The organism is Streptomyces sp. NPDC055103, from assembly GCF_053607625.1.
The window spans coordinates 1-42,413 of sequence record NZ_JBSGTX010000062.1; the positions used below are offsets into that span (position 1 = coordinate 1).

Below are 42,413 nucleotides of genomic sequence, written 5' to 3' on the forward strand. Positions count from 1 at the left end.
TTCCGTGCGGCGCGTCGGATCTGGGCGCGGGTGATGAAGGAGGAGTTCGGCGCGAAGAACCCCAAGTCGCTGATGCTCCGCTTCCACACCCAGACCGCCGGTGTGCAGCTGACCGCGCAGCAGCCCGAGGTCAACCTCGTCCGCGTCGCCGTCCAGGGCCTGGCGGCGGTCCTCGGCGGCACCCAGTCCCTGCACACGAACTCCTTCGACGAGGCCATCGCCCTCCCCACGGACAAGTCGGCCCGCCTGGCTCTGCGTACGCAGCAGGTCCTGGCGTACGAGACGGACGTGACGGCGACGGTCGATCCGTTCGCGGGTTCGTACGTCGTCGAGAAGATGACGGACGACGTCGAGGCGGCGGCGCTGGAGCTGATGGCGAAGGTCGAGGAGATGGGCGGCGCGGTCGCCGGGATCGAGCGCGGCTTCCAGAAGGGCGAGATCGAGCGCTCGGCGTACCGGATCGCGCAGGAGACCGACAGCGGCGAGCGGGTCGTCGTCGGCGTCAACCGCTACACGGTCGACGTCGAGGAGCCCTACGAGCCCCTCCGCGTCGACCCGGCGATCGAGGCCCAGCAGGCCGAACGCCTCGCCAAGCTCCGCGCCGAGCGCGACCAGGCCGCCGTGGACGCGGCCCTCGTGGAGCTGAAGAAGGCGGCGGAGGGCACGGACAACGTCCTCTACCCGATGAAGGACGCCCTCAAGGCCCGCGCCACGGTCGGCGAGGTCTGCAACGCCCTGCGCGAGGTCTGGGGCACGTACGTCCCCACCGACGCGTTCTAGGGCGCGTAGACGCAGGTCACGCTGGTCACGCAGGTCACAGCGGAGTGTCGTACTCGTGTGCGACACTCCGCTTCATGCTGGGTGTCACTGATCTGCCGACCTACCTCGTGGGGCTCGTCCTCATCATCCTTCTGCCGGGGCCGAACTCGCTGTACGTGCTGTCCGTCGCCGCCCGCAAGGGCACGCGGACCGCGTACAAGGCCGCCGCCGGAGTGTTCACCGGGGACGCGATCCTGATGACCCTGGCCGCCCTCGGCGCGGCCTCGCTCCTCCAGACCACCCCGCTCCTCTTCATGATCGTGAAGTACGCGGGCGCGGGCTATCTGACGTGGATGGCGTACGGGATGCTGCGGGCCGCCTGGTCGATGTGGCGCGACCGCGGCGGGCCGGCGGACGAGGCGGCGGAGCAGCTCCCGGCCGGGCCGGGGGAGCGCCCGTACCGCCGCGCGCTGATCATCAGCCTGTTCAACCCGAAGGCGATCCTCTTCCTGATCTCGTTCTTCGTGCAGTTCGTGGACCCCTCCTACGCCTACCCGGCCCTGTCCTTCCTGGTGCTCGGCTCACTGCTCCAGCTCGGCAGCTTCCTCTACCTGACGACCCTGATATTCGGCGGGACGCGGCTCGCGGCCGAGTTCCGGAGCCGTCGCCGGCTCTCCGCCGGGGCGACCTCGGCGGCGGGCGCGCTCTTCCTCGGTTTCGCCGCGAAGCTCTCGCTCACGAGTGCCTGACCCTGGGCCGTCCGTGCCGTCCGCTTGACCCTGACACCGTGTGAGGCCGTTCCGTAGGGGGCGTCATGTTCATCATCGGAGACTTCGCCCGGCACGGGCGGGTGTCGGTCCGCATGCTGCGTCATTACGACGCCATCGGGCTGCTGCGCCCCGCCCGGGTCGACCCGCACACGGGCTACCGCTTCTACACCGCGGAGCAGCTCGCCCGGCTCAATCGCGTCATCGCGCTCAAGGACCTCGGCTTCACCCTCGAACAGGTGGGGGCGATCCTCGACGAGGAGATCGACGCGGACGAGCTGCGGGGCTTGCTGCGTCTGCGCCAGGCCGAGCTGGAAGCGGCCCTGGAGGCGGCGCGGGAACGGCTCGCCCAGGTCGGCGCGCGGCTCCGAGCCATCGAGACGGAGGGACGCATGTCCACCCAGGACGTCGTCGTCAAGAAGATCCCCGCCGTGCGGATCGCCGAACTGAGCACGGTCGCCGCGAGCTTCGGCCCGCACGACATCAGCCCCGCCATCGGGCCGCTGTACGACGAGCTGTGCGGCCGCCTGGAGGCCGCGGGCGTCACCGGCTTCGGTCCGGGGATCGCGTACTACGAGGACGCGGGCAGGGGCGACGGCTCGGTCCTCGTGCACGCCGGCATGACGGTCCCCGAGGGGATGGTCGTGGAGGGCGTCGAGGTGCACGTCCTGCCCGCCATCGAGCAGGCCGCGACCATCGTCCACCGGGGCTCGATGGACGCCATCCTGCCGACCGCGCAGACCCTGGCCCGCTGGATCGAGACCAACGGCTACGAGTCGCGGCACTACGCCCGTGAGCTGTACCTGGAGTGCCCTGAGGACCGGTCGCAGTGGGTGACGGAGATCCAGGAGGCGATCGTCCGCGCCTGACGCGGGACGCGCGGCGCAGGAGGAAGGGCCCGGACCCCCGCACGGGTTCCGGGCCCTTCCTCTCTTCCGGTCCTAATTCCGGGCGCCGCGCTTCCGCAGCTCCTTGCGGAGCCGCAGCGCGCGGCGCGCCAGGCGGCGGACCTGCGGATGCCGGGGGATCGGGATGCCGCCCGGCAGGTTCAGGACGGTGAGGCGCCGACGGGTGAAGTGGTGCCGGGTGCGCTCGGCGTGCGGGCCCGACAGGTGCCGTGCCGCGGCCTCCCGCAGATCGGGCCGGATCTTCGGCTGCATCGCGAAGCCGACCGCGGCGACCAGGTCGTTCAGCTCCGCCACGTCCGGGGCCGGCCCGGCCGGTTCGTCCGCGCCGCGCTCCTCCAGGGGCGGGACGACGGCGTCCACCACGGTGAGCGGGATCCGGTTGCTGTTCTGGAAGGGGGTGAGCCGCTCCAGGAGCGTGCCCGTGCCGACCCGGGCGACCGGCAGCCCGTAGAAGGAGTGCGCCGTGAGCAGCGCCGTGGAGAAGCAGCCGACGACGAGGGCGGGCCGCAGCTCGCGGTAGAGGACCTCGGCGAGGACGGGCCGGTCCTCGACGGTCAGTTCGGCTCCGAGCCGCTCCGCCTCGTCCACCAGCGTCCGCGACCAGGCGTCCGGGGCCGTCGGGTGCGGCTTGAAGACGAGCCTGCGGTGGCCCCGGGCGATCGCCCCGCGGACCATCCGCAGGTGCAGCTCCTCCTCCTCGGCGGCGGTGAGCAGCTTCAGGGCGGCGAGGTACTGGCCGAGGAGGAGCGCGGGGCCCTGCTCCGTGCCCTCCTCCGTCGCCGCGGCCGGGCCGGACAGCTCCTCGACGACCTTCGTGAAGGCCTCCACCGGTACGGCCTCGGGGACCGCCCCGAACTCCGCGAGCAGCAGCGGTTCGAGCCCGGGTACGAGGTCGAGGTGGAGCAGCCTGCGCACCCGCCCGCCGATCAGGGGGTCGATCTTGTTGCGGGTCGGTCCGTAGCTCATCAGCCCGTCGGCGTAGACGGTGACGGGCGCCTCGGGAAGCAGCTGGGCGATGGCGAGGGCGGGCGTCACCTGGAGGGATTCCAGGGCGAGTTCGACCCGGTCGTCGCCGAGCTCCCAGATCCGCCGCAGATGGCGCTGGAGCATCGGCACGTCCTGGCCCCGGGGCGTCCAGCCGGCGGGGTGGAGCGGGGAGATCGTCTCGTTCCAGGACAGGACCGCGTCGAAGCGGCCGCGCAGCCGGTCGAAGCCCTCGGCCTCGTCGGGGGCCGGTGTGGTCTCGGGCACGGCGGCGTTGTTGGTGACGAGCAGGATCCGGCGGTCGGCCGGGCCGAAGCAGCCGCTGTCCAGCGCGGCGGCCAGCGTCGCCGCCCCGTAGAGGGTGGAGGCGCAGAAGATCTGGGTGGTCCGTCGGGCCCTCACGCCGCCACCTCCGGGGAACCCTGGGGGACGGCCCGGGACACCGACACCGACACGGGTGCCGGATCCGGTGCCGGCGGCGGTGGTGCCGGGCGCTGCTTCCGCAGCTTGCGCAGCATCGCGGCGCGGTCCCCGCCCATCGCCGTCAGGGCCTCGTCGAGGACCGCCTGCGGCATGCGGCGCAGCGCGCCCGCGCTCATCGCCTTCAACTGGCGGGCCACCTCGGGTTCGAATCGTCCGATCCCGCCGATGTGATGGGAAATGAGTGCGCAATAGGTGCGCACGGCTTTGGGGAGAAGGAGTTCCGCGTTCGGATCTCCGGCCGTTTCCTCGATCACCTGGTCGAATGCGCGAATGAAATCCAATTGCCGGACGTCACTGATCTGGGTGAGTGAGGTCGCGACTCCGCGCCGGTAGAAGACACCGAGCTCGCCGACCGCCGCGAACGATTCCGCCTCGCGGTGCAGTTTCCAGATCCAGGGCCGGTCCTCGGCCGTCCGCAGCCCGTGCGGGAAGTGGAGGAGTCCGCGTTCCAGGAGTCGTCGGTGGTAGATCCCGGCCCACGCGTACGGGTAGTCGACGGAGGTCGTGCGGTGGGCCGGCAGTATCGCGTCGCGGGGGGAGAGGACCTCGCCGCGGCGGGGGACCGGGGCCCGGCGGACTGTGCGGTTGCGGCCGGACACGGAGACGTGGTCGGTGCGCAGGAAGTCGCAGCCCAGCTCGTCCATGGCGGCGACGAGCCGCCCGTAGTAGCCGGGGGAGAGCCAGTCGTCCCCGTCGAGGAAGGTCACGTACTCGCCGCGGGCCGCGTCGAGGCCCGTGTTGCGGGCGGTGGCGAGGCCTTCGTTGTGTGCGTGCCTGAGCAGGACGGCACCCGGGACGTCGCGTACGGCCCGTTCGAGGAGCTCGGGAGTCCCGTCGGACGAGCAGTCGTCGACAAGGAGGAACTCGACGTCCTCGCGGGCGTTGGCACGCAGGCTGGCGAGGGTGTCGGGGGCATATGTCTGCACGTTGTAGAACGGCACGACCACGGAGAGCTTGACCACGCGGCCGACGCTAGGCGCCGCCCCGGCACTCCCTCCGACCGGTGGGGGGATATTCGGTGAACACCAAGCGGCGGGCCGCTTAACCGCCTTTACCCGAAGCGGAATTCGGTCCCGACCGGTCCGGATTACGGCCGGAATCCGGCCTGTTTAACACGTCGGAGAGGCGCTGTTCACTCGTTGTTGTGGCCCAGTTGGGCCGGAAAGCGGAATGCCCTTCTAGCGTCCTCGACGTGCCAGCAAGTACCAACGAGGCAGTACGAGTAGCCGTACTCGCCGACTCCGACACCCGGTGGAAATGGGGCGCCCTCACGGCGCGCCGCATCACCACGGCGACAGCCGAACCCACCGGATTCGTCCTGCGGGGACGGGCCACACCCACCCCGCGCCAACTCGCCGAGACCGGGGTGTCCACGACCACCCCGAGCGAGGTGACGGGCGCGGAGTTCCTCCGTGCCGTACGGGACGCGGAGGAGCGCGGAGAGGGATACGACGTCATCGTCCTCGCCCTGGTCGGCGGCACCGTCCGGGCCGTCCTCCAGGGCCTGGCGGACCTGGCTCTCGACCGGCGCCCGGTGATCGTCACCGGCTACGTCGGCGTCGTCTACGAGAAGCTCACCGACGGGCTCCTCCTACGCCACGGCGCCGACGTCGTCCTCGCCAACTCCCGTCACGACGCCGAGCGGTTCCGCGCCGTCTACGAGGGCGTGGGCGCCGGCTCCGACTCGGTCGTCGAGGCCGCGCTGCCCTTCCTCGGCGGCGCCCCGCACACCCCCGAGGCGGGCCGCGACACCCTCGTCTTCGCCGCCCAGCCGTCCGTGCCCGCCACCCGCGCCGAGCGCACCCACGTCCTGGACCGGCTGATCCGGCACGCACGGCTCCACCCGGACCGCGAGGTGCTCCTCAAGCTCCGCTCCAAGCCGGGCGAGCACACCACGCACCTGGAGGAGTACCCCTTCCAGAAGCTGGTCCGCGACCTCGACCCGCCCGCCAACTTCCGTCTCGTGTACGGACACATGGGCGAGGTCCTGGACCGCACCGACCTCCTGGTCACCGTCTCCTCCACGGCCGCGCTCGAAGCCCTCCACCGCCGGATCCCCACCGCGATCCTCACCGACCTCGGGGTCCGCGAGGCCCTCGGCAACCACCACTTCGTCGGCTCCGGCCTGCTCGCCTCCTTCGAGGCGCTCGACAAGGGACTCGTCCCGACGCCGGACGAGACCTGGCTCGCCCGGCAGGGCGTGGCCTCCGAGAGCCCGTACGAAGAGGCCTTCGACGCAGCCCGCGAGCGGGTCGCCGCACTCCTGGCGCTCCCCGCGCTCCCCCCGATCACCCCCTACTACACAGCGGAGACGGCCCCCGGCTACCTGCCCGGGATCCTCGCCCGCCACCGTCTGGACGTCACCGCGCAGGAGCCCCGCGAGAGCGGCCTCCGCCGGATCGTCCGGGAGGCGGCGCGGGGCGCGTACCGGCACGGCGTGCAGCGCGTGGCCCCCGTCATCCGCCGGCTGGGAGAACTCTGATGACGACCGCCGTCCCGCAGCGCAGCGCCACCGTGCTCGCCGTGATCCCCGCCAGAGGCGGCTCGAAGGGCGTCCCCGCCAAGAACCTCGCCCCGGTGGCCGGCGTCCCGCTCGTGGCCCGTGCCGTCCGCGCCTGCCTCGGCGCCCGTCCGGTCACCCACGTCGTGGTCTCCACCGACGACGCCGCCATCGCGGCGGCCGCCCGCGGCGCCGGGGCCGAGGCCGTGCACCGTCCGGTCGAGATCGCGGGGGACACCGCCACCAGCGAGGCCGCCGTCCTGCACGCCATGGACGCCTTCGAGGCCACCCACGGCCGCCCGGCCGACGTCGTCCTCCTCGTCCAGTGCACCAGCCCCTTCCTCACCTCCGCCGAGGTCGCCGAGACCGTCGACCGCGTCGCCTCCGGCGCCGCCGACACGGCCTTCACCGCCGCCCCGTCCCACGGCTTCCTCTGGCGCGACACGGTCACGGACGGCGCCGAGGGCGTCAACCACGACAAGGCGCACCGCCCCCGCCGCCAGGACCGGGAGCCCGAGTACCTGGAGACCGGGGCCGTCTACGCCATGGACGCGGCCGGCTTCCGTACGCACGGCCACCGCTTCTTCGGCCGCACCGCGCTGGTCGTCACCGACCCCGCCCGGGTCCTGGAGATCGACGACCCGCACGACCTCGCCCGCGCCAAGGCCCTCGCCCCGCTCCTCGACGAGCCCGCCACCCCGGGCTTCGCCGACATCGACGCCGTCGTCCTCGACTTCGACGGCACCCAGACCGACGACCGGGTCCACCTCGACTCCGAGGGCCGAGAGTTCGTCTCCGCGCACCGCGGCGACGGCCTCGGCATCGCGGCCCTGCGCCGCGCCGGACTCCCCGTCCTCATCCTCTCCACCGAACAGAACGCCGTCGTCGCCGCCCGCGCCCGCAAGCTCAAGATCCCCGTCCTGCACGGCATCGACCGCAAGGACCGGGCCCTCAAGGAGTGGTGCGACACCGAGGGCATCGACCCGCAGCGCGTGCTCTACGCCGGCAACGACGTCAACGACCTGCCCTGCTTCCACCTCGTCGGCTGGCCCGTCGCGGTGAGCAGCGCCCACGACTCCGTACGGGCCGCGGCCCGCGCGGTCACCGCCACCCCCGGCGGCTTCGGAGCGATCCGCGAGATCGCGGCCTGGCTCCTCGGACCCGAGCTCGACACCCCCGCACCCCGCATCCCCAACTCCTAAGGAACAGCACCATGAGCACTCGTCTGCGCACCTTCGGTTCGAAGACCGCCGGCCCGGGCCGGCCGGTCTACATCACCGGCGAGATCGGCATCAACCACAACGGCGAGCTGGAGAACGCCCTCGCGCTCGTCGACGTCGCCGCCGAGGCCGGCTGCGACGCCGTCAAGTTCCAGAAGCGCACTCCGGAGATCTGCACCCCGCGTGACCAGTGGGACATCGAGCGCGACACCCCCTGGGGCCGGATGACGTACATCGACTACCGCCACCGCGTGGAGTTCGGCGAGGACGAGTACCGCGCCATCGACGAGCACTGCAAGAAGCGCGGCATCGACTGGTTCGCCTCCCCGTGGGACACCGAGGCCGTCGCCTTCCTGGAGAAGTTCGACGTCCCCGCCCACAAGGTCGCCTCCGCGTCCCTCACCGACGACGAGCTGCTCCGCGCCCTGCGCGGCACCGGCCGCACGGTCATCCTCTCCACGGGCATGTCCACCCCGAAGCAGATCCGCCACGCGGTCGAGGTCCTCGGCTCGGACAACATCCTGCTCTGCCACGCCACCTCGACGTACCCGGCCAAGGCCGAGGAGCTCAACCTCCGCGTGATCAACACGCTGAAGGAGGAGTACCCGAACGTCCCGATCGGCTACTCCGGCCACGAGACCGGTCTGCAGACCACCCTCGCCGCCGTCGCCCTCGGCGCCACCTTCGTCGAGCGCCACATCACCCTCGACCGCGCGATGTGGGGCTCCGACCAGGCCGCCTCCGTCGAGCCGCAGGGCCTCCAGCGCCTCGTCCGCGACATCCGCACCATCGAGACCGCCCTCGGCGACGGCGTCAAGAAGGTCTACGAGTCGGAGCTCGGCCCGATGAAGAAGCTCCGCCGGGTCCAGGGGCTCGTCGCCGCATGACCGGGCAGCTGGCGTTCGTCGAGAGCCCGGTCCAGCTCCTCAACGTCCTGGAATGGGCGCACTCGCAGGCGCCCGACCGGGCGCCCGGCGCGGCGCCCGCACCCGGAGCAGCCGCTCCGGACGAGCCCACCGGCACGTCAGCCCCGGCGTCCCCCACCACGGACGCCACCCCGGCGCCCCCCACCACGGACGCCACCACCCCGGGGGCGGCGCGTACGGCCCCCACTCCGGGGGCGACGCCCGCCACGCCCGCCCCCACCCCGGCGGCTGCCACGGCTTCCGCGCCCGCGCCCGCCCTCACGGTCGTCGTCCTCTCGCCGACCGACCCCATGTCGCGTGGCCAGCTGCGCCGGATGGCCCAGCTGGCCCGCGACGAGGGCTTCACCGTCCACTGGCAGGAGGCCCGCGGCGGCCGGGGCGCGCTCGTCCGCACCCTGCGGAAGCTCGGCCCGCCGCTGCGGCGGGCCGAGCGGGTCATCATCGGCGACCCGTTCTCCCGCTACGTCCAGCTGCTCCTGTCGCTCTTCTCCCCCCGGCACCTCACGGTGGTCGACGATGGCACCGCGACCATGGAGTTCGCCGCCCAGCTCGGCCGCGGCGAGCGCCTCGTGCGCTGGCACCGCAAGGGCAACCTGGGCCCCCGCGAGCTGGTCCTCGCCCCGGTGACCTCGCTGGCCCGGCGGCGGCTCGCGCCGGCCCGCGGCCGTACGGTCGAGATCTTCACGTCGCTGCCCGTCGAGGCCCCGGCCGGCGTCGAGGTCACGGAGAACTCCTACGCCTGGACCCGCACCCGCTTCGGCCCCCCGCTGCTGACCGGCGGCGCGGACCTGGTGGGCACCTCCCTGGTCGAGACGGGCGTCGTCGACGCCGACCACTACGCGCGCGTGGTCGCGGAGCTGGCCCGCGCCCACGGCGCGACCCGCTACTTCGCGCACCGCCGCGAGAGCGCCGAGAAACTGCACCGCATCGCCGTCGAGACCGGCCTCCAGGTCGTCCGGCCCGATCTGCCCCTGGAGCTGGTCGCCCGCCGGGGCCCGATCGGCCGTACGGTCGTCAGCTTCCCGTCCACGGTCGTCCACACCCTGCCGCTGGCCCTCGCCGGTACGGGAGTGAAGGTCGCTGTCATCGAGGTGGCGCCGGAGTGGCTGCGGGCGACCGCCTCACCGCGGGCCCAGGGCTTCCTGTCCGGAGTGGCGGGGACGGCGGCCCACGAGGTCGACCGGCTCACCGCTCGGGTCACCAGGGCCGGCGGAGCCACCGGGGCCACCGGAACGGCCTGACGGACCAGCCGGGCCGAATTCGGTCGAGCGTACCCACACGGAAGGGCCTTCATGCCTGCCAAACCGAGATTCTTTCCCCTAACGGGCTGAACTTTTCGTGATCAACGGGCAGTTGACCTCCGAAGGGGCCTACCCTTCAAAAGGTGAACCAGTTGAAGTCCCGTGAGCCAGGCTCCGCCACCCTGCCCGGAACGCTGTCCGCACCCCTGCGCGCCGAACTGATCGCCTTCCGCAGGGACTTGCACATGCACCCCGAGCTGGGCAACCAGGAGTTCCGTACGACCGCAGCGCTCAAGGCCCGCCTGGAGGCGGCCGGCCTCGCGCCGAAGGTCCTGCCGGCCGGCACCGGGCTCATCTGTGACGTCGGAACCCCGGACCGCCGCCGCCCCATGCTGGCGATCCGCGCCGACCTCGACGCGCTGCCCATCCCCGACGTGAAGACCGTCGCCTACCGCTCCACCCAGGCCAATCGCGCGCACGCCTGTGGACACGACGTCCACACCACCACCGTCCTGGGCGCCGGACTCGTCCTCGCCGAGCTCGACCGGCAGGGCCTCCTCCCGAACGCCGTACGCCTCCTCTTCCAGCCCGCCGAGGAAGTGCTGCCCGGCGGCGCCGCCGAAGCGGTCGAGGCCGGGGTGCTCGACGGGGTCGGCCGCATCATCGCCGTCCACTGCGACCCCAGGGTGGACGCGGGGAAGATCGGGATCCGCACCGGCCCCATCACCTCGGCCTGCGACCGGCTGGAAGTCACCCTCGGCGGCCCCGGCGGCCACACCGCCCGCCCCCACCTCACCACCGACCTCGTCACCGCCGCCGCCCGGATCGCCACCGACGTCCCCGCCGTGCTCGCCCGCCGCGTCGACGCCCGCTCGGGCCTCTCGGTCACCTGGGGGCGCATCGAGGCCGGCCACGCCCCCAACGTCATCCCGCAGCACGCCGAGCTCTCCGGCACCGTCCGCTGCCTCGACCTGCCGACCTGGCGGGACGCGCCCGACCTGGTCCACGCGGCGATCGACGAGATCGCGACCCTGCACCGCGCGAAGTCGGTCGTGAACTACGTCCGCGGCGTCCCCCCGGTCGTCAACGACGCGGCCGTCGTCGAGCTGCTCGCCGACGCGATGGCCGCCCGTCGCGGACCGTATGCGATCGAGGACACCGAGCAGAGCCTCGGCGGCGAGGACTTCTCCTGGTACCTGGAGCACGTTCCCGGCGCCATGGCCCGCCTCGGCGTCCGCACCCCCGGCGACACCCGGGTCCGTGACCTGCACACGGGCGACTTCGACGTGGACGAGCACTGCATCGAGGCGGGCGTCGAGCTGTTCACCGCCGCCGCCTTGCTCGACCGCAGGTCCTGACCCCGTCCGGTGGGGCGCCGGACCTGGATCCGGGCCCGGCGCCGGGACGCCGGTGCTCCTTCCGCGGACCGGCCGGAGCCGTTCATCCGTCCGGCCCACGGCGCGGAGTGTCGCCTCCCGGGGCCTGTCCCACCTCCTGGGACAGGCGGTATAACCGGCGGTACCGGGCCGAACGCCCCCGGTCGCCTCGGCTGGCCGGTTCGCGACGATCCGATAACGACTCATGAACGGGTCTTTAACTGACATCTACGCGCGTTACGATCGCCGCGAAACCAGCGCCGGAAGAGGCGCTTTCGGTCAGTCTTGAAGGGACCCTCCTCTTGCGCCGGATCACCAGGATCACGACCGTGGGCATCGCCTCCGCGGCGCTCGCGCTCTCCGCCACCGCGTGTGGCAAGTCTTCGAACGACTCCGGCTCCGGCTCGGACTCGAAGGCGACCAAGGCCGCCATCGCGTACGACATCGGCGGCCGCGGCGACCAGTCGTTCAACGACGCCGCCTACGCGGGTCTGAAGAAGGCCGAGGACGAGCTCGACGTCAAGGGCTCCGAGGCCGAGCCGTCCGAGGGCGAGGGCGACGCCGACAAGGTGCAGCGCCTCACCGCGCTCGCGCGCGCCGGCAACAACCCGGTCATCGGCGTCGGCTTCGCGTACGCGCCGGCGATCGAGAAGGTCGCCAAGGCCTACCCGAACACCACCTTCGGCCTCATCGACGACACGTCGAAGACCGGCCCGAACATCGCCAACCTCGTCTTCAACGAGGAGCAGGGCTCCTACCTGGCCGGCGTCGCCGCCGCCAAGGCGTCCAAGAGCGGCACGGTCGGCTTCATCGGCGGTGTCGAGGTTCCGCTGATCAAGAAGTTCGAGGCGGGCTTCGCGCAGGGCGTCAAGGACACCAACCCCAAGGCGAAGGTGCTCGTCCAGTACCTGACCCAGCCGCCGAACTTCGACGGCTTCTCCAAGCCCGACCTCGGCAAGGCCGCCGCGCAGGGCCAGCTCGACAAGGGCGCCGACGTGATCTACGCCGCCGCCGGTCTCGCCGGTTCGGGCTCGATCGAGGCCGCCGCGACCGCGGGCAAGTGGGCCATCGGCGTCGACTCCGACCAGTACAACCAGGCGGGTCTCGCCAAGTACAAGGACAAGATCCTGACCTCGGTCACGAAGGACGTCTCGGACTCCGTCTTCAACCTGATCAAGTCGGTCAAGGACGGCAAGCCGCAGACCGGTGAGATCCGCTACGGCCTCGCCACGGACGGCGTCGGCCTGGCCGACTCCAACCCGGCGTACAAGCAGATGGCCGAGGTCATCACCGCCGTGGACAAGGCGAAGAAGGACATCGTCGACGGCAAGATCACGGTCAAGACCGCTCCGTAAGGACCGCAGGTCACGACCTGAGCCCGACGGCCCGGCCCCACGTGGCACCCCCACTGGAGCCGGGCCTCGGGCCCTGCCGTCGAGGTCCCGCCTGCCGGGCGGGGTCTGGCACGCACATCTGCCGCGTTGTCGTCGGTCGCCCATGCTCCGCATGGGCTCCCTCCTCCGCCTTGCAGCTGCACGCACCAGACCCCGCCCGGCCCGCCCTTCGGGCGGACGCCGGGACCTCGACGGCAGGACCCGGACCCATTCCCGTACGGGTTTTCATTTTTCGGCAGCGCTACGCGTGTAGATGTCTCCCTGGCACGATAACTTCGCCCCGCCCTGCCCTCCCCGCTCCCGCTCCTTCCGGCCAAGGAGAGTGCGTCATCAACGCGTCCAGCCCCCCTGCCGTGGAACTTCACGGCATCACCAAGCGCTTCCCCGGCGTCGTCGCCAACAAGGACATCGCGATCACGGTCCGCAAGGGCACCGTGCATGCCCTCATCGGCGAGAACGGTGCCGGCAAGTCGACCCTCATGAAGATCCTCTACGGCATGCAGAAGCCGGACGAGGGCACCATCGCCGTCGACGGGGAGCAGGTCACCTTCTCCAGCCCCGGTGACGCCATCGCGCGCGGCATCGGCATGGTGCACCAGCACTTCATGCTCGCCGACAACCTCACCGTCCTGGAGAACGTCGTCCTCGGCGGCGAGAAGCTCTACGGCATCGGCGCCAAGGCGCGGCAGAAGATCCGGGAGATCTCCGACGCGTACGGCCTCGGGGTCCGCCCCGACGCCCTCGTCGAGGACCTCGGAGTCGCCGACCGTCAGCGCGTGGAGATCCTCAAGGTCCTCTACCGCGGCGCCAGGATCCTCATCCTCGACGAGCCGACCGCCGTGCTCGTCCCGCAGGAGGTCGACGCGCTCTTCGACAACCTGCGCGAGCTCAAGGCCGAGGGCCTGACGGTCATCTTCATCTCGCACAAGCTGGGCGAGGTCCTGAAGGTCGCCGACGACATCACCGTCATCCGCCGGGGCACCACGGTCGGCACCGCCGACCCGAAGACCGCCACCACCAAGCAGCTTGCCGAGCTGATGGTCGGCAGCGAGCTGCCCTCGCCGGAGACCCGGGAGTCGACGGTCACCACCGTCCCCATGCTCCAGGTCGAGAACCTGACGCTGGTCGAGAGCGGAGTCCCGGCCGCACCGCTGACGACCGCCGCTCCGCCGGACCCGTCCGGTACGGTCGCCCTCCAGGAGATCGGCGCGGGCCGCAAGCTCCTCGACGACATCTCCCTCACGATCCACAAGGGCGAGATCCTCGGCATCGCGGGTGTCGAGGGCAACGGCCAGACCGAGCTCATCGAGACGCTCATGGGCATGTCCGTCCCCGACGCGGGCCGCATCAGCCTCGACGGCCAGGACATCTCCAAGGTCTCGGTGCGCAAGCGCCGCGAGGGCGGCATCGGGTACATCCCGGAGGACCGCCACCGCCACGGCCTGCTCCTGGAAGCCCCGCTCTGGGAGAACCGCATCCTCGGTCACGTCACCGAGGCGCCCAACTCCAAGCGCGGCATCCTCGACCCCAAGGCCGCCCGCAAGGACACCGAGCGGATCGTGCGTGAGTACGACGTGCGCACCCCCGGCATCGACGTGACCGCGGCCTCGCTCTCCGGCGGCAACCAGCAGAAGCTGATCGTCGGCCGCGAGATGAGCCACGGCCCCAAGTTCCTGATCGCCGCCCACCCCACCCGCGGTGTGGACGTCGGCGCGCAGGCGCAGATCTGGGACGCGATCCGTGACGCGCGCCGCGAGGGCCTCGCGGTGCTGCTGATCTCCGCCGACCTCGACGAGCTGATCGGTCTCTCCGACACCCTCCGGGTCATGTACCGCGGCAAGCTCGTCGCCGACGCCGACCCCGCCACCATCACGCCCGAGGAACTGGGCTCCGCCATGACCGGCGCGGCCAGCGGTCGCCTCGAAGGCAACGAAGAGCCCGAAGACGGTGACGCCCGATGATGAAATTCGACAAGGACAAGCTGATCCTGGGCGCTGCGGGACCGGTGCTCGCCCTGGTCTCCTCGTTCGTGCTCACCGTCCTGGTGCTGCTCGCGACGGGTCTCGACCCGATCGAGCCGATCACGCTGATGATCGACAACGCGGCGTTCTCGGACATCCAGGTCCTGATCGTCAACCAGACCGGGATCTACTACCTGGCAGCCCTGGCCGTGGCCATCGGTTTCCGGATGAACCTGTTCAACATCGGTGTCGACGGCCAGTACCGCCTCGCCGCGATGGTCTCGGCCCTCGTCGGTGCCTCGGTCGAGCTGCCCGGCCCGCTGCACATCCTGCTGATCGTCCTCGTCGCGATGCTGACCGGTGCCTTCTGGGCCGGTATCGCGGGCATCCTGAAGACCACCCGGGGTGTCTCCGAGGTCGTCTCGACGATCATGCTGAACGCCATCGCGACCTCGCTGGTGGCCTGGCTGATCCTGCCGAAGAACTTCGGCTTCCAGCCCGAGGGCTCGAACAACCTCACCACCGGTGAGATCTCCGAGTCCGGCTGGTTCCCGGGCATCGACATGGGCGAGGGCAACGGAGTCATCTACGGCTTCACGTTCGTCGCGCTCGCCCTCGGCGTCGTCTACTGGTTCGCCCTCAACCGCACCCGGTTCGGCTTCGACCTGCGCGCCACCGGCGCCAGCGAGACCGCCGCCCAGGCCAGCGGCGTCGACGCCAAGAAGATGGTCCTCACCTCGATGCTCATCTCGGGCGCGCTCGCGGGCCTCGCCGGCATGCCGACGCTGCTCGGCGAGTCCCACACGTACAGCCTGGACTTCCCCGTCGGTGTCGGCTTCACCGCCATCACCATCGCGCTGCTCGGCCGTAACCACCCGGTCGGCATCTTCTTCGCCGCGCTGCTCTTCGCGTTCCTCGACAAGGCCTCCTCGTCGCTGGACACCGAGGGGTATCCGAAGGAGATCACCAAGATCATGCAGGGCATCATCGTGATCGCGGTCGTCGTCTCCTACGAGCTCGTCCGCCGTTACGGCCTCCGCCGCCAGCAGCAGAAGGTCGGCGAGGAACTCGCCGCCGGCGGCGCCATCAAGACCGACAAGGAGGTCTCGGCATGAGCACCGGCACTGTCACCAAGCCGAGCGCCGCGCCCAAGGGCGGCGGACGCCGCAAGCTCACCCTGCCGTGGATCATGCTGATCGTCGCGGCCGGTCTGGTGCTGTTCTCCCTGGTCCGGGTCGTCTCCGGGGCCAACGACCTCACCTCGGTGGGTCAGGTCTCGGGTGCGCTCAAGCTCGCCGTGCCGATCGGTCTCGCCGGTCTCGGCGGTCTGTGGGCCGAGCGCGCGGGCGTCGTCAACATCGGCCTCGAAGGCATGATGGTGCTCGGCACCTGGTTCGGCGCCTGGGCCGGTTACCAGTGGGGCCCCTGGGTGGGTGTCCTCCTGGGTCTCCTCGGCGGCGCGCTGGGCGGCCTGCTGCACGCGATCATCACCGTGACGTTCAACGTGAACCACATCGTCTCCGGTGTGGCGATCAACATCCTCGCGGTCGGCTTCACCCAGTACCTGTCGAACTTCACGTTCGCCGAGGCCGAGGGCGGCTCCTCCAAGCAGTCCCCCCGCATCGACCCGATCTACGAGATCACGGTGCCAGGGCTCTCGGACTGGCTGACCGATGTCCAGGGCAAGCACTGGTTCCTCATCTCCGACCTGGCCGGCATCCTCGGCGGCCTCGTGACGAACCTGTCGCTGCTGACGCTCGTCGCCCTGCTGCTGGTCCCGGCCACCTGGTGGCTGCTCTGGCGCACCGCCTTCGGCCTGCGCCTGCGCTCCTGCGGTGAGAACCCGGTCGCCGCCGAGTCCCTCGGCGTGAACGTCTACAAGTACAAGTACATCGCCGTCGTCACCTCCGGCGCCCTCGCGGGCCTCGGCGGCGCGTTCCTCGCGATCGTCTCCACCGGCATCTACCAGGAGGGCCAGACCGGCGGCCGCGGCTACATCGGTCTCGCCGCGATGATCTTCGGCAACTGGATGCCGGGCGGCATGGCGCTCGGCGCGGGCCTCTTCGGCTTCACCGACAGCCTCAAGCTCCGCGGCGGCGCCGAGAACGTCCACGCGCTGCTGCTGCTGGTCGCCGTGCTCCTGGTGCTCGCCGCGGCCTGGCAGCTGTACAAGAAGAAGTACGTGGCCGGTGTGGTCGCGGCGGCCTTCTCCGCCGGCTTCTTCCTCTGGTACGCGCTGACCGACGAGGTCCCGAGCCAGTTCGTCGACGCGGCCCCGTACATCACCACGCTGCTCGTGCTCGCCCTTTCGGCGCAGCGCCTGCGCATGCCCAAGGCGGACGGTCTGCCGTACCGGAAGGGCGAGGGCAAGTGACGGCCCTCCCCGCGTCGGACTGGGAGGCCCTGCGGGTCACGGCCCGCGAGGCCATGGGCCGTGCGTACGCCCCGTACTCCGGCTTCCCGGTCGGCGCGGCGGCCCGCGTGGACGACGGGCGGACGGTCTCCGGCTGCAACGTGGAGAACGCCTCCTTCGGCCTCGGCCTGTGCGCCGAGTGCGGACTCGTCTCCCAGCTCCAGGCGACCGGCGGCGGCCGGCTCACGCACTTCGTGTGCGTGGACGGCCGGGGCGAGCCCCTCGTCCCGTGCGGCCGGTGCCGGCAGCTCCTGTTCGAGTTCGGGGGCCCCGACCTCGTCCTGGAGACGCCCGCCGGGTTCCTCACCCTGGCCGAGATGCTGCCGCAGGCATTCGGTCCGGACCACCTGTCGAAGTAATCCTCGGAGCGGCCCTTCCGGCACGATGGAAGGGTCGCTCCCCCTTTCCCCCTCTATGCGCGTAGAAAGAGGCACCACCTCATGGACGTCATCTCCGTCATCCGCACGAAGCGGGACAAGGGCGAGCTGAGCCCGGAGCAGATCGACTGGGTCATCGACGCGTACACCCGCGGCGTGGTCGCCGACGAGCAGATGTCCGCCCTGGCCATGGCGATCCTGCTGAACGGCATGAACCGCGCGGAGATCGCCCGCTGGACCGCCGCGATGATCGCCAGCGGCGAGCGCATGAACTTCGACGCGCTCTCCCGCCCGACCTCCGACAAGCACTCCACCGGCGGCGTCGGCGACAAGATCACCCTCCCGCTCGCCCCGCTCGTCGCCGCCTGCGGCGCGGCAGTCCCGCAGCTCTCCGGCCGCGGCCTCGGCCACACCGGCGGCACGCTCGACAAGCTGGAGTCCATCCCGGGCTGGCGCGCGCTGCTCTCCAACGAGGAGATGCTGCACGTCCTCGACACCACCGGCGCGGTCATCTGCGCGGCGGGCGACGGCCTGGCCCCCGCGGACAAGAAGCTGTACGCGCTCCGCGACGTCACGGGCACCGTCGAGGCGATCCCGCTGATCGCCTCCTCGATCATGTCGAAGAAGATCGCCGAGGGCACCGGCTCGCTCGTCCTTGACGTCAAGGTCGGCACCGGCGCGTTCATGAAGACCATCGAGGACGCCCGCGAGCTGGCCTCCACCATGGTCCAGCTGGGCACCGACAGCGGTGTGAAGACGGTCGCGCTCCTCACCGACATGTCGACCCCGCTCGGCCTGACCGCGGGCAACGCCCTGGAGGTCCGCGAGTCCGTCGAGGTCCTGGCGGGCGGCGGCCCGTCGGACGTCGTCGAGCTGACGATCGCGCTCGCCCGCGAGATGCTCGAAGGGGCCGGCATCAAGGACGCGGACCCGGCGAAGGCGCTCGCCGACGGCTCGGCGATGGACGTCTGGCGCCGGATGATCGCGGCCCAGGGCGGCGACCCGGACGCCACCCTCCCGGTCGCCCGCGAGCAGCACGTCGTCACGGCCCCGTCCTCCGGCGTCCTGACCCGCCTCGACGCCTACGACATCGGCATCGCCGCCTGGCGCCTGGGCGCGGGCCGCGCCCGCAAGGAGGACCCGGTGCAGGCCGGCGCGGGCGTCGAGCTCCACGCGAAGCCGGGCGACACGGTGACGGCGGGCCAGCCCCTGCTGACGCTCCACACCGACACGCCGGAGAAGTTCGACTACGCCCTGAAGTCCCTGAACGACTCCTGGGACATCGCGGCGGCGGGCACGTCGTTCACGGCGAACCCGATCGTGATGGACCGCATCGCCTGAGGCATATGCGTCTGACACCTTCGGGTGAACGGGACCGGTGGACCACCGCCGGTCCCGTTCGGCATGCTGGGATCGGTGACGACCGAATGAGGAGCACGCCATGAGCGCACTCGCTGCCGAGCCCCAGCCCGAGCAGGGCAACGGCTGGGAGGACCTGGTCCGTCGCTGGGAGTCGATGGACTGGCCCGAGGGCTGCAAGGTGGAGATCATCGAGGGGATCATCACCGTGGCACCGTCGCCCACTTTCCGGCACAACCTCACGGCGTCCAAGGTGCACCGGCGCCTGTACTCCGTAATTCCGGAGGAATGGGAGGTCCTGCAGACCCAATCCATTGCCGTTCCCGCGCGTTCGGGAATGCTGATCCCGGACCTTCTGGTCGTTCCCGCCGACGTGCTGTCCGGCCCAGGGTCCTACATTCCGGCCGAGGCCGCGCTGCTGATCGCCGAGGTCACCTCACCCTCGAACGCGAATCACGACCGCATCAAGAAGGCGGCCGCCTATGCCCAGGCGGCAATTCCGCTGTACCTGCTGATCGACGCGTACGCCCCTGGCGGCCCCACCGTCACTCTCTACGGCGAACCGAAGGGGAACGTCTATCGCACGCTCCATGCGGTGAAGTTCGGGGGGAAGATCCACCTCCCCGCCCCCTTCGACCTCACCCTCGACACCGCCGAGTTCCCCGTCACATGACGAGCAGCTTCGGCAGCTCCCGCATGTCGTCGAAGACCACCGTGTGCGGGCCCATCAGCCGGTCGGCGCGCGTCAGGCCGCCGCAGTAGCCGAAGGCGCGCATGCCGGCCGCGCGGGCCGCCTGGACGCCGTACGGGCTGTCCTCCACTACCGCGCAGCGCTCCGGGGGAACGCCCATCGTGGCCGCCGCGTGCAGGAAGAGGTCCGGGGCGGGCTTGCCGCGCGCGACGTCGCGGGCGCTGAACATCCGGCCCTCGAAGCGGTCGAGCAGCCCGGTCCTGCCCAGGTTCTTCCGGATACCGGCGTGGCTGCCGTTGGAGGCGAGGCAGTAGGGGAGCGGCAGGGTGTCCAGGACGTGCGTGATGCCCTCCACGGCCGTCAGCTCGGCGTCCAGCACGTCGTCGTACCGCTGCTTGAAGGGCGTCTGCCAGCCGGACTCCAGCGGGCGGCCCCGGCGCTCCTCCACGATCGCCGTGAGCATCTCGTGGGAGGAACCGACGAAGTGCTCGATCACCTCCGCCTCGGTGAACTCCGCCCCGAGGGAGGCGAACACCTCCCGGTCCACGCGGCAGTAGAGCCGCTCGCTGTCCACCAGAACACCGTCACAGTCGAAGATCACCAGTTCGACAGGCTCGTGAGTCATGATCCACAGCGTAGAGGCACGTGCGGGGGCACCGGCGATGAGTTCCGCGTCCCGGGACGGTCTCAACGCATGTGGACACCAGTCAGCCGCTCGTCGTGACCCTGCCCGCCCGCCCCACCCGGGACGACGTGGCCCGCCTCTGCGCCGAACTGGGCGCCGCCCCGCCCGGTGACGTCGTCTGCGAGGTCGGCGCCCTCACGCACGCCGACTTCTCGGCCGTCGACGCCCTCGCCCGCCTCAAACTCGCGGCCGGCCGCCGCGGCCACCGCCTCCGCTTCCACGGAGCAGGACCCGAGCTACGGGCCCTGCTCGCGCTGGCGGGATTGGACGGAACTCTAGGCCTCTAGCCGCACCGGCAGGTCGAAGAGCGGGAACCAGCGCTCGGTGTCCAGGAAGAAGTCCATCCCGGCGACCTTGCCCTCGCGGAGCTCCAGGACGATCAGCGCCCACGGGGCGAAGCCGCCCGCCGGGTCCGGGTGGTACTGCGCGAACGCCGGGGAGCCGTTCGCCACGGTCGGCACCAGCTTCGAGCCGGAGCAGACCTCGCCGACGCCCAGCATCCAGCCCACGATGTCGTCGTGACCCTGGAGCCAGAGGTCGTACGGCGGCATGGACATGGTCGCGTCCTCGTGGAGGAGCGCGGTCAGCGCCTTCATGTCGTAGCCCTCGAAGGCGGCGACGTACCGCTCGAGGAGCGCCTTCTGCTCCTCGTCCAGCGGGTTCGCCGGGTCCGAGGCGGCCGGCGCCTGCTCGGCCAGGGTCGCGCGGGCCCGCTGGAGGGCGCTGTTGACCGAGGCGACCGAGAGATCGAGCAGCTCCGCGACCTCGCTCGCCTTCCAGGCGAGCACCTCGCGCAGGATCAGCACGGCCCGCTGCTTCGGCGGCAGGTGCTGGAGGGCGGCGACGAAGGCGAGCCGCACGGTCTCCCGGTGCACGGCCGTCTCCGCCGGGTCGGCGACCGACGGCAGGACCCGCCCGTCCGGCACCGGCTCCAGCCAGGTGATCTCCGGCTGCTTGACGAGCTGCGCCTGGGCGACCGGCGTCGGCGAGGTCAGATCCATCGGCCGCGCCCGCTTGTTGCCCGCGTTCAGCGCGTCCAGGCACACGTTGGTCGCGATCCGGTACAGCCAGGACCGCAGCGAGGAGCGGCCCTCGAAGGTGCCGATGGCCTTCCAGGCCCGCACCATCGTGTCCTGCACCGCGTCCTCCGCCTCGAAGGAGGATCCGAGCATCCGGTAGCAGTAACCGGTCAGCTCCCTGCGGTACTTGTCGAGATCGTCGGTCGTCGCGGTCACGGCGTCACTCATCGGGTCCACACCCCACTCACCCCTCACCGGCACCCGTTCGGTGCCGGTGAGAGGGAAGCTACCGCAGCGGACTGACAGCCGGGGTCAGGTTCCCGGCTTGCGCCCGTAGACGAAGACGTCGTCGCCGTTCCTGAGCAGGTTCCAGTACGCCTTGGCGTCGGCCGGGCGCATGTTGACGCAGCCGCCCGAGCCCGGCGGGTTCCACATGGACTTGGTCGTCGAGTGGAAGGCCTGGCCGCCGTCGAAGAACTGCGAGTACGGCATGGAGACGTGGTAGATCGTCGACCAGTGGTTGATGTTCCGCCAGTAGATCTTCTTGGAGCCGGTGCGGGTCTCCGTGCCGTCCTTGCCCGTACGCACCGGCACCGGCCCGTACTTGAGGCGCGAGCCGTCCTGGATCCAGGACAGCTGACGGGTCAGGTCGACGCAGGCGATCCGGCCCCGGTTGGTCGGACAGGTGCCCGCGCGGTTCGGGTTGGTCCCCGCCGCCTTCTGCTGGAGCATCGTGTTCATCGTGCGCCAGGTGAGCGGCCCCGCGTACCCCGCGGTCGGGGTGATGCCGTGCTTCGACTGGAACGCCTGGATGGCCTGGCAGTCCCCGAGCGACTGGCGGCCGTCGACCGTCCGGCCGAGGAACTTCTCCACCTGCTTCTGGTACGGCCCCGTCGTCACGTTGCAGGACGCCGCCTGCGCCGGGGCCGCACCGAGCGCGATCGTCATCGGCACCACCAGTGCCGTGAGACCGGTCGCGATTCCCGCTCTCTTCCCGATTCGGCTCGCTATTCGGTTCATGATCGTCAACTCCCCCTTGAGTCCCTGTCCTTGAGGACGCCGGGGGAGCCCGGTCAGTTGCAGGCGGCCGCCGTCAGGCTCGGCCGGCGCGCCGCGACCCGGGCGCTGTGGCTGCCGTACAGCGTCACGGACACGACGCCGAGGACCGCGACGAGACCGATCAGGACCGTCCCCGCCCAGCCGCCCGCGTGGAAGGCGATCGCGCCGAGCGTGCCGCCGGCGCTGCTGCCGAGGTAGTACGCGGACTGGTAGAGAGCCGAGGCCTGCGCGCGGCCCGTCTTCGCCGTACGGCTCACCGAGGAGGACGCGACCGCGTGCCCCGCGAAGAAGCCGGCCGTGATGAGGACCAGACCCGCCAGGACCGCGGCGAGCGAGTCGGCGAGCGAGAGCAGCAGACCCGCGGCGGTCGTGGAGACCGCCAGGTAGAGCGCCCCGCGCCGGCCGAGCCGGCCGACGAGCCGGCCGGCGGCGGCGGAGGCGACCGTACCGACCAGGTAGACCAGGAAGATCGAGCCGATCACGCCCTGCGGGAGCGAGAACGGCGCCTCGACCAGGCGGTAGCCGATCACGGTGTACACCGCGCCGAAGACCGTCATGAACAGCGCGCCGATCACGTACAGCCGGACGAGCAGCGGGTCGGACAGATGCGTCCGCACGGCGCTCGCGAGCGCCTTCGGGTTCAGCGGGCCCGGCGCGAAGTGCCGAGCCTTCGGGAGCAGCGCCCGGAAGGCGATCGCGCAGAGCAGTGAGGTCAGGCCGACGGCGGCCAGACCCGCGCGCCAGCCCCACATCTGGGCGACCCAGCCGGTCACGATCCGGCCGCTCATGCCGCCGATCGAGTTGCCCGCCACGAAGAGGCCGATCGCCGCGATCAGTGCCTTGGGGCGGACCTCCTCGGCGAGGTACGCCATCGCGCTCGCCGGGAGCCCGGCGAGCGCGGCGCCCTGGAGGGCGCGCAGCGCGATCAGGGACTCCAGGTTCGGCGCGAGCGGCACCAGGAGCGCGACGGCGACCGCGACCGTCAGCGAGGCGGTCATCATCGCGCGCCGCCCGAAGCGCTCCGAGAGGGCGCTGAGCGGCAGGACACACAGGGCCAGGGCGCCGGTCGCGGCGGAGACCGTCCAGGAGGCGGCGGAGGCGGTGGCACCGAACTCGGCCGAGATGGCCGGGAGGAGGGCCTGCGTGGAGTAGAGGAGGGCGAAGGCGGCCAGTCCGGCGGCGAAGAGCGCGAGGCTCGTCCGGCGGTAGCCGGGGGCTCCGGGGGAGAGGCGGGTGTCGGCGGGCGCGTGGATGGCGGCCGCCTTGGTACTGGCGGGAGGCATGTCACGAACGTAGGACGATCCGTTTCATGCGTCCAATGCACGGAACTGCTGTAATCGTTCCCATGGCGCATGAGTACAGGCCACAGCCTCGGCTGTCACCGAACAGTAACGAAGAAGACATGGGGCTGCTGCTCGCCCCGCGGCTGGCGTACTTCGCCGCCGTCGCCCGGCACGAGCACGTGACCCGGGCGGCGGCCGAGATGGGCGTCCCGCAGTCGACGCTCTCCCGGGCCATGGTCCGGCTCGAACAGGACCTCGGCGTCGCCCTCTTCGCCCGCCGCGGCCGCACGGTCTCCCTCACCCCGGCCGGCCGCCGCTTCCTCACGGCGGCCGACAAGGCGCTCACCGAGGTCGAGCGGGCCGCCGACACCGTACGGGCCGACGCCGACCCGGCCGCCGGCCGCGTCGCCTTCGGCTTCCTCCACACCATGGGCTCCGAGACCGTCCCCGGCCTCATCCGGGCCTTCCGCGTCGACCACCCGCGCGTCCGCTTCTCCCTCGTCCAGAACTACGGCGAGGCCATGATCGAGCGGCTCAGGGCGGGCGAACTCGACCTCTGCCTGACCTCCCCGGTGCCGGACGCCCCGGACCTGGTCGCCCGGCGCCTCGACGAGCAGCGGCTGCGGCTCGTCGTCCCCGACGACCACCGGCTCGCGACCCGCCGCCGCGTCCGCCTCGCCGAGGCCGCCGACGAGACCTTCGTGACCCTGGAACCGGGGTACGGGCTCCGCCGCATCACCGACGACCTGTGCGCCGAGGCCGGCTTCAAGCCCCGCGTCGCCTTCGAGGGCGAGGAGACCGAGACCCTGCGCGGCCTCGTCGCCGCGGGCCTCGGCGTCGCCCTGCTGCCCCCGCCCGCGGTCCCGCGCCCCGGCGTCGTCGAACTCACCGTCACCGCGCCGCGCGCGGTCCGCGAGATCGGCGTCGCCTGGCTCGACGGCCACCCGGACACGGCCCCGGTGGCCGCCTTCAAGAAGTTCCTGCTGAGCAGGCGGGGCCACCTGCTGTCCTGAAGGCGCAGACGACGCAGACGACGCAGACGACGCAGACGACGCTAAAGACGCCGGGACGAGCTCCCGAAACCCGCCGCGAGCGGCATCCGCAGGCCCAGCGGCGGGGGTGCCGCCAGCGCGTCCGTCACGGGACGGGCCACCGGGCGGGCGAACAGCGCGCCGAGGGCGAAGTCCGCGGCGAGGGCCTGGACCTCGGCCGCGTACTGCCGCAGCGCGTGGCCGTCCGAGTGGACCTCGAAGCGGCAGGTGTCGCGGTTGGCCTTCTTCGCCCGCGCCGCGAAACGGAACGACAGCTCCGGGTCCGTACGGGCGTCGTTCGTGCCGTGCACGATCAGCACCCGGCGGCCCACCAGCTGCCGCACCGGCTCCGGCTCCGCCGCCACGTCGTCCTCCGGCAGCCACGGCGCCAGCGCGAGGACCGCGCCGACCGCCTCGTGCCCGGCGGCCCGGAGCGCCGCCCGCGCGCCCATCCCGTGGCCGACGAGCGTGACCGGGACGTCGCCGTACCGGCGTACAACCTCCGCGACCGCCCAGGAGGCGTCCGCCGCGAGCTCCGCGTCGGACCCGTTCCAGCCGCGCCCCCGGTAGCGCACGACATGCGCGACGAGGTGGTCGGCCCGGCCCGCCCGGGCGAGAGCGCGGCCGAGCGGCAGCATCGCCGCGTGGGCCAGCGCGGAGGCGCGCCGCCCCGACACCGGCTCGCCGTCCGGCAGCAGCAGCACCACGCCGCCGACCGCCGCCGACGTGCGTGAACCTCCGACAGGCCGACCGAGCCGGGGTCTCCGGGCGTCGGGCGGCCCCACGAGTGTGAAGTGCGCCATGACAGAACAGTCTCAGAAGGAGAGGTGTACGCCAGTCGTACGCGCGGTCTCTGTTACGTATCGCCCGGAGAGCGAACGCGGTTGCCCCTTATGCCCGTTCGAAGACGTGGACGGAGTCCACGACGGCGAAGCCCTTCCTCCCGTACCAGCGGTGCGGCCAGTTCGCCGCGCTCGCCGTCAGGTGGCGGAGGTCGCAGCCGGCCTCGGCCGCCAGGTGCAGCGCCGTGTCCAGGACCCGCCCGGCGTGCCCCTTCCCGAGGTGGTCCTCGGCGGTGACCAGGTCTTCCATCTGCGCGACCCCGGCCTTCGGGTCGAGATAGAGATCGGCCCAGGAGGCCACCTCGCCGTCCTCGGAGTACGAGGCGATGAACCGTACGTCCTCGGCGCCCCGGAGCCGCGCGGCCCGCCGCTCCACCAGGTGGTGGACCTCCTCGTCGCTCACCCCCGGCACGAAGCGGCGCCAGGCCGTGCCGGCCGGCCCGCGCAGCTCGTCCGGTCCCACCTCACGGGCTCCGCCGTGCGCCGGGACCGGGCCGGTGTGCCGCATGACGTACGTGGTCGCGTACGCGTATCCGGCCCGCTCCAGGGGCTCGCGGCAGGCGGCCGCGACCTCGTCGGGGAGGACGTACACGAGCCGGTACGGGAGGTGGCCGAGGAGCTCCTCCGCCCGCGTGGCAAGCGCCTCGGGGTCGGCCGCCCCGTCGACGAAGAGGTGGTTGTTCCCCCGGGAGTGCGCGTACGTGTCGTCGAGCGCGGCGAAGCCGCCCGGGAAGTCGATCGTCCGGGCGGCCTGACGGCGGCGGAAGTCGCGCAGGAAGCGGTGGAACCGAGCGAGATCGGAGTCGGGTGCCGTGGAAGTCATGCGGTCAGCCTAGGAGTTCACTCGGCCGGGGCGACGGCCCTGACCTCCGCGGGCAGGGGGCGCAGCCGCGCGGCGAGCCGTTCGCAGCGGGCGCCGAGCGCGATCAGGAAGGCCGTCGGGAGGAACACCGCGTCGCACACGACCATGGCCAGCGACAGGAAGGGGATGCCCAGGACGACGGCGATGCCCAGGTGTTCGGCGATCATCACGACCAGCAGGACGTTCTTCACCCGGCGGTTGGCCAGGGTGAAGGGGAAGGCCACCTGCACCATGACGGTGAGGTAGCTGAGCGCGAGGACCGCCAGCGTGCTGCCGGCGAGGAACCCGGAGAGCGGGGGCCACGGCGCGAAGTAGTCGAGGTGCAGGGCGTAGTAGAGGGCGCTGCCCTCCTGCCGGCGGCTCCCCTGGATCTTGTACCAGCCGGCGGTCGCGTAGATGAGGCAGACCTGGGCCGCGATCGTGACCACCGCGCCGTTGTGGAGCATCGACGCCGCCGCGTCGAGCACGGCCCGCGCCTCGTGCCGCGGGAACCAGCGGTCCGCCGCGTACCAGAGGCCCTGGACGGCCCGCAGCGTCCAGAAGACGAGGGACCAGCCGCCGGTGGCATACGGGGAGAGCGGGACGAGCACCGCGAGGGCCGCCACCCACAGGAGCGGGCCGACCGGATCGGCAACCGGCTGGCCCGGGCGGCCCGTTCGGCGGCGCGCGCGGCGTGCGTCGAGCGACCGCACCTGGGCGCAGCGGGTGAAGACCAGGTAGATGACCATGATCCGGACGACGTTGTCGCCGCCGTCCCCGACGAGGGTGTTGCGGTTGACGACCGACAGGACGCCTGCCATGAGCAGCACGGAGGTGCCACGCGTGCGCCAGCCCAGGAGGACGGCGAACGCGGCGGCGATCGTGACGGCGTAGACGGTCTCGAACCAGAGGCCGCCGTCCCCCCTCCCCCCCAGGCCAGGACGGTGAAGGTGCGTTCTTCACCAGGCTGCTGTCGAGGATGCCCTCGCGTTCACGTCGGGGAGGAATCGGCTCCCGGCCTCGCGATGCGGAGCGTCCGCCGCCGCGTTCTCGGCGGAGCCGGGAAGAAGGCGAACGGATGACCGGGTGATCGCTGATTCGCGTGCATACGTACGAGGTCCGCGTACGTATGCGGCAACTGGCCGTATCGTCGGATCTCGTGAAACGGGTCGTGCGGGTGAAGCTGCTGCCGACGCCTCTACAGGCAGGGTGTCGTCGAAGCGGTATCGCAAGGCGATGGGCGGCCCGGTCACCTTCCGCCCGCCTCACCTACAAGGCCCGCCGGGCCGGGGTGCCGTTCCTGGAGGTGGACCCGGCCCACACCTCGCAGCGCTGCCCGCGCTGCGGCCACACCGAGCGCGCCAACCGGCGCACCCGGGACCATGTCGAGCGTCAGGGCGCCCGCCGAGACTGCGACGAGCAGTCCACGGATGTATCGCATGCCACGTCCTTCCTTGGTGTCGGCGGGATACGGCTCCCGCCGTGAAGGCCCCACGTAAGCGCGGGCCGGCGCGTTGCGGAACCGCCGGAGAAGGTGGTGCCGTCTCAACGGCCCAATAAGTCGTATGCGCGAAGGTCTGAACGCGTTTCCCTTTCCCTCATGTGCTGTTGACGCCGACCTCGACCGAGGGAAAGCCCGGGCGATCCGGCGCGACGAGGCGCGCTCTACGCGCGTAGGGGCTAGAGTGCGGCAATGACGAGCCAGACCCCCAACGTCCCCACCGCGGACCAGATCCGCCGTGCCCCGAAGGTGCTGCTCCACGACCACCTCGACGGCGGACTGCGCCCCGGCACGGTCATCGAACTCGCCCGCGAGCAGGGCTACGAACAGCTCCCCGAGACCGAGCCGGACAAGCTCGGCATCTGGTTCCGGGAGGCCGCCGACTCCGGCTCCCTGGAGCGGTACCTGGAGACCTTCGCGCACACCTGCGCCGTCATGCAGACCCGTGACGCCCTGTTCCGGGTCGCCGCCGAGTGCGCGGTCGACCTCGCCGAGGACGGGGTCGTGTACGCGGAGGTGCGCTACGCCCCCGAGCAGCACCTGGAGGCCGGTCTCACCCTCGAAGAGGTCGTGGAGGCCGTCAACGAGGGCTTCCGGGAGGGCGAGCGGCGGGCCAGGGCCAACGGTCACCGCATCCGGGTCGGCGCCCTGCTCACCGCCATGCGGCACGCCGCCCGCGCCCTGGAGATCGCCGAACTCGCCAACCGCTACCGCGACACCGGCGTCGTCGGCTTCGACATCGCGGGCGCCGAGGCCGGCTACCCGCCCACCCGCCACCTCGACGCCTTCGAGTACCTCAAGCGGGAGAACAACCACTTCACGATCCACGCCGGTGAGGCCTTCGGGCTGCCCTCGATCTGGCAGGCGCTCCAGTGGTGCGGCGCCGACCGGCTCGGGCACGGCGTCCGGATCATCGACGACATCGAGGTCGCCGAGGACGGCTCGGTCCGCCTCGGCCGGCTCGCCGCCTACGTCCGCGACAAGCGGATCCCCCTGGAGATGTGCCCCACCTCCAACCTCCAGACCGGCGCCGCCGACTCGTACGCCGCGCACCCGATCGGTCTGCTCCGCAAGCTGCACTTCCGGGCGACGGTCAACACCGACAACCGGCTGATGAGCGGGACGAGCATGAGCCGGGAATTCGAGCTCCTGACCGATGCGTTCGGATACACGCTCGACGACATGCAGTGGTTCACCGTCAATGCGATGAAATCAGCGTTCATTCCTTTCGATGAACGGCTTGCCATGATCAATGACGTGATCAAGCCCGGTTATGCCGAGCTCAAGTCCGAATGGCTGTTCCAGCAGACCGCTGCGACCAGCGAAGCTTCCCGTAAGGAGAGCTGAGAGACACGCCCTTGCAGGGGCGGGAGCGACCGGGGCGGCGCGACACCCGGTCGCTTTCCGGTGTTTGCGGAGGAGTCGTCCACTGGTTAGGTTGCAGAGCCGCTCTGCATTCCCAGGATTTCCCCTCCCGGCTTTCCCCGAAGCCCCCGGATTCCCCAAGGAAGATTTTCAGATGAAGCAGTCTGCCGCCAAGAAGCTCGGTGTCGTCGCTCTCGGTGCCGCTTTCGCCGCCGCCGCAGCGGGAACGGCCTCCGCAGCGCCGTCCCTGCCCGTCGGCGCCGACGCGCTCGGGACGGTGACCCAGGCCGTCCCGCTGGGTGACGGCCTCACCGAGCTCCCCGACGGCGCCGGCGAGTCCCTCGGTGCCGGCCAGGCCGCCCTCGGCCAGGGTGTCGACCAGGGCGTGAAGACCCTCCCGGCCGCCGCCGGTCAGGCCACCCAGGCCACCCAGAACCTGCCGCTCGACGCCGCCGCCGGTGGCCTCGGCGCCACCCCGCTCGCCCCGGTCGTGGGCCTGCTCGGCGGTCTGCCGGTCGGCGGCGCCCTCGGCTGACCGCAGCCGCAGCCGCACATGCCGAAGGGGCGCGCACCCGGATCTCCCGGGTACGCGCCCCTTCGGCGTGCGTGCGGCCTGTCACTACCAGGCCGAGGTCGCGCTCTTCTCCGCCGGCAGGAACACCCACAGCGCCAGGTAGATCAGGAACTGCGGGCCGGGCAGCAGGCACGAGACCAGGAAGATCACGCGCATCGTCGTCGCGGAGGTGCCGAAGCGCCGGGCCAGCGCCGCGCACACTCCACCGATCATCCGTCCGTTCTGGGGGCGGGCGAGAGCGGCCATGGTGGGCTCCTTCGGAGTCGTTGTCCGGGAGCCGCTCGTCGGGCTCCCGATGACTCCATACTGCCGCCGGGAGGGGTGCCGGGGCGTCGGTCTACCGGGCGATCGGGACCCTGGGAATCGTCGGGGTCGGACCCTGAGGCGTCTCGTTCCGCAGGAGGGGCGAACCCTCACCCGCACCCGTCCCCGCGGAGGACTCCACCCGCTCCGCCTCCGACCTGCGGCGCAGCCGCGCCCGGCCGACCGGCACGAACAGGAGGTGGGCGAGCGCCACGCCCGCGGTGTTCAGGAGTACGGAGTCCACGTCCACGACCTGACCCGGTACGGCGGTCTGCAACAGCTCCACGGCCAGTGACACGAGCGCGCCGGCGGCGGTCGTCCGGGTCAGCGAGGCCCAGCGCGAGACGTCGAGCCGCCCGTCGGCCATGGGGAGCAGCACCCCGAGCGGGGCCAGGAGCAGCAGCCCCTCGGCGATCAGCCGGGCCGCCTCGGCGCCGCCGAGGGCCAGATCGGCCTGGAGGCCGGCCAGCGGGATCGTGTTCGGCGCGGTCACCCAGGCCACGTCCCGTGGTCGCAGGCTGACCCAGGCGACGAGCAGCAGATGCGCGAGGAGGAGAACGAACCCCACCACGCGGACGACCACGGCGGCACTGCCGCCCGAACCTTGACGCTGCACGCTCCCCAAGACGCCCGTCACGGCGGAATCGGTTCCGCCGCGTCGGACGCGGTCGCCGAACCCGGTCGCCCAACCGCTCGTCGAACCGCTCGTCGAACCCGCCGACGAGCCCTCCGGCGGCTCAGCCCGCGGGCGTCGCCCCGGGGATCGTCGGCCCGTCGGAGGCGCCCGTCGTCGTGACCGGCGGCGCCGTCGTCGGCGGGGTGGACTCCGGGCGTTCCTTCAGCTCCGTCGTGCACTGGTAGCGCTTCGGCGCGTACCGGCCGGGACCGCCGAGGAGGACCGTGTGGTCGCCCGCGCCCGCCGAGCTCGCCGAGAAGGTGCAGACGATCTGCGAGAGCGCGACCGGTGTCAGGTCCTCCGGCTGCCGGCTCAGCCGCAGCGTGCCCGCCGGGTCGCCCTTGTGTCCGTCGCCGACCACGAGCGGCCCGCGCACCGCGGTCGTGAACCCGGCGCGCCGCTCGTCGTCGGAGGGTTCGGCGAGGAGCTGCGCGAGCAGCCCCGCGGCCGTCACCACCGGATCACCGCCCGCCTTCTCCTCCGGCAGCGGCGTCCTGCGGTCCACGGCCTCCAGCTGCGAGCCGCACACCAGGAACACCCGGACGGGCACCCCCTGCGCGGCCGTCGCCGAGGAGTTCTCCCCGGTCACGCTGCACGGCACCCGGGACGGCGCCGCGCCCGCGTCCACCGGCACGGACGTCGTCCTGATGCCGCAGCCGGTGACGAGCGCGGTGAGCGCGGCGGCCGCCAGGACGCCCGTACCGACCGCTCGGCCACGGCCCGCTCGGCCGCCGGCCGCTCGACACCGGTCCGTACCGCCGAAGACGCGGCGCCTCACGCTTCCTCCACCTCGCCCTGGCTGCTGCGGGTCTGCACCGCGCGGGTGATCCCCGAGGCGTCCAGGGGCAGCCGCAGCACGAACACCGCGCCGTCCACCGTCCCGTCCTCGCCGACCGAGTTCGCGGCCGTGATCGAACCGCCGTGGATCAGCGCGTTCTCCATGGCGATCGACAGACCGAGCCCGCTGCCGTCCGACTTCGGCCGGGACGCGCTCGCCTTGTAGAAGCGGTCGAAGACATGCGGCAGGACCTCCTCGGGGATGCCGGGGCCGTGGTCGCGCACCGCGATGACCAGCTCGTCGTCCTCCGTACGGACCGAGACCCGCACCGGCGAACCGCCGTGCTTCAGCGCGTTCCCGATGAGGTTCGCCAGGATCACGTCGAGACGGCGCGGGTCCAGCGGCGCCACGATCCCGCGCTCGGCGTCGAGATCGACCGCGTCGAGCCAGGCCCGCGCGTCGATGCACGCCGTGATCTGGTCGGCGATGTCCACCTCGTCGAGGACGAGCCGGGCGGTGCCCGCGTCGAAGCGGGTCACCTCCATCAGGTTCTCCACCAGGTTGTTGAGGCGATGGGTCTCGCTCACCACCAGCGCCACCGCCGGCGCGATCATCGGGTCGAGCGAGTCCTGCTCGTCCTCCAGGACCTCGGTGACGGCGGTCAGCGCGGTCAGCGGGGTCCGCAGCTCGTGCGACATGTCGGCCACGAACCGCCGGCTGGACTCCTCCCGCGCGCTCATGTCCGCGACCTTCTTCTGCAACGACTCGGCCGCGCTGTTGAACGTCCGCGTCAGATCGGCCAGTTCGTCCGCTCCGGTGACCCGCAGCCGCGTGTCGAGCTTCCCCTCGCCCAGCTGCTTCGCCGCCTCACCCAGTCGGTGCACCGGGCGCAGCACGGTCGTCGCCGCGACCTGCGCGAGCAGCACCGAGCCGACCACCGCGAGCGCGGTCGCGATCCCCAACGACCAGGCGAGCGAGTTCAGATCGGCCTTCTCCGCGGCCAGCGACTTGTACATGTACCCGGCGGGCCCGCCGCCGTCGATCCGCGTCCCGCCGACCAGGTACGGCGTCCCGTTCCGCTCCGTACGCTGCCAGAACAGGTGGTACGGATACGGGTTGGCCTCCGTCACGGGCCGCTCGGTGTCCACGGCGTCCCGCAGCGAGCGCGGCACGTCGGCGAGCGTGAAGTCGTCCGGGTCCGAGGCGCCGACGATCGGCTTGCCCACGGCCCGCTCGCCGAGCAGCAGCACCTGGTAGCCGGCGCTGCCGCTCGCCATCTGCTCGGCGGTCCGCCGCAGGTCCTCCTGGCCGGGCCGCAGCGGCAGCGTCGCCGCGCGGTTCTGCATCTCCTGCCGGAAGTCGTTGAGCGCCCCGTCCTGGGTACGGGTCAGCACGGCCTCGCGGTTGAGCCAGTACGCGATGCCGGAGGCGGCGACGGCCGCGGTGAGCGCGACCAGGGCGAAGACGACGACGAGCCGCAGCCGCAGGCTGGAGAGCCGCAGCCGCGCGAGGATGCCCTTGCTCACGCAGGAACGTCCAGCCGGTAGCCGACGCCGCGGACGGTACGGATGAGCGTCGGCGAGGACGGCACGTCCTCCACCTTGGCGCGCAGCCGCTGCACGCACGCGTCGACGAGCCGCGAGTCGCCCAGGTAGTCGTGCTCCCACACGAGCCGCAGCAACTGCTGGCGCGACAGCGCCTGTCCGGGCCGCCGGCTCAGCTCCAGGAGCAACCGCAGCTCGGTCGGGGTGAGCTGGAGGTCCTCGCCGTTCTTCGTGACCGTCATCGCGGACCGGTCGATCACGAGCGAGCCGTAGGTCGCCGAATCCGTCGACTCCCGCTCCCCGCGCCGCAGTACGGCCCGGATACGGGCGTCGAGGACCCGGCCCTGCACCGGCTTCACGACATAGTCGTCGGCCCCGGACTCCAGGCCCACGACCACGTCGATGTCGTCACTGCGCGCGGTCAGCAGGATGATCGGCAACTGGTCGGTACGGCGGATGCGCCGACAGACCTCGAAACCGTCGATGCCGGGCAGCATGACGTCGAGCACGACCAGGTCCGGCCGCTGCTCGCGCAGCAGCTGAAGGCCGTCCTCACCCGTCGCGGCGGTGGCCACGCGGTGGCCCTGCCGGGACAGGGAGAGCTCGAGGGCCGTGCGGATGGCGTCGTCGTCCTCGATCAGCAGCAGAAAAGGCACGCCGTCATTCTGTCGCATGCGGCCGTCCGAGGACGACCGCTCGCGGACTCGCTTCTGTCTCTTCTCCTGTGACACGGCTGTGACAGTCGGCGGACACCGCCATGAAGTCCGCTGGGCAAGCTTCTTGGCACACGGACCGAAACACACTCCAATCGACGGGGGGCGCGAGATGAACGCACTGCACAGCACCACCTCAAGCGCAGTTGTCACGCGTCTCCACGACGTCGTACGGAGCACCGAGAAGTCCGGCGCGGCTGGGGGTGCCTCCCTGCTCGAGCGAAGTCGAGAGCTCGGGGGAGGGCGGGGGTGCGCTCGCAGCGTCGGGCGTCAGCGCAAGGCGCCGTACATGGTGGCCGTTGCTGACGGGGGAGCGGCGTACGGGGAGGTCACGGGGGAGCGTTCCTGCTCGGAGGCCGAGTTCACGGCCTACGTCCAGGAGCGTCGTGCCTCCCTGTACGCCACCGCCTACCACCTGACCGGTGACCGTTTCGAGGCCGAGGACCTGCTCCAGAGCGCGCTGTTCTCCACGTACCGCGCCTGGGACCGGATCAGCGACAAGGCCGCGGTCGGCGGATACCTCCGCCGGACGATGACCAACCTGCACATCAGCGCCTGGCGCCGGCGCAAGCTCAACGAGTACCCGACCGAGGAGCTCCCCGAGACGGTGGGCGAGACGGACGCGATGCGCGGCACGGAGCTGCGCGCGGTGCTGTGGCAGGCCCTGGCCCGGCTGCCCGAGCTCCAGCGGACGATGCTGGTGCTGCGCTACTACGAGGGCCGGACCGATCCGGAGATCGCGGAGATCCTGGACATCAGTGTCGGCACGGTGAAGTCGAGCATCTGGCGCTCGCTGCGGCGACTGCGCGAGGACGAGGTGCTGAGCTTCGGCCGTGACGAGGAAGAGTCCTTCGGCGAGCTGGTGGCCTGAAGGTCGGGGGGAAACGGGGGAAGGACCCACGGGGGCCCACGGGGGAAACGGGGCCTGCGGGGGGCACGGGGGGACACGGGGGACCGTACGGGGGTACGGGGGAAACACAGCGCGGGTCGGACGGGACCGGGGGGTCTCGTCCGACCCGCGCTGTTTCGTGTACGCGTTCGGGGTGGGTGCTCAGCGGGCCGTCGGTGTGCGGTGGCGGCCCGCCGCCGCGGCGGCGAGGCGGCCCAGGGCCTCGTCCTTGGCGCAGGGATGGGCGCCCAGCTCCGCCTGCCGCGCCACGATCGCCCGCTCGGCGCGCATCAGGCGCCAGCCGCGACGCAGCAGGAACGGCACGGACTTCCGGCCCTCCTTGAGGTCCCGGGCCAGCCGCCGGCGGAAGGTCGTCGAGGGGCGGCCGCGGAGGCAGAGCGCGTCGGCGAGGACGTCGAGCTCGCGGCAGCGGTCCACGATCTCCGCCGCGAAGATCCCCTCCGCCACGAAGAGCGGGGTCCGCTCGATGTCGAGCCGCTCGTGGTCCACCCGGGAGCTGGTGGAGATGTCGTACACGGGGACGTCGGTCCGTCCCGTACGGCACAGTTCGACGATGGCGGCGACGGCGGCGTCCGCGTCCCAGGACCCTGGCGAGTCCCAGTCGATGTCCGAGCTGCCGTCGACGAGCGGGAGCGACGGATCGTCGTGCTCCTTGTAGAAGTCGTCGAGGCGCAGGACCGGGAGGCCGGTGACGGCGGCGAGGGACGACTTGCCCGAGCCGGAGGGGCCGGCGAGCAGGACGACGCGGGTCGGTATCGGTAGGGAACTCACGGGACACCAGTGTGAACCATTCCCCCGTGCGGTGGACCCCCGAGGAAGGCCGTTGGTATCGAGCATCACACCTCGACTACTGTCGGTGCCCGCTCGATCACCCCCTGGAAGGACACTCATGGCGCGTCACGCAGAACCCCGGACCCCCCGCCGCAGCGCCCTGCTCAAGGCCGGGCTCACCGTCACGGCGGCCGGTGCCGCGGTGCTCGGCGCGGGCGCGGCGGCCCAGGCGGCCGCCCCGGTGCCGCTGCCCGTCGACTCGCTGACCCGGACGGACGCCGCCGCGGCCGGCGCGGGCGCGCTGAGCGGTGTCACCCACGGCCTCGGCCCGCTGACCCGCCTCCAGCTGGACCCGCTGGCCAAGACCGGCGTCGACCCGCTCGACAACGGCCTCGGCACCCAGGTCGCCGACTTCAAGCCCGTCGGCACCAACCTGGTGACCGACCACCTCACGCAGGGCGGCGCGGTCGCCGATCTGCCGGTGGCGGGTCCGCTGACGCAGGGGCTGCTGCCGTAGTCGGGGAAGCGCGACTCAGCGTCTGGCGCGTCGCAGCCAGGCCGCGGCCGCGCTCGGCTGCTTCAGGCGCGCGCGCCAGGGGCCGGTCGCCCGCGAGAGGTGGACGAGGACCGGGCCCTGGGGCAGGGACAGGGACTCCCGGCGCCTGCCGATCTCGTTGATGTACGGGAACAGGTGGTCGGGGAGGGACGTGGGGTCGTCGTGCCCCGCCAGGTCGTGGACGGTGACGATGAAGTTGCTGTCGCCGCGGTAGTGGAAGGCGACGTCGATCGCCTCTCCCGTGTGCAGCAGGACGTTCGGGCCCCAGGACTCCATCGTGTCCTCCGTCAGGAGCTCGGCCGCGGCCAGTGGCAGGACCCGCGCCTGCCAGGGGCCGTCCGCCCGCAGCTTCAGCCGCAGTCGCCCGGTCTCGGGGACGACGTGGAGCAGGCGGCCCCGGAAGTCCTTCTCCGTGTCGTTGACGAGGAGGTCCACCTCCTTGTTCCCCGGGCTGAGGACCCACACGCCCGTGTACCCGTCGGTCCGGAGGGCGAGTTCGACGATGACCGGGCCCGGCGGGAGGGCCTCTACGTCGATGAGCTCGTTGCCCCTGCCGGAGAGCACGCGCGGCTCGAAGACGGCGCCGAACGTCCACTCCGACGGGCCCTGCGCGACGGGCGGGGAGGGGTACGCGTACGAGAAGGGGGCCGGGGCGGCCTGGGAGGGTGCCTGGGACGGGGCCTGCGCCTGGGCAGGGACCTTGGCGGGGGTCGGGATGGCGGTCGGGCCGGCGGTCGGGATCGGGTCCGGGGTCGCGGGCCGGGTCGGGACCTGAGGCTCTTCCGGTGCCGGTGCCGGTGCCGGTGCCCCTGCCGGTGCCTCCGCTTCCGGCGGGGAGTCCGCCGCCGGCGTCTCCTCCGACACGTCCACGCCGTGGTCCTCCGCCAGGCCGACGAGGCCGTCCAGGTAACCCTGGCCCACCGCGCGGAACTTCCAGCCGCCCGCCCGCCGGTACAGCTCCGCGAGGACCATCGCCGTCTCGCCGCCCGCTTCGGTCACCTCGTAGCCGACGACGGCCGCGCCGTCCGGCCCGAGGACCCGTACGGACAGGTCGTCCACGTCCCGCAGGACGCCGTCGTCCGTCGACGCGACCAGGAGGACCCGGGAGATCACCTCCTCGATGCCCGCGAGGTCGGCGTCCACCCACACAGTGCCGTCCTTGTCGTCCTCCCCGCCGTCGGACAGCCGTACGGCGCCCGACGGGTGGACCGGGGCGCCGTCGAAGACGATGTCCGCGTCCCCCCGGACCCTGCCGCCCTCCGTCACGAGCAGCGCCGCCACGTCGATGTCGTTCCGGACGGCGACGCGCAGCGCGGCCGTCGGGACGAAGACGTTGTCTCCCTTGATCAATCCCCTCGTCATGAGCGGATCTTGCGGCCGAGCGGGCGTGCGACGCAAGAGAGGACGGCCCCCGGGTACGTACACCAGGGGGCCGTCCTCGCGCTGTGGCTCAGTGCGCCTAGTACGCGGAGCCGCTCGCGCCCAGCGAACCCGTCGGGTGCCAGACCGTCTTGGTCTCCAGGAAGGCGGTCATGCGGTCCGTGCCCGGGGACTCCGCGAAGTCCTCGGTACGCGGGCGCAGGACGCGCTTCAGGTTGTCCGCGGCCGCGATCTCCAGGTCGCGGGCGAGGTCGCCCTCGGTCGCGCCCGTCAGGTCGATCGCGTTGACGTCCTGGTGGGCCGCGAGGTGCGGGCCCATCTCGGAGGCCTTGCCGGAGAGGATGTTGACGACACCGCCCGGCAGGTCGGAGGTGGCGAGCACCTCGCCCAGGGAGAGGGCGGGGAGGGGGGACTTCTCGCTCGCGATCACGACGGCGGTGTTGCCCGTCGCGATCACCGGGGCGATCACCGAGACCAGGCCCAGGAAGGACGAGTCCTGCGGGGCGACGACGGTGACGACGCCGGTGGGCTCGGGCGAGGAGAGGTTGAAGTACGGGCCGGCGACCGGGTTGGCGCCGCCCACGACCTGGGCGATCTTGTCGGTCCAGCCCGCGTACCAGACCCAGCGGTCGATCGCCGCGTCGACGACGACGGCCGCCTTCGACTTCGACAGGCCCTCCGCGTCCGCGACCTCGCGGACGAACTGCTCCCGGCGGCCCTCCAGCATCTCGGCGACGCGGTAGAGGATCTGGCCGCGGTTGTACGCGGTCGCGCCGGCCCAGCCGCCGAAGGCCTTGCGGGCGGCGACGACCGCGTCACGGGCGTCCTTGCGGGAGGAGAGGGGAGCGTTGGCCAGCCACTTGCCCTTGCTGTCCTGCACTTCGTACACCCGGCCGCTCTCGGAGCGGGGGAACTTGCCCCCGACGTACAGCTTGTAGGTCTTGAAGACGTTCAGACGCGTCGTAGCAGACTCAGACATCGAGGTACGCCTCCAGGCCGTGGCGACCGCCCTCGCGGCCGAAGCCCGACTCCTTGTATCCGCCGAAGGGCGAGGTCGGGTCGAACTTGTTGAACGTGTTGGCCCAGACGACACCGGCGCGGAGCTTGGACGCGACCGCCAGGATGCGGGAGCCCTTCTCCGTCCAGATGCCGGCGGAGAGGCCGTACTGGCTGTTGTTGGCCTTCGCCACGGCCTCGTCCGGCGTGCGGAACGTCAGCACCGAGAGGACCGGGCCGAAGATCTCGTCGCGGGCGACCGTGTGCGCCTGGGTGACGCCCGTGAAGAGCGTCGGGGCGAACCAGTAACCGGCCGACGGGAGCTCGCAGGGAGCGGTCCAGCGCTCGGCGCCCTCCGCCTCTCCCCGGTCCACGAGGGAGGTGATGCGGGCCAGCTGCTCGGAGGAGTTGATGGCGCCGATGTCGGTGTTCTTGTCCAGCGGGTCGCCGAGGCGGAGCGTGGACAGACGGCGCTTCAGGCTGTGGAGCAGCTCGTCCTGGATCGACTCCTGGACGAGGAGGCGCGAGCCCGCGCAGCAGACCTGGCCCTGGTTGAAGAAGATGCCCGTGACGATGCCCTCGACGGCCTGGTCGATCGGGGCGTCGTCGAAGACGATGTTCGCGCCCTTGCCGCCCAGTTCGAGGGTGACCTTCTTGTGCGTGCCGGCGACCGAGCGCGCGATCGACTTGCCGACCGCCGTCGAGCCGGTGAACGCGACCTTGTTGACGTCCGGGTGCTCGACCAGTGCGGCGCCGGTGTCCCCGTAACCGGGAAGGATGTTGACGACGCCCTTCGGCAGCCCGGCCTGGCGGCAGATGTCCGCGAAGAACAGGGCGGAGAGCGGGGTCGTCTCGGCCGGCTTCAGGACGACGGTGTTGCCCGTAGCGAGCGCCGGGGCGATCTTCCACGCCAGCATCAGGAGGGGGAAGTTCCAGGGGATGACCTGGCCGGCCACGCCCAGCGGGCGCGGGTTCGCGCCGTAGCCGGCGTGGTCGAGCTTGTCGGCCCAGCCCGCGTAGTAGAAGAAGTGCGCGGCGACCAGGGGGAGGTCCGCGTCGCGGGTCTCCTTGATCGGCTTGCCGTTGTCCAGGGTCTCCAGGACGGCCAGCTCGCGGCTGCGCTCCTGGATGATCCGGGCGATGCGGAAGAGGTACTTGGCGCGCTCGGAGCCGGGCAGCGCCGACCACTTCTCGAAGGCCTTCCGCGCCGCCTTCACCGCGCGGTCCACGTCCTCGGCGCCCGCCTGGGCGACCTCGGACAGGACCTCCTCGGTGGAGGGGGAGACGGTCTTGAAGACCTTGCCGTCGGCCGCCTCGACGAACTCGCCGTCGATGAACAGGCCGTAGGAGGGGGCGATGTCGACGACGGACCGGGACTCGGGCGCCGGCGCGTACTCGAATGCAGATGCCATGTTGATCAGTCCACCGTCACGTAATCGGGGCCGGAGTAGCGGCCGGTAGCCAGCTTCTGGCGCTGCATCAGCAGGTCGTTGAGCAGGCTGGAGGCGCCGAAGCGGAACCAGTGGTTGTCCAGCCAGTCCTCACCGACGGTCTCGTTGACGAGGACCAGGAACTTGATGGCTTCCTTGGTGTTGCGGATGCCGCCGGCCGGCTTCACGCCGATCTGCACGCCGGTCTGCTCGCGGAAGTCGCGCACGGCCTCCAGCATGAGGAGCGTGTTCGCCGGGGTGGCGTTGACCGCGACCTTGCCGGTCGAGGTCTTGATGAAGTCCGCGCCGGCCATCATGCCGAGCCAGGAGGCGCGGCGGATGTTGTCGTACGTGGACAGCTCGCCGGTCTCGAAGATCACCTTGAGGCGGGCGCGGTCGCCGCACTCCGCCTTGATGGCGGCGATCTGCTCGTAGACCTTCAGGTAGTGGCCGGCGAGGAATGCGCCACGGTCGATGACCATGTCGATCTCGTCGGCGCCCGCGGCGATGGCGTCGGCCGTGTCGGCCAGCTTCACGGGGAGCGCGGCACGCCCGGCCGGGAAGGCGGTGGCGACCGAGGCGACCTTCACGCCGGAGCCCGCGACGGCGGCCTTGGCGGTGGCCACCATGTCGGGATAGACGCAGACGGCGGCGGTCGTCGGGCTCGTGCGGTCGGTCGGGTCGGGGTTGACGGCCTTGGCGGCGAGCGCCCGGACCTTGCCCGGGGTGTCCGCGCCTTCCAGCGTCGTCAGGTCGATCATGGAAATGGCCAGGTCGATGGCGTACGCCTTGGCCGTCGTCTTGATCGAGCGGGTGCCGAGAGACGCGGCGCGAGCCTCCAGGCCGACGGCGTCGACGCCGGGCAGCCCGTGGAGGAAGCGGCGCAGCGCACTGTCGGACGCGGTCACGTCGGCGAATGCGAGAGCTGCGGGTGCAGTGGTGGGCATGGTCACCAGTCGAGCATATCTACGCGCGTAGCGACCTGTACAGGGGAGCGAGTCGTGGGAGCCCGGGGCCACGGGCCGGGGGAGCGGCACGGCGGGGGGTTTCCGGTGGCGGGCGAACCGGAGATGGCTCCCGGGGGAATCGGAGGTGACGTCTGTCACGTGGCTGTGACACGGAACGGATGGCTCCCGCATGTGTGATCCATAAATTCGTATCAGCAGCCAGCGACAACTCACCGGCCCTCCCCGAGGAGATATCAGCGGCATGCGACTCGTTCTTTCCGTCACCGACCGTCATCGGGAGTCGTTATGCGTACCGCCCTCCGCACCGCCCTCGCCACCGCGCTCGTCGCCGGTGTCGCCGCCACCCCGGTCCTCGCCGCCGGCAGTGCCTTCGCCACCGGTATGGCGCCGGCGCCCACCGCGGCGACGGCGAAGCCCACGGCGCCCATGGCGACCGCGAAGTCCGCCGCGTCCGCGAGGGTCTCCTCGACCGCCACTGCCACCGCTCCGGCTGCTGCCCCGACCGCCACCGCCGGCGCCGCTACGGCTCCGGCCGCGACCGCCCCGGCCACGACCGCCCCGGCGCCGAAGCCCACCGCGGCGACAGCCAAGCCCTCGGTCGACCCCGTGAAGGGCACCTTCGTCCGTACCCAGACCCTCATCACCGGCACCGTCGCCAAGATCTACAAGGTCAACGCCCTGCACTACCGCGCCGAGCTCTTCCGGAAGGGTCACCCGGTCGGTGTCCTCCAGGCGAACACCCGCTCCGTCGCCGGTCAGGACAACGGCGAGTTCTTCGTCCTGAAGCCGGACGGCACCACCTACAACTGGGTCGGCAACATCGCGCCCGGCACCCCCGGCATCTACCGCCTCGTCGACGGCACCGTCGTGGAGCTCGGCAGGAAGAACGGCTCCTTCGGGCTCCAGCGCATCGACCCCGCCACCGACAAGGGCAGCGGCTACGTCTACGTCCACGGCGGCCGCAAGGTCTACTTCTTCGGCAAGGCCGTCGTCGTCCTGGAGCAGGACGGCCGGTTCGCCGCCTACGTTCCCGGCTTCCCGCAGCAGGCCGCTCCGCAGCCGTACGGCATGGGCGGCGGCGGCGACCAGGGCGATCCCACCCCGGTCGTCACCCAGCTCGGCCCCTGCACGGTCAGCACGACCGTCAGCATCGGCGCGGGCACCTCGGCCGAGCTGTTCATGACCCGGCAGGGCCCGGTGGCGGAGTTCTCCGTCGCCGGTGAGGACAGGGTCTTCGCGCTGGTCGACCGGGCGCACCCCTCGCTCCCCAAGAGCGTCGGCATCACCGCGCGGATCATCGACCCGAACAGCACCACGCCGTCGCTCTACACCAAGGTCGAGGGCGGCCCCGAGCTCAAGGGCACCACCCGCGCCTTCCCGAGGCTGCCGAAGGGCTGCACGCTGGAGACGCTCCCGGGCAGCACGTCGAACGGCACCGCCGGCTCCGGCAAGGGCGCCACCGTCCACGCCGGGCAGACCTCCGTCATCCCGCGCGGCGGGGTCGCCGCCGGTGCGGAGCTCGGCACCGAGGACGACAGCACCGCCCTGCTCGCCGCCGGCGCCGGGGCCTCGCTCGCCGCCGCCGGTCTGGGCTTCGTCGTCCTGCGCCGCCGGACCGCCGCGCGCGACTGATTCGTCCGACCCCGCGTCGCCGTCGCCTCGCCTTACCCGTTCCCCGCCCCTTGACCCGAGCGGGAGCACACCCCACCCCGGCCGGGGGGGGGGGGCCCCGCCGGGGCCCGCCCCCCCCCGGGGGGGGGGGGGGGGTGGTGAAAAAAAAAAAGCCACCCCAACAAAAACCCCACCGGGGTGGGGGGGGGGGGGGGGTT

The 42,413-nt window shown here is 71.7% G+C and carries 42 protein-coding genes; 23 read left to right on the top strand and 19 right to left on the bottom strand.

Annotated elements, in window-relative coordinates; all coding sequences use genetic code 11:
- From ACWFR1_RS30610 to ACWFR1_RS30620, 3 genes are all read left to right on the top strand, one after another.
- On the top strand, positions 1–780 hold a 780-nt coding region (locus tag ACWFR1_RS30610), incomplete at its 5' end, for a methylmalonyl-CoA mutase family protein (protein WP_453556916.1).
- Between the two features lie 74 nt (positions 781–854).
- Positions 855–1,508 carry a leucine efflux protein LeuE gene (gene leuE, locus ACWFR1_RS30615; protein ID WP_453556918.1) on the top strand — a complete coding sequence of 218 codons (654 nt, stop codon included), beginning with the start codon at positions 855–857 and terminating at the stop codon, positions 1,506–1,508.
- Between the two features lie 65 nt (positions 1,509–1,573).
- Entirely contained in the window at positions 1,574–2,395 is an 822-nt protein-coding gene (locus tag ACWFR1_RS30620) for a MerR family transcriptional regulator (RefSeq protein ID WP_453556920.1), read from the top strand.
- A gap of 72 nt (positions 2,396–2,467) precedes the next feature.
- Here the strand turns inward: ACWFR1_RS30620 and ACWFR1_RS30625 are convergent, their stop codons facing one another.
- On the bottom strand, positions 2,468–3,820 hold the full coding sequence (locus ACWFR1_RS30625; RefSeq protein WP_453556922.1) for an alpha-2,8-polysialyltransferase family protein: 1,353 nt from the start codon (positions 3,818–3,820) through the stop codon (positions 2,468–2,470).
- Positions 3,817–4,863, bottom strand: a complete 1,047-nt coding sequence (locus tag ACWFR1_RS30630; protein WP_453556924.1) for a glycosyltransferase family 2 protein — start codon at positions 4,861–4,863, stop codon at positions 3,817–3,819. The genes ACWFR1_RS30625 and ACWFR1_RS30630 overlap by 4 nt, the downstream gene beginning before the upstream one ends.
- A gap of 230 nt (positions 4,864–5,093) precedes the next feature.
- On the opposite strand from ACWFR1_RS30630, the gene ACWFR1_RS30635 reads away from it, so the two are divergent.
- The 12 genes from ACWFR1_RS30635 to ACWFR1_RS30690 all read left to right on the top strand — a co-directional run bounded on the left by ACWFR1_RS30635 (position 5,094) and on the right by ACWFR1_RS30690 (position 19,341).
- Complete coding sequence (locus tag ACWFR1_RS30635) at positions 5,094–6,383, top strand: DUF6716 putative glycosyltransferase (RefSeq protein ID WP_453556926.1); 1,290 nt, start codon at positions 5,094–5,096, stop codon at positions 6,381–6,383.
- Positions 6,383–7,603 carry a cytidylyltransferase domain-containing protein gene (locus ACWFR1_RS30640; protein ID WP_453556928.1) on the top strand — a complete coding sequence of 407 codons (1,221 nt, stop codon included), beginning with the start codon at positions 6,383–6,385 and terminating at the stop codon, positions 7,601–7,603. Before ACWFR1_RS30635 ends, ACWFR1_RS30640 begins: the two co-directional genes overlap by 1 nt.
- 11 nt (positions 7,604–7,614) lie before the next feature.
- On the top strand, positions 7,615–8,508 hold the full coding sequence (locus ACWFR1_RS30645) for an N-acetylneuraminate synthase family protein (protein WP_453556930.1): 894 nt from the start codon (positions 7,615–7,617) through the stop codon (positions 8,506–8,508).
- Positions 8,505–9,788: a hypothetical protein gene (locus tag ACWFR1_RS30650; protein WP_453556932.1), complete on the top strand. Its 1,284-nt coding sequence runs from the start codon at positions 8,505–8,507 to the stop codon at positions 9,786–9,788. The genes ACWFR1_RS30645 and ACWFR1_RS30650 overlap by 4 nt, the downstream gene beginning before the upstream one ends.
- 143 nt (positions 9,789–9,931) lie before the next feature.
- Entirely contained in the window at positions 9,932–11,146 is a 1,215-nt protein-coding gene (locus ACWFR1_RS30655) for an amidohydrolase (protein ID WP_453556934.1), read from the top strand.
- A 320-nt stretch (positions 11,147–11,466) separates the two neighbouring features.
- Entirely contained in the window at positions 11,467–12,519 is a 1,053-nt protein-coding gene (locus tag ACWFR1_RS30660) for a BMP family lipoprotein (RefSeq protein ID WP_453556936.1), read from the top strand.
- Positions 12,520–12,911: 392 nt separating this feature from the next.
- Entirely contained in the window at positions 12,912–14,519 is a 1,608-nt protein-coding gene (locus tag ACWFR1_RS30665; protein ID WP_453556938.1) for an ABC transporter ATP-binding protein, read from the top strand.
- On the top strand, positions 14,516–15,634 hold the full coding sequence (locus ACWFR1_RS30670; protein WP_453556940.1) for an ABC transporter permease: 1,119 nt from the start codon (positions 14,516–14,518) through the stop codon (positions 15,632–15,634). The genes ACWFR1_RS30665 and ACWFR1_RS30670 overlap by 4 nt, the downstream gene beginning before the upstream one ends.
- Positions 15,631–16,893 carry an ABC transporter permease gene (locus tag ACWFR1_RS30675; protein ID WP_453556942.1) on the top strand — a complete coding sequence of 421 codons (1,263 nt, stop codon included), beginning with the start codon at positions 15,631–15,633 and terminating at the stop codon, positions 16,891–16,893. Before ACWFR1_RS30670 ends, ACWFR1_RS30675 begins: the two co-directional genes overlap by 4 nt.
- Positions 16,890–17,291: a cytidine deaminase gene (locus ACWFR1_RS30680; RefSeq protein ID WP_453556944.1), complete on the top strand. Its 402-nt coding sequence runs from the start codon at positions 16,890–16,892 to the stop codon at positions 17,289–17,291. Before ACWFR1_RS30675 ends, ACWFR1_RS30680 begins: the two co-directional genes overlap by 4 nt.
- Positions 17,292–17,372: 81 nt before the next feature.
- Positions 17,373–18,650 (top strand): thymidine phosphorylase, encoded by a 1,278-nt coding sequence (locus ACWFR1_RS30685; RefSeq protein ID WP_453556946.1) that lies wholly within the window; start codon positions 17,373–17,375, stop codon positions 18,648–18,650.
- A 100-nt stretch (positions 18,651–18,750) separates the two neighbouring features.
- Positions 18,751–19,341 (top strand): Uma2 family endonuclease, encoded by a 591-nt coding sequence (locus ACWFR1_RS30690; protein WP_453556948.1) that lies wholly within the window; start codon positions 18,751–18,753, stop codon positions 19,339–19,341.
- Here the strand turns inward: ACWFR1_RS30690 and ACWFR1_RS30695 are convergent.
- The gene (locus tag ACWFR1_RS30695) at positions 19,334–19,984 is read right to left on the bottom strand and encodes an HAD family hydrolase (protein WP_453556950.1); all 651 of its coding nucleotides are present in this window, start codon (positions 19,982–19,984) and stop codon (positions 19,334–19,336) included. The two genes, ACWFR1_RS30690 and ACWFR1_RS30695, sit on opposite strands and share 8 nt — an antisense overlap.
- 128 nt (positions 19,985–20,112) lie before the next feature.
- On the opposite strand from ACWFR1_RS30695, the gene ACWFR1_RS30700 reads away from it, so the two are divergent.
- Entirely contained in the window at positions 20,113–20,331 is a 219-nt protein-coding gene (locus ACWFR1_RS30700; RefSeq protein ID WP_453557007.1) for an STAS domain-containing protein, read from the top strand.
- Here ACWFR1_RS30700 and ACWFR1_RS30705 read toward each other — a convergent pair.
- The 3 genes from ACWFR1_RS30705 to ACWFR1_RS30715 form a co-directional block, all read right to left on the bottom strand.
- Positions 20,320–21,291: a sigma-70 family RNA polymerase sigma factor gene (locus ACWFR1_RS30705; protein ID WP_453556952.1), complete on the bottom strand. Its 972-nt coding sequence runs from the start codon at positions 21,289–21,291 to the stop codon at positions 20,320–20,322. The genes ACWFR1_RS30700 and ACWFR1_RS30705 overlap by 12 nt on opposite strands.
- Before the next feature lie 84 nt (positions 21,292–21,375).
- Positions 21,376–22,083: a L,D-transpeptidase family protein gene (locus ACWFR1_RS30710; RefSeq protein ID WP_453556954.1), complete on the bottom strand. Its 708-nt coding sequence runs from the start codon at positions 22,081–22,083 to the stop codon at positions 21,376–21,378.
- A gap of 53 nt (positions 22,084–22,136) precedes the next feature.
- Positions 22,137–23,405, bottom strand: coding sequence for an MFS transporter (locus ACWFR1_RS30715; protein WP_453556956.1), 1,269 nt, complete (start codon positions 23,403–23,405; stop codon positions 22,137–22,139).
- Between the two features lie 62 nt (positions 23,406–23,467).
- On the opposite strand from ACWFR1_RS30715, the gene ACWFR1_RS30720 reads away from it, so the two are divergent.
- Positions 23,468–24,418 carry a LysR family transcriptional regulator gene (locus tag ACWFR1_RS30720; protein WP_453556958.1) on the top strand — a complete coding sequence of 317 codons (951 nt, stop codon included), beginning with the start codon at positions 23,468–23,470 and terminating at the stop codon, positions 24,416–24,418.
- A gap of 41 nt (positions 24,419–24,459) precedes the next feature.
- Here the strand turns inward: ACWFR1_RS30720 and ACWFR1_RS30725 are convergent, their stop codons facing one another.
- The 3 genes from ACWFR1_RS30725 to ACWFR1_RS30735 all read right to left on the bottom strand — a co-directional run bounded on the left by ACWFR1_RS30725 (position 24,460) and on the right by ACWFR1_RS30735 (position 26,940).
- On the bottom strand, positions 24,460–25,239 hold the full coding sequence (locus tag ACWFR1_RS30725; RefSeq protein WP_453556960.1) for an alpha/beta hydrolase: 780 nt from the start codon (positions 25,237–25,239) through the stop codon (positions 24,460–24,462).
- Positions 25,240–25,327: 88 nt separating this feature from the next.
- Complete coding sequence (locus tag ACWFR1_RS30730; protein ID WP_453556962.1) at positions 25,328–26,101, bottom strand: GNAT family N-acetyltransferase; 774 nt, start codon at positions 26,099–26,101, stop codon at positions 25,328–25,330.
- 17 nt (positions 26,102–26,118) lie between these two features.
- Positions 26,119–26,940, bottom strand: a complete 822-nt coding sequence (locus ACWFR1_RS30735) for a hypothetical protein (RefSeq protein WP_453556964.1) — start codon at positions 26,938–26,940, stop codon at positions 26,119–26,121.
- A 308-nt stretch (positions 26,941–27,248) separates the two neighbouring features.
- Between ACWFR1_RS30735 and ACWFR1_RS30740 the strand changes: the two genes are divergently transcribed.
- The 3 genes from ACWFR1_RS30740 to ACWFR1_RS30750 all read left to right on the top strand — a co-directional run bounded on the left by ACWFR1_RS30740 (position 27,249) and on the right by ACWFR1_RS30750 (position 29,520).
- The gene (locus ACWFR1_RS30740) at positions 27,249–27,605 is read left to right on the top strand and encodes a zinc ribbon domain-containing protein (RefSeq protein ID WP_453556966.1); all 357 of its coding nucleotides are present in this window, start codon (positions 27,249–27,251) and stop codon (positions 27,603–27,605) included.
- 207 nt (positions 27,606–27,812) lie between these two features.
- A complete protein-coding gene (locus tag ACWFR1_RS30745; protein WP_453556968.1) occupies positions 27,813–28,967 on the top strand; it encodes an adenosine deaminase in 1,155 nt (384 codons plus the stop codon).
- Between the two features lie 172 nt (positions 28,968–29,139).
- A complete protein-coding gene (locus tag ACWFR1_RS30750) occupies positions 29,140–29,520 on the top strand; it encodes a hypothetical protein (protein WP_453556970.1) in 381 nt (126 codons plus the stop codon).
- A gap of 84 nt (positions 29,521–29,604) precedes the next feature.
- Here ACWFR1_RS30750 and ACWFR1_RS30755 read toward each other — a convergent pair whose 3' ends face one another.
- The 5 genes from ACWFR1_RS30755 to afsQ1 form a co-directional block, all read right to left on the bottom strand.
- Positions 29,605–29,805, bottom strand: a complete 201-nt coding sequence (locus ACWFR1_RS30755) for a PspC domain-containing protein (RefSeq protein ID WP_453556972.1) — start codon at positions 29,803–29,805, stop codon at positions 29,605–29,607.
- A gap of 91 nt (positions 29,806–29,896) precedes the next feature.
- A complete protein-coding gene (locus ACWFR1_RS30760) occupies positions 29,897–30,478 on the bottom strand; it encodes a VanZ family protein (RefSeq protein ID WP_453556974.1) in 582 nt (193 codons plus the stop codon).
- A gap of 121 nt (positions 30,479–30,599) precedes the next feature.
- Entirely contained in the window at positions 30,600–31,316 is a 717-nt protein-coding gene (locus ACWFR1_RS30765; RefSeq protein ID WP_453556976.1) for a hypothetical protein, read from the bottom strand.
- Positions 31,313–32,842, bottom strand: a complete 1,530-nt coding sequence (locus ACWFR1_RS30770; protein ID WP_453556978.1) for an ATP-binding protein — start codon at positions 32,840–32,842, stop codon at positions 31,313–31,315. Before ACWFR1_RS30770 ends, ACWFR1_RS30765 begins: the two co-directional genes overlap by 4 nt.
- Entirely contained in the window at positions 32,839–33,516 is a 678-nt protein-coding gene (gene afsQ1 / locus ACWFR1_RS30775) for a two-component system response regulator AfsQ1 (RefSeq protein WP_017239746.1), read from the bottom strand. The genes ACWFR1_RS30770 and afsQ1 overlap by 4 nt, the downstream gene beginning before the upstream one ends.
- Positions 33,517–33,685: 169 nt before the next feature.
- On the opposite strand from afsQ1, the gene ACWFR1_RS30780 reads away from it, so the two are divergent.
- Entirely contained in the window at positions 33,686–34,444 is a 759-nt protein-coding gene (locus ACWFR1_RS30780; RefSeq protein WP_453556981.1) for a SigE family RNA polymerase sigma factor, read from the top strand.
- A gap of 180 nt (positions 34,445–34,624) precedes the next feature.
- On the opposite strand, the gene ACWFR1_RS30785 is transcribed toward ACWFR1_RS30780, so the two are convergent.
- Entirely contained in the window at positions 34,625–35,320 is a 696-nt protein-coding gene (locus tag ACWFR1_RS30785; RefSeq protein ID WP_453556983.1) for a uridine kinase family protein, read from the bottom strand.
- Positions 35,321–35,372: 52 nt separating this feature from the next.
- On the opposite strand from ACWFR1_RS30785, the gene ACWFR1_RS30790 reads away from it, so the two are divergent.
- Positions 35,373–35,771, top strand: coding sequence for a hypothetical protein (locus ACWFR1_RS30790; RefSeq protein WP_453556985.1), 399 nt, complete (start codon positions 35,373–35,375; stop codon positions 35,769–35,771).
- Between the two features lie 15 nt (positions 35,772–35,786).
- Here the strand turns inward: ACWFR1_RS30790 and ACWFR1_RS30795 are convergent, their stop codons facing one another.
- The 4 genes from ACWFR1_RS30795 to deoC all read right to left on the bottom strand — a co-directional run bounded on the left by ACWFR1_RS30795 (position 35,787) and on the right by deoC (position 40,563).
- On the bottom strand, positions 35,787–37,172 hold the full coding sequence (locus tag ACWFR1_RS30795) for a TerD family protein (protein WP_453556987.1): 1,386 nt from the start codon (positions 37,170–37,172) through the stop codon (positions 35,787–35,789).
- 97 nt (positions 37,173–37,269) lie between these two features.
- Positions 37,270–38,169, bottom strand: coding sequence for an aldehyde dehydrogenase family protein (locus ACWFR1_RS30800; RefSeq protein WP_453556989.1), 900 nt, complete (start codon positions 38,167–38,169; stop codon positions 37,270–37,272).
- Entirely contained in the window at positions 38,162–39,598 is a 1,437-nt protein-coding gene (locus ACWFR1_RS30805) for an aldehyde dehydrogenase family protein (RefSeq protein WP_453556991.1), read from the bottom strand. The genes ACWFR1_RS30800 and ACWFR1_RS30805 overlap by 8 nt, the downstream gene beginning before the upstream one ends.
- 5 nt (positions 39,599–39,603) lie before the next feature.
- Complete coding sequence (gene deoC / locus ACWFR1_RS30810) at positions 39,604–40,563, bottom strand: deoxyribose-phosphate aldolase (RefSeq protein ID WP_453556993.1); 960 nt, start codon at positions 40,561–40,563, stop codon at positions 39,604–39,606.
- Positions 40,564–40,869: 306 nt separating this feature from the next.
- On the opposite strand from deoC, the gene ACWFR1_RS30815 reads away from it, so the two are divergent.
- The gene (locus ACWFR1_RS30815) at positions 40,870–42,216 is read left to right on the top strand and encodes a hypothetical protein (protein WP_453556995.1); all 1,347 of its coding nucleotides are present in this window, start codon (positions 40,870–40,872) and stop codon (positions 42,214–42,216) included.
- Positions 42,217–42,413 lie beyond the last annotated feature (197 nt).

Excerpts from the sequence above, each read along its gene's own strand:
- leuE (WP_453556918.1), top strand. The coding sequence starts at position 855 with ATGCTGGGTGTCACTGATCTGCCGACCTACCTCGTGGGGCTCGTCCTC.
- ACWFR1_RS30620 (WP_453556920.1), top strand. The coding sequence starts at position 1,574 with ATGTTCATCATCGGAGACTTCGCCCGGCACGGGCGGGTGTCGGTCCGC.
- ACWFR1_RS30640 (WP_453556928.1), top strand. The coding sequence starts at position 6,383 with ATGACGACCGCCGTCCCGCAGCGCAGCGCCACCGTGCTCGCCGTGATC.
- ACWFR1_RS30645 (WP_453556930.1), top strand. The coding sequence starts at position 7,615 with ATGAGCACTCGTCTGCGCACCTTCGGTTCGAAGACCGCCGGCCCGGGC.
- ACWFR1_RS30650 (WP_453556932.1), top strand. The coding sequence starts at position 8,505 with ATGACCGGGCAGCTGGCGTTCGTCGAGAGCCCGGTCCAGCTCCTCAAC.
- ACWFR1_RS30670 (WP_453556940.1), top strand. The coding sequence starts at position 14,516 with ATGATGAAATTCGACAAGGACAAGCTGATCCTGGGCGCTGCGGGACCG.
- ACWFR1_RS30675 (WP_453556942.1), top strand. The coding sequence starts at position 15,631 with ATGAGCACCGGCACTGTCACCAAGCCGAGCGCCGCGCCCAAGGGCGGC.
- ACWFR1_RS30685 (WP_453556946.1), top strand. The coding sequence starts at position 17,373 with ATGGACGTCATCTCCGTCATCCGCACGAAGCGGGACAAGGGCGAGCTG.
- ACWFR1_RS30690 (WP_453556948.1), top strand. The coding sequence starts at position 18,751 with ATGAGCGCACTCGCTGCCGAGCCCCAGCCCGAGCAGGGCAACGGCTGG.
- ACWFR1_RS30695 (WP_453556950.1), bottom strand. The coding sequence starts at position 19,984 with ATGACTCACGAGCCTGTCGAACTGGTGATCTTCGACTGTGACGGTGTT.
- ACWFR1_RS30705 (WP_453556952.1), bottom strand. The coding sequence starts at position 21,291 with ATGAGTGACGCCGTGACCGCGACGACCGACGATCTCGACAAGTACCGC.
- ACWFR1_RS30710 (WP_453556954.1), bottom strand. The coding sequence starts at position 22,083 with ATGAACCGAATAGCGAGCCGAATCGGGAAGAGAGCGGGAATCGCGACC.
- ACWFR1_RS30715 (WP_453556956.1), bottom strand. The coding sequence starts at position 23,405 with ATGCCTCCCGCCAGTACCAAGGCGGCCGCCATCCACGCGCCCGCCGAC.
- ACWFR1_RS30720 (WP_453556958.1), top strand. The coding sequence starts at position 23,468 with ATGGCGCATGAGTACAGGCCACAGCCTCGGCTGTCACCGAACAGTAAC.
- ACWFR1_RS30725 (WP_453556960.1), bottom strand. The coding sequence starts at position 25,239 with ATGGCGCACTTCACACTCGTGGGGCCGCCCGACGCCCGGAGACCCCGG.
- ACWFR1_RS30730 (WP_453556962.1), bottom strand. The coding sequence starts at position 26,101 with ATGACTTCCACGGCACCCGACTCCGATCTCGCTCGGTTCCACCGCTTC.
- ACWFR1_RS30735 (WP_453556964.1), bottom strand. The coding sequence starts at position 26,940 with ATGGCAGGCGTCCTGTCGGTCGTCAACCGCAACACCCTCGTCGGGGAC.
- ACWFR1_RS30740 (WP_453556966.1), top strand. The coding sequence starts at position 27,249 with ATGCGGCAACTGGCCGTATCGTCGGATCTCGTGAAACGGGTCGTGCGG.
- ACWFR1_RS30745 (WP_453556968.1), top strand. The coding sequence starts at position 27,813 with ATGACGAGCCAGACCCCCAACGTCCCCACCGCGGACCAGATCCGCCGT.
- ACWFR1_RS30750 (WP_453556970.1), top strand. The coding sequence starts at position 29,140 with ATGAAGCAGTCTGCCGCCAAGAAGCTCGGTGTCGTCGCTCTCGGTGCC.
- ACWFR1_RS30755 (WP_453556972.1), bottom strand. The coding sequence starts at position 29,805 with ATGGCCGCTCTCGCCCGCCCCCAGAACGGACGGATGATCGGTGGAGTG.
- ACWFR1_RS30780 (WP_453556981.1), top strand. The coding sequence starts at position 33,686 with ATGAACGCACTGCACAGCACCACCTCAAGCGCAGTTGTCACGCGTCTC.
- ACWFR1_RS30785 (WP_453556983.1), bottom strand. The coding sequence starts at position 35,320 with ATGCTCGATACCAACGGCCTTCCTCGGGGGTCCACCGCACGGGGGAAT.
- ACWFR1_RS30790 (WP_453556985.1), top strand. The coding sequence starts at position 35,373 with ATGGCGCGTCACGCAGAACCCCGGACCCCCCGCCGCAGCGCCCTGCTC.
- ACWFR1_RS30795 (WP_453556987.1), bottom strand. The coding sequence starts at position 37,172 with ATGACGAGGGGATTGATCAAGGGAGACAACGTCTTCGTCCCGACGGCC.
- ACWFR1_RS30800 (WP_453556989.1), bottom strand. The coding sequence starts at position 38,169 with ATGTCTGAGTCTGCTACGACGCGTCTGAACGTCTTCAAGACCTACAAG.
- ACWFR1_RS30805 (WP_453556991.1), bottom strand. The coding sequence starts at position 39,598 with ATGGCATCTGCATTCGAGTACGCGCCGGCGCCCGAGTCCCGGTCCGTC.
- deoC (WP_453556993.1), bottom strand. The coding sequence starts at position 40,563 with ATGCCCACCACTGCACCCGCAGCTCTCGCATTCGCCGACGTGACCGCG.
- ACWFR1_RS30815 (WP_453556995.1), top strand. The coding sequence starts at position 40,870 with ATGCGTACCGCCCTCCGCACCGCCCTCGCCACCGCGCTCGTCGCCGGT.